This window comes from Paenibacillus vulneris (genome assembly GCF_039543185.1).
Classification (GTDB): Bacteria; Bacillota; Bacilli; order Paenibacillales; family NBRC-103111; genus Paenibacillus_S; species Paenibacillus_S vulneris.
The window spans coordinates 115,344-173,014 of sequence record NZ_BAABJG010000044.1; the positions used below are offsets into that span (position 1 = coordinate 115,344).

The 57,671-nt window shown below is 47.2% G+C and carries 54 protein-coding genes (1 of these 54 only partly in view); all 54 read left to right on the forward strand.

All coding sequences use genetic code 11. The features are described from left to right. Positions 1–835 carry the 3' portion of a flagellar assembly protein A gene (locus ABEA66_RS29685; protein ID WP_192705206.1) on the forward strand. The gene continues 572 nt to the left of window position 1, outside the view, so the window shows 835 of its 1,407 coding nt (coding positions 573–1,407); the start codon falls outside the window, past its left edge; the stop codon is at positions 833–835. A 29-nt stretch (positions 836–864) separates the two neighbouring features. Beyond that, positions 865–1,188, forward strand: coding sequence for a hypothetical protein (locus tag ABEA66_RS29690; RefSeq protein ID WP_192705207.1), 324 nt, complete (start codon positions 865–867; stop codon positions 1,186–1,188). A gap of 42 nt (positions 1,189–1,230) precedes the next feature. Beyond that, positions 1,231–1,815 (forward strand): DUF6115 domain-containing protein, encoded by a 585-nt coding sequence (locus ABEA66_RS29695; protein ID WP_192705208.1) that lies wholly within the window; start codon positions 1,231–1,233, stop codon positions 1,813–1,815. Beyond that, positions 1,802–2,302 carry a hypothetical protein gene (locus ABEA66_RS29700; protein WP_345593330.1) on the forward strand — a complete coding sequence of 167 codons (501 nt, stop codon included), beginning with the start codon at positions 1,802–1,804 and terminating at the stop codon, positions 2,300–2,302. Before ABEA66_RS29695 ends, ABEA66_RS29700 begins: the two co-directional genes overlap by 14 nt. A 204-nt stretch (positions 2,303–2,506) precedes the next feature. Next, positions 2,507–3,205, forward strand: a complete 699-nt coding sequence (gene rpsB / locus ABEA66_RS29705) for a 30S ribosomal protein S2 (RefSeq protein ID WP_028550454.1) — start codon at positions 2,507–2,509, stop codon at positions 3,203–3,205. 90 nt (positions 3,206–3,295) lie between these two features. Continuing rightward, positions 3,296–3,946 carry a translation elongation factor Ts gene (gene tsf, locus ABEA66_RS29710; protein WP_079910240.1) on the forward strand — a complete coding sequence of 217 codons (651 nt, stop codon included), beginning with the start codon at positions 3,296–3,298 and terminating at the stop codon, positions 3,944–3,946. Between the two features lie 194 nt (positions 3,947–4,140). After that, positions 4,141–4,866 (forward strand): UMP kinase, encoded by a 726-nt coding sequence (pyrH, locus tag ABEA66_RS29715; protein ID WP_079910239.1) that lies wholly within the window; start codon positions 4,141–4,143, stop codon positions 4,864–4,866. 5 nt (positions 4,867–4,871) lie between these two features. Then, positions 4,872–5,426: a ribosome recycling factor gene (frr, locus tag ABEA66_RS29720; RefSeq protein ID WP_079910238.1), complete on the forward strand. Its 555-nt coding sequence runs from the start codon at positions 4,872–4,874 to the stop codon at positions 5,424–5,426. Between the two features lie 58 nt (positions 5,427–5,484). Next, positions 5,485–6,252 carry an undecaprenyl pyrophosphate synthase gene (gene uppS / locus ABEA66_RS29725; protein ID WP_079910237.1) on the forward strand — a complete coding sequence of 256 codons (768 nt, stop codon included), beginning with the start codon at positions 5,485–5,487 and terminating at the stop codon, positions 6,250–6,252. Positions 6,253–6,272: 20 nt separating this feature from the next. Beyond that, the gene (locus ABEA66_RS29730; protein WP_345593333.1) at positions 6,273–7,070 is read left to right on the forward strand and encodes a phosphatidate cytidylyltransferase; all 798 of its coding nucleotides are present in this window, start codon (positions 6,273–6,275) and stop codon (positions 7,068–7,070) included. A 21-nt stretch (positions 7,071–7,091) separates the two neighbouring features. Next, positions 7,092–8,234, forward strand: a complete 1,143-nt coding sequence (locus ABEA66_RS29735; RefSeq protein WP_345593335.1) for a 1-deoxy-D-xylulose-5-phosphate reductoisomerase — start codon at positions 7,092–7,094, stop codon at positions 8,232–8,234. 168 nt (positions 8,235–8,402) lie between these two features. Next, positions 8,403–9,656, forward strand: a complete 1,254-nt coding sequence (rseP, locus tag ABEA66_RS29740; protein ID WP_345593337.1) for an RIP metalloprotease RseP — start codon at positions 8,403–8,405, stop codon at positions 9,654–9,656. 207 nt (positions 9,657–9,863) lie between these two features. Continuing rightward, entirely contained in the window at positions 9,864–11,312 is a 1,449-nt protein-coding gene (gene proS / locus ABEA66_RS29745; RefSeq protein WP_192705213.1) for a proline--tRNA ligase, read from the forward strand. A gap of 77 nt (positions 11,313–11,389) precedes the next feature. Continuing rightward, the gene (locus tag ABEA66_RS29750; RefSeq protein WP_345593341.1) at positions 11,390–15,694 is read left to right on the forward strand and encodes a PolC-type DNA polymerase III; all 4,305 of its coding nucleotides are present in this window, start codon (positions 11,390–11,392) and stop codon (positions 15,692–15,694) included. Positions 15,695–15,859: 165 nt separating this feature from the next. After that, positions 15,860–16,336 (forward strand): ribosome maturation factor RimP, encoded by a 477-nt coding sequence (gene rimP, locus ABEA66_RS29755; RefSeq protein ID WP_079910231.1) that lies wholly within the window; start codon positions 15,860–15,862, stop codon positions 16,334–16,336. A 39-nt stretch (positions 16,337–16,375) separates the two neighbouring features. Next, entirely contained in the window at positions 16,376–17,473 is a 1,098-nt protein-coding gene (gene nusA / locus ABEA66_RS29760) for a transcription termination factor NusA (protein WP_079910230.1), read from the forward strand. Between the two features lie 38 nt (positions 17,474–17,511). Further along, on the forward strand, positions 17,512–17,823 hold the full coding sequence (rnpM, locus tag ABEA66_RS29765; protein ID WP_079910229.1) for an RNase P modulator RnpM: 312 nt from the start codon (positions 17,512–17,514) through the stop codon (positions 17,821–17,823). After that, positions 17,813–18,142, forward strand: coding sequence for a YlxQ family RNA-binding protein (locus ABEA66_RS29770; RefSeq protein WP_179135993.1), 330 nt, complete (start codon positions 17,813–17,815; stop codon positions 18,140–18,142). Before rnpM ends, ABEA66_RS29770 begins: the two co-directional genes overlap by 11 nt. Then, on the forward strand, positions 18,135–20,906 hold the full coding sequence (infB, locus tag ABEA66_RS29775; protein ID WP_192705217.1) for a translation initiation factor IF-2: 2,772 nt from the start codon (positions 18,135–18,137) through the stop codon (positions 20,904–20,906). The genes ABEA66_RS29770 and infB overlap by 8 nt, the downstream gene beginning before the upstream one ends. A 5-nt stretch (positions 20,907–20,911) precedes the next feature. Next, positions 20,912–21,268 (forward strand): 30S ribosome-binding factor RbfA, encoded by a 357-nt coding sequence (gene rbfA / locus ABEA66_RS29780; protein WP_079910226.1) that lies wholly within the window; start codon positions 20,912–20,914, stop codon positions 21,266–21,268. Then, on the forward strand, positions 21,265–22,269 hold the full coding sequence (locus tag ABEA66_RS29785; protein WP_345593348.1) for a DHH family phosphoesterase: 1,005 nt from the start codon (positions 21,265–21,267) through the stop codon (positions 22,267–22,269). The genes rbfA and ABEA66_RS29785 overlap by 4 nt, the downstream gene beginning before the upstream one ends. Next, the gene (gene truB, locus ABEA66_RS29790) at positions 22,266–23,192 is read left to right on the forward strand and encodes a tRNA pseudouridine(55) synthase TruB (RefSeq protein WP_345593350.1); all 927 of its coding nucleotides are present in this window, start codon (positions 22,266–22,268) and stop codon (positions 23,190–23,192) included. Before ABEA66_RS29785 ends, truB begins: the two co-directional genes overlap by 4 nt. Before the next feature lie 37 nt (positions 23,193–23,229). Beyond that, positions 23,230–24,180, forward strand: coding sequence for a bifunctional riboflavin kinase/FAD synthetase (locus tag ABEA66_RS29795; protein WP_345593352.1), 951 nt, complete (start codon positions 23,230–23,232; stop codon positions 24,178–24,180). Positions 24,181–24,335: 155 nt separating this feature from the next. Beyond that, entirely contained in the window at positions 24,336–24,605 is a 270-nt protein-coding gene (gene rpsO / locus ABEA66_RS29800; protein WP_079910222.1) for a 30S ribosomal protein S15, read from the forward strand. Between the two features lie 255 nt (positions 24,606–24,860). Then, positions 24,861–26,963 (forward strand): polyribonucleotide nucleotidyltransferase, encoded by a 2,103-nt coding sequence (gene pnp / locus ABEA66_RS29805; protein WP_079910221.1) that lies wholly within the window; start codon positions 24,861–24,863, stop codon positions 26,961–26,963. A 144-nt stretch (positions 26,964–27,107) separates the two neighbouring features. Continuing rightward, on the forward strand, positions 27,108–28,157 hold the full coding sequence (locus ABEA66_RS29810) for a polysaccharide deacetylase family protein (RefSeq protein WP_079910220.1): 1,050 nt from the start codon (positions 27,108–27,110) through the stop codon (positions 28,155–28,157). A 61-nt stretch (positions 28,158–28,218) separates the two neighbouring features. After that, a complete protein-coding gene (locus ABEA66_RS29815) occupies positions 28,219–29,469 on the forward strand; it encodes a M16 family metallopeptidase (protein WP_192705223.1) in 1,251 nt (416 codons plus the stop codon). Next, positions 29,462–29,908: a dUTP diphosphatase gene (dut, locus tag ABEA66_RS29820; RefSeq protein ID WP_345593355.1), complete on the forward strand. Its 447-nt coding sequence runs from the start codon at positions 29,462–29,464 to the stop codon at positions 29,906–29,908. Before ABEA66_RS29815 ends, dut begins: the two co-directional genes overlap by 8 nt. A 205-nt stretch (positions 29,909–30,113) precedes the next feature. After that, on the forward strand, positions 30,114–31,013 hold the full coding sequence (gene dpsA / locus ABEA66_RS29825) for a dipicolinate synthase subunit DpsA (RefSeq protein WP_079910217.1): 900 nt from the start codon (positions 30,114–30,116) through the stop codon (positions 31,011–31,013). Continuing rightward, positions 31,010–31,606 (forward strand): dipicolinate synthase subunit B, encoded by a 597-nt coding sequence (locus ABEA66_RS29830; RefSeq protein WP_079910216.1) that lies wholly within the window; start codon positions 31,010–31,012, stop codon positions 31,604–31,606. Before dpsA ends, ABEA66_RS29830 begins: the two co-directional genes overlap by 4 nt. A 29-nt stretch (positions 31,607–31,635) precedes the next feature. Continuing rightward, positions 31,636–32,676, forward strand: a complete 1,041-nt coding sequence (locus ABEA66_RS29835; RefSeq protein ID WP_192705224.1) for an aspartate-semialdehyde dehydrogenase — start codon at positions 31,636–31,638, stop codon at positions 32,674–32,676. A gap of 234 nt (positions 32,677–32,910) precedes the next feature. Continuing rightward, positions 32,911–34,128: an aspartate kinase gene (dapG, locus tag ABEA66_RS29840; RefSeq protein ID WP_345593359.1), complete on the forward strand. Its 1,218-nt coding sequence runs from the start codon at positions 32,911–32,913 to the stop codon at positions 34,126–34,128. A gap of 22 nt (positions 34,129–34,150) precedes the next feature. Next, positions 34,151–35,026, forward strand: coding sequence for a 4-hydroxy-tetrahydrodipicolinate synthase (gene dapA, locus ABEA66_RS29845; protein WP_079910213.1), 876 nt, complete (start codon positions 34,151–34,153; stop codon positions 35,024–35,026). Positions 35,027–35,214: 188 nt separating this feature from the next. Continuing rightward, positions 35,215–36,891 carry a ribonuclease J gene (locus ABEA66_RS29850; RefSeq protein WP_345593364.1) on the forward strand — a complete coding sequence of 559 codons (1,677 nt, stop codon included), beginning with the start codon at positions 35,215–35,217 and terminating at the stop codon, positions 36,889–36,891. Positions 36,892–37,230: 339 nt separating this feature from the next. Then, entirely contained in the window at positions 37,231–37,965 is a 735-nt protein-coding gene (locus ABEA66_RS29855; protein ID WP_345593366.1) for a ClpP family protease, read from the forward strand. Then, positions 37,962–38,183, forward strand: coding sequence for a YlzJ-like family protein (locus tag ABEA66_RS29860; protein ID WP_079910210.1), 222 nt, complete (start codon positions 37,962–37,964; stop codon positions 38,181–38,183). Before ABEA66_RS29855 ends, ABEA66_RS29860 begins: the two co-directional genes overlap by 4 nt. Before the next feature lie 78 nt (positions 38,184–38,261). Continuing rightward, positions 38,262–40,799 (forward strand): FtsK/SpoIIIE family DNA translocase, encoded by a 2,538-nt coding sequence (locus tag ABEA66_RS29865; RefSeq protein WP_079910209.1) that lies wholly within the window; start codon positions 38,262–38,264, stop codon positions 40,797–40,799. A 151-nt stretch (positions 40,800–40,950) separates the two neighbouring features. Next, positions 40,951–41,733, forward strand: a complete 783-nt coding sequence (sleB, locus tag ABEA66_RS29870) for a spore cortex-lytic enzyme (protein WP_079910208.1) — start codon at positions 40,951–40,953, stop codon at positions 41,731–41,733. 88 nt (positions 41,734–41,821) lie between these two features. After that, positions 41,822–43,105, forward strand: coding sequence for an EF-P 5-aminopentanol modification-associated protein YfmF (gene yfmF / locus ABEA66_RS29875; RefSeq protein ID WP_079910207.1), 1,284 nt, complete (start codon positions 41,822–41,824; stop codon positions 43,103–43,105). Positions 43,106–43,107: 2 nt separating this feature from the next. Then, entirely contained in the window at positions 43,108–44,394 is a 1,287-nt protein-coding gene (gene yfmH / locus ABEA66_RS29880) for an EF-P 5-aminopentanol modification-associated protein YfmH (RefSeq protein ID WP_079910206.1), read from the forward strand. Further along, positions 44,391–45,149, forward strand: coding sequence for an elongation factor P 5-aminopentanone reductase (gene ymfI / locus ABEA66_RS29885; protein WP_079910205.1), 759 nt, complete (start codon positions 44,391–44,393; stop codon positions 45,147–45,149). Before yfmH ends, ymfI begins: the two co-directional genes overlap by 4 nt. A 76-nt stretch (positions 45,150–45,225) precedes the next feature. Continuing rightward, the gene (locus tag ABEA66_RS29890) at positions 45,226–45,474 is read left to right on the forward strand and encodes a DUF3243 domain-containing protein (protein WP_079910204.1); all 249 of its coding nucleotides are present in this window, start codon (positions 45,226–45,228) and stop codon (positions 45,472–45,474) included. A gap of 96 nt (positions 45,475–45,570) precedes the next feature. Then, complete coding sequence (locus tag ABEA66_RS29895; protein ID WP_345593373.1) at positions 45,571–46,413, forward strand: hypothetical protein; 843 nt, start codon at positions 45,571–45,573, stop codon at positions 46,411–46,413. Between the two features lie 112 nt (positions 46,414–46,525). After that, entirely contained in the window at positions 46,526–47,290 is a 765-nt protein-coding gene (locus ABEA66_RS29900) for a DUF3388 domain-containing protein (RefSeq protein ID WP_192705236.1), read from the forward strand. A 43-nt stretch (positions 47,291–47,333) separates the two neighbouring features. Next, a complete protein-coding gene (locus ABEA66_RS29905; RefSeq protein WP_079910201.1) occupies positions 47,334–48,194 on the forward strand; it encodes a helix-turn-helix domain-containing protein in 861 nt (286 codons plus the stop codon). A 148-nt stretch (positions 48,195–48,342) separates the two neighbouring features. Then, positions 48,343–48,834: a YajQ family cyclic di-GMP-binding protein gene (locus tag ABEA66_RS29910; protein WP_079910200.1), complete on the forward strand. Its 492-nt coding sequence runs from the start codon at positions 48,343–48,345 to the stop codon at positions 48,832–48,834. Positions 48,835–48,959: 125 nt separating this feature from the next. Next, positions 48,960–50,288 carry a 30S ribosomal protein S12 methylthiotransferase RimO gene (rimO, locus tag ABEA66_RS29915; protein ID WP_079910199.1) on the forward strand — a complete coding sequence of 443 codons (1,329 nt, stop codon included), beginning with the start codon at positions 48,960–48,962 and terminating at the stop codon, positions 50,286–50,288. Next, positions 50,285–50,863 (forward strand): CDP-diacylglycerol--glycerol-3-phosphate 3-phosphatidyltransferase, encoded by a 579-nt coding sequence (gene pgsA, locus ABEA66_RS29920; protein ID WP_079910198.1) that lies wholly within the window; start codon positions 50,285–50,287, stop codon positions 50,861–50,863. Before rimO ends, pgsA begins: the two co-directional genes overlap by 4 nt. Before the next feature lie 143 nt (positions 50,864–51,006). Beyond that, on the forward strand, positions 51,007–52,248 hold the full coding sequence (locus ABEA66_RS29925) for a competence/damage-inducible protein A (protein ID WP_345593379.1): 1,242 nt from the start codon (positions 51,007–51,009) through the stop codon (positions 52,246–52,248). 212 nt (positions 52,249–52,460) lie between these two features. Continuing rightward, positions 52,461–53,513 carry a recombinase RecA gene (gene recA, locus ABEA66_RS29930; RefSeq protein ID WP_079910196.1) on the forward strand — a complete coding sequence of 351 codons (1,053 nt, stop codon included), beginning with the start codon at positions 52,461–52,463 and terminating at the stop codon, positions 53,511–53,513. Between the two features lie 212 nt (positions 53,514–53,725). Further along, positions 53,726–54,439, forward strand: a complete 714-nt coding sequence (locus ABEA66_RS29935) for a RecX family transcriptional regulator (RefSeq protein ID WP_256865327.1) — start codon at positions 53,726–53,728, stop codon at positions 54,437–54,439. A gap of 281 nt (positions 54,440–54,720) precedes the next feature. Beyond that, positions 54,721–56,265 (forward strand): ribonuclease Y, encoded by a 1,545-nt coding sequence (rny, locus tag ABEA66_RS29940; protein WP_377739208.1) that lies wholly within the window; start codon positions 54,721–54,723, stop codon positions 56,263–56,265. An 89-nt stretch (positions 56,266–56,354) separates the two neighbouring features. Continuing rightward, positions 56,355–57,149: a TIGR00282 family metallophosphoesterase gene (locus ABEA66_RS29945; protein WP_079910195.1), complete on the forward strand. Its 795-nt coding sequence runs from the start codon at positions 56,355–56,357 to the stop codon at positions 57,147–57,149. 119 nt (positions 57,150–57,268) lie between these two features. Continuing rightward, on the forward strand, positions 57,269–57,529 hold the full coding sequence (locus tag ABEA66_RS29950) for a stage V sporulation protein S (protein ID WP_006286829.1): 261 nt from the start codon (positions 57,269–57,271) through the stop codon (positions 57,527–57,529). The last annotated feature ends 142 nt before the right edge of the window (positions 57,530–57,671 follow it).

Here is a 57,671-nt window from a genome sequence, read left to right on the forward strand (position 1 = left end):
ATTCCCGATCTTTGAGGTCAATGGAGACGTTGATTATAACGTTGGAAATATCGATTTTGTCGGTTCCGTCGTGATCCGGGGCAATGTTTTGAGCGGGTTTAAAATCAAGGCTGCGGGAGATCTCCGGATTACCGGAAGCGTAGAGGGAGCAGATCTCGAGGCGGAAGGCTCTATCGAAATCAACGGCGGAATTCTTGGCCATAATAAAGCCATGATTCGAGCAGGAAAGAGGGTAAAAAGCTCCTTTATTCAGGATGCGACGGTTATAGCCGAAGAAATCTTTGTAACCCAAAGTATTATGCATTCCAATATTCGCGCGTCCAAAAATGTCATTTGTAAAGGCACCAAAGGCTTAATAGTCGGTGGAGTCATTCAATCTGGTGAGAACGTTGTAGCCAGAACGATAGGTAATTCCATGTCAACGGCAACGGTCATTGAGGTCGGCGTACTGCCTGAATTGCGAAATGAGCTGGTTCAGCTTCGTTCGCAGCTGAAGTCGGTTAACGAGAACTTCGACAAAACCGAGAAAGCGCTAGCATTACTGGATCAATTAGCGGCAGCAGGGCAGCTTGGACCGGATAAAGTATCGATGAGAATCAAGCTTAACCATACCAAGAAGCAAATTGCTGAAGAGCAAGCCGGGTACAAGGAACGTATATTTGAAATTGAGCGTTCGCTGGAAGATTCGGATAAAGCCAAAGTTGAAGTTGTTTCTACTATATATAGTGGAGTCAAAATTGTAATTGGCAGGTATACGAAATTTATAAAAGATCACGTTTCCCACGTTAAGTTTCAATTGGCGAATGGGGACATTGCCATGATTCCCATTACATAGAGCATAAACCAGCTTAGGGAGGGTTTGCGATGAGCTTGAGGCCTGTGGAGCTGCAGTTTGTTTTGCACAAGAACGATGAAGCCGGATTGAAGCAAAACCAGTTGAATCAAAAGCCGATTCAGGACCAGGCTTTGCTCGCTGATGATACCTTGAAGCATACGGAGAAAGAACGGCAGCTGGCGGGAAAAAGCGAGCATGCGCATAAAGCAGCCCTTTTCGATAAAGAGAAAGAAAAATCCGAGAGCCGCTCTAAAAAATCTCCAAGGAAAAAAGGGGATGCGGATTCCAACCCTGCTTCCATGGAGATGAGTGAGCATCCCTTCAAAGGAAGGCACATCGATTTATCCCTGTAATCATCGCAGAAGGTACGTGACTAGCAGAAAAAGGTGATAAGATTGTATCAACCTTGGGTATATATTGTACTCGTTGGCTTGGTGTTTATCGTGTATGCCACACTTGTACCGAAGACAAACACGTCCAATGGGAAGTCATCGCCCAGCATCAACGAAATTGAACAAACCATGGAGCATTTTGCCGGTGAGCTGGAGGAGCAGAATGAGGCATTGATTCGTCAACTGGCAGAGCTCAAGAAGGATCATGAAATCCATCAAGCCAAGCTGTCGTCCAGATTGGAAAGCTTGGAACATCAATTCGCTCATTCCAACCAGGAATTGCTGAAGCTTGGCGCGGCTTACGCGGATCTTCAGAAGCAACTTGATCAACCTGCGGGACGCATCGATTTTGCTGAAGCGGCGGCTGCTCAGCTAGAGATCGACCAGCTGCAGGGCACCGATCATTCCGAACCCCAGAGTGAACCGGAAGGAATGAACATCCGAAGCCGCTATGCGGAATTATTCGAGCTCCATGAGCAAGGGAAATCGACGGATCACATAGCGAAAAAATTAAACATGAACAAAGGTGAGGTCAACCTGATCCTTCAATTAGCCAAGCAGGAGGAACAGTTGAATGCTCAAAAATAGATCGCTTCTATTCGGGTTGGGCTTAGGCCTTATAGCCGGGGCCTTATTGCTGCAGGTTATGAATATTGCGGTATCCCCTCAGCAGGCTAATGGATTGGAGCTCCAGGAGCTTGATAAGCAAAAGCTGAAGGAAGCAGCCTCCAAATATTTTCAAGTGAATGAGTTGGATCAGAAATTGTATAATCAAGCGCAGGCGGATGCTTTGGTACAGCAGAAGCTTAAGGAAGAGAAGGAGAAGCAAGCGGCAAACGCGCCTGCCCAAGCTGCGAAGGAGTCTGCTAAGGAAACTTATATCTTCATATCCAAGGGGCTTACCGCGGGGAACGTAGCCGATTTGCTGCAGCAGAGCGGGGTTATCAGCGATCGTAAAGCGTTCGAGGATGCGATGTACAAGCAGCAGCTGAATGATAAGATCGTTGCGGGCGTGCACGTCTTTAAGGGTACGCAGGATCTGACACAGGTTCTTACGAATTTAACGTCACAATAAGAGTCTGACCTTGAATGAGGTTAGGCTTTTGTTCTAATAATAGAAGATGTTGCATACGATATTCAGTTGTGGTATATTTATTGACGGTGTTAAAACGCACGCAGGTTAATTCGCATAATGGTGCTGCCGATTCCGGTAGTTTTATGTCGAAGATGCGACTTGCGGAGGAGACCCAAAAAACCAATTTAGAGGAGGTGTGTGAAGATGGCAGTAATCTCCATGAAACAGCTTTTGGAAGCTGGGGTACACTTCGGTCATCAAACCCGTCGTTGGAATCCTAAAATGGATCGTTACATCTTCACTGAAAGAAACGGTATTTACATTATCGACCTGCAAAAAACGGTCAAGAAAGTGGAAGAAGCTTACAACTTCGTAAAATCTGTTGCTGATGAGAACGGCACGATTTTGTTCGTAGGTACTAAGAAGCAAGCTCAAGATTCCGTTGCGGAAGAAGCAGAGCGTTGCGGAATGTACTACATCAACCAACGCTGGTTGGGTGGTACGTTGACCAACTTCCAAACCATTCAAAAGCGTATCGATCGCTTGAAACAGCTTGAGAAATGGGAAGAAGACGGTACTTTCGAAGTGCTTCCTAAGAAAGAAGTTATTATTCTTCGCAAGGAAAAAGACCGTTTGGAGAAATTCCTTGGCGGAATTAAGAATATGAAGGGTCTTCCAAGCGCATTGTTCGTAATCGATCCTCGTAAAGAGCGTATCGCGGTTGCGGAAGCTCGCAAATTGGGTATCCCAATCGTTGGTATCGTTGATACTAACTGCGATCCGGACGAAATCGATTATGTTATCCCTGGTAACGACGATGCGATCCGTGCCGTGAAATTGCTGACAGCTAAAATTGCTGATGCAGTTATCGAAGCACATCAAGGTGAACAAACAACAGCTTAATGGCTGAATAGGAAAGGGTGGTTCAAAGGTGCAAAATCCTTTCACCGCCCTTTTTTTAGGGTCATAGACAAAATATAAGGAGGCCAAACCATGGCAGTTAATGCAGCATCGGTTAAAGAATTGCGCGAAAGAACAGGAGCAGGTATGCTCGATTGTAAAAAAGCGTTGGAAGAGGCTAATGGCGATTTGTCCAAAGCAGCTGATATCCTTCGTGAGAAAGGATTGTCTGCAGCAGCTAACAAAGCAGGCCGTATTGCTACTGAAGGCACTGTAGAATCCTATATCCACGCTGGTGGTCGTATTGGCGTATTGGTAGAAGTTAACTGCGAAACGGACTTCGTTGGTAAAACAGATCAATTCCGTGAATTTGTTAAAGACGTTGCTATGCATATCGCGGCTTCGAGCCCATTGTATGTTCGTCGCGAAGAAGTTCCTCAAGATGCATTGGATAAAGAACGCGAAATCTTGACTGCGCAAGCTTTGAACGAAGGCAAACCAGCTAACATCGTTCAAAAAATGGTTGAAGGCCGTCTTGGCAAATACTACGAAGAGTACTGCTTGATGGAGCAGCCATTCGTTAAAGATCCGGACAAAACTATCGGACAACTGGTCAACGAAAAAGTAGCAACAATCGGTGAGAACATCACAATCCGTCGTTTCGTTCGTTTTGAATTGGGCGAAGGCTTGGAGAAAAAACAAGAGAACTTTGCTGAAGAAGTAATGGCTCAAGTGAAAAAATAATAAGAGAAGTTCGTAAGAACCTATCTTAACTTATTTGGATATACTTACGGTAAATGATAAGTTGCTGCTGAAACGGAAATTTATCATTTACCGTACATAAATACGGAAAAGTAAAACGTGGGAACACTTAGTGTTCCTTCTTTTTTAAACATAAACGAGCATGACAGCTGATTGACGAACGGGGGTAGTGAAGCTTGGTACAGCCAATCTTTAAAAGAGTCATATTGAAACTGAGCGGAGAAGCACTGGCAGGTCAGCAGGGATACGGAATCGATTCCGATATGATTTCCTCGATCGCAGCGCAAGTCAAAGAGGTTGTCGATTTGAATGTAGAGGTTGCCGTTGTTGTAGGAGGCGGGAACATCTGGAGAGGTATTGCCGGCAGTGCGAAGGGGATTGACCGTGCCACTGCGGATTATATGGGGATGCTCGCGACCGTCATGAATTCCTTGGCGCTTCAGGATGCCCTGGAGACGATCGGAGTACCGACACGTGTGCAAACGTCCATAACCATGCAGCAGGTAGCAGAGCCTTATATTCGCAGAAGAGCGATTCGCCACTTGGAAAAAGGCCGGGTTGTCATCTTTGCTGCCGGTACAGGGAATCCTTATTTCTCAACCGATACGACAGCAGCATTAAGAGCGGCTGAGATCGAGGCGGAAGTCATTCTTATGGCCAAGAATAAGGTGGACGGGGTATATTCGGCAGATCCGTTCAAGGATGCCAATGCACAGAAGTTCGAGACGCTAACCTATATGGAAGTGTTAAGCAATAATCTGGGCGTAATGGATTCAACGGCTTCTTCTCTCTGCATGGACAATAATATTCCGTTAATCGTGTTTTCCATAACCGAGAGCGGCAACATTAAGAAGGTTGTTCTCGGAGAAAAAATAGGTACGATTGTAAAAGGGAGTGTTTAACGATTATGCCACAATCGATTAAAAAGAATGCGGAAGACCGCATGGAAAAAGCAATCGGTTCGTTGAAGAGAGAGTTGGCCAGCCTTCGGGCAGGCAGAGCGACTCCGTCTTTGCTTGATCGCATTCAAGTGGAATATTACGGGGCTATGACGCCTATTAATCAATTAGCCAACATTAATACACCGGACTCCCGTACCCTTATGATTCAGCCATGGGATAAAAGCTCCGTCGCCGCTATTGAGAAGGCTATTATGAAATCCGATCTGGGATTGACTCCTTCCAACGATGGATCGATGATCCGCATTGTGATTCCGGCCCTTACGGAAGAGCGTCGTACCGAGCTGGTGAAAATGACTCGCAAATTCGGTGAAGAAGCTAAGGTTGCTATCCGTAACATTCGCCGCGACGCAAACGATGAGATCAAGAAGCTGGAAAAGTCGGGCATCTCTGAGGACGAATCCCGCAAGCATCAAGAAGACATCCAGAAGTTTACTGATAAATATATCGGTGAAGTAGAGAAAGTGTTAGCAGCTAAAGAAAAGGAAATTATGGAAGTATAATGATAGAAGACCCCCTTTCGAGGGGGCTTTTACACTTTCCTTATTGGAGGAAAAAGAAATGATGCCTTTCAAGAAATGGTTTGGAAGCAAGGCTCAGAATGACGAGTGGGTAGAACGGATCGATGCCGATAATATTCCGAACCATGTTGCGGTTATCATGGATGGCAATGGGCGATGGGCTCAGAAGCGCGGCTTGCCGCGTATTGCGGGGCACCATTCAGGTATGAAAAACGTAAAAAAGATTACTATGGCTGCGAATGCTATCGGCATTAATGTGCTGACCATGTATGCATTTTCAACCGAAAACTGGAAAAGACCCAAGGAAGAAGTCGAGTATTTAATGAAGCTTCCTCTAGAATTTTTTCCAAAAGAGATTGATGAGCTTATCGCCAACAACGTGCAGATTCGTATGACTGGATGGCAGGAAGGTCTGCCAAACTATACACTAGAGGCGATTCAGAAAGCGATTGAGCAAACCAAGAACAATACGGGACTTATTTTAAATTTTGCTTTGAATTACGGAAGCCGCCGAGAAATGCTATCTGGTGTTAAAAAGCTGGCAGAGGATGTGGCATCCGGTAAAGTTACATTGGATGAAGTGGATGAATCGAAATTTGGCCAATACTTATTGACCTACCCGCTTCCTGATCCGGATCTGTTGATCCGTACGAGCGGCGAGCTTCGTATCAGTAATTTTTTGATGTGGCAGCTGGCTTATTCGGAGTTATGGTTTACGGATTTGTGCTGGCCTGACTTCACGGAGCGGCATTTCTATGAGGCAATCCAGGAGTATCAACGAAGAGCCCGGCGTTACGGAGGATTGTAGCAGTAATTGGAGGAATGAATTTGAAGCAGCGAATCATCACTGGGGTCATTGCCGGTTTAGGCTTCATGATTCTATTGTATCTAGGCGCATACTGGTTTGCCGGATTGATTGTCATTCTGTCCCTGATCGGTTTTAATGAGTTTTTACGAATGAATGGGCTGACGCCATATCGTATTACAGCCCTTTTCGGATACACAGGTACAGCATGCTTAACGATACCGTGGAATACGCTTCAACTTGCGTCGGTTGGATCCATGGACCGTATGATATGGTTGTTTATGTTCATTTTATTATGCGCTACCGTCGTTTCCAAGAATAAGGTAACCATTGATCACGTGGTCATGATGTTCTTAGGGATGGTGTACGTGGGTATCGGTTTTCATTACATGATCGAGACTCGTGCTATGGAGAACGGGATGTTCTGGACGCTTCTGGTTTTCTTCTGCATTTGGGCTACGGACTCCGGCGCGTACTTCACAGGGTCAGCAATTGGCAAGCATCCCTTGTGGCCGACTATTAGTCCTAAGAAATCGATTGAAGGCGCCGCAGGAGGAGTTGTTCTTTCCATCATTGTGGCTATCTGTTTTTCATTGGCTTCCCCTGAACTGCTCTCTTGGAAACAGGCTTTGCTTCTCGGTGTCATCATCGCTATAGTCGGACAAATGGGGGATTTAATCCAATCTGCTTATAAGCGGGTCAAGGGCATTAAGGATACGGGGGCCATCCTTCCAGGGCACGGCGGTGTACTAGACCGGGTGGATAGCTGGCTGATCGTGTTTCCGGTTGTTCATCTGCTTTCGTTACTTCCCCATACCTAATTCGATTGTTCGAGGTGAAACATGAAGCACATTTCCATACTTGGATCAACCGGTTCTATCGGTACACAAACATTGGACGTTATTTCCCATCACCCGGAACAGTTTAAAATTGTGGGCCTGGCAGGCGGCCATAATGTGAAGCTCCTGCTGGATCAGGTACATCAATTTCGTCCTGCCAAGGTTTCCGTCGCAACGAAGGAGCTTGCTGATCAAATGAAAATGCATGTTCCTGCAGGTACCCAAATTTTTTACGGGGATCAAGGTCTTATTGAAATTGCAGCAGGTACCGATGCTTCCGATGTAGTAACAGCGGTCGTAGGGAGTCAAGGCCTGGAGCCTACCCTCGCAGCCATTCGGGCGGGAAAGCATATCGGTCTGGCGAACAAAGAAACCTTGGTCAGTGCGGGCCATCTGGTTACGGCCGAAGCCGAACGTCACGGCGTCAAGCTGATTCCGATCGACAGCGAGCATTCTGCCATTTTCCAATGTCTGAACGGCGAGTCCAGGAAAGACATCAAAAAAATAATGCTGACTGCCTCAGGAGGCTCCTTCAGAGAGTATTCCCGCGAGCAGCTAAAAGATGTGACAGTGGAGCAGGCGTTAAAACATCCGAATTGGTCGATGGGAGCCAAAATCACCATCGATTCCGCCACTATGGTTAACAAGGGGCTAGAGGTTATCGAAGCCCATTGGTTGTTCGGGCTGCCTTATGATCAGATTGAGGTACTGATACATCCTGAAAGCATCATTCACTCCTATGTGGAGTTTATGGACTGCAGCATTATTGCTCAGCTTGGCAATCCGGATATGAGGGTCCCTATCCAGTACGCCCTCACTTATCCGAATCGTATAGCTACACCGTCTCAACCGTTGAATTTGGCTGCTATGGGCAAATTGACCTTTCGCGAGATGGACTATGTCCGCTTTCCCTGCCTGAAAATGGCTTTCGACAGCGGCAGAGCGGGCGGGACAACGCCAACGGTATACAATGCTGCGAACGAAGTAGCCGTTGAACGCTTCTTGAAGGGTGAAATCGGATTTTTACAAATTGAAGATATTATTGCAAGCGCTCTGGATCGGCATGATCCGGTTGCGCATCCGGATTTGGAACAAATCACAGCCGCTGATACATGGGCAAGACAGACAGCAAGAGTGGGAAGTTAATTGGATCAGGTAAATTCCCTAGCATCATTTCATCGACAAGATAATATGTTCATAACATGGCTCGGCTTGTATTCATATCGCAAATAATGTTAATCTTAATGAAAAGAATGAGCCCGACCATGGAACTGGTCTTTGACTAATCGCGATGCTTAAAGGGAGGACGTTCGATTGGCTACATTGCAAATTGCGTTTCAAATTGTTCTGCTATTTTTTGTTCTGGTGACGATACATGAGTGGGGACATTTTTATTTCGCCAAGCGGGCCGGGATTCTGGTCAGAGAGTTTGCGATCGGCTTCGGTCCGAAGCTGCTTTCTTTTAAGAAAGGCGAAACCCGATATACCCTTCGTCTGCTGCCAATCGGCGGATTTGTGCGCATGGCTGGCGAAGATCCAGAGATTGTTCAGATTAACCCCGGTCAGCGTATTGCTCTGGCATTGAAAGGCAATGAAGTGACCCATATTTATTTGAATGATTTGGATGATCGATCCGATTCCGTGGTCGGTGTTGTCGAAGATATCGATTTGGAGCGCCGCCTGTTTATCAAGCTCGATATGGATGGCGAGCTCAAGCAGTTCTCCGTTCATCCCCAAGCGATGATGGTAAGCAAAGACAAGGAAACCCAGATCGCGCCGTGGGATCGCCAATTTGGCAGCAAAACCGTCGGCCAGCGGGCTATGTCTATATTCGCAGGACCGATGATGAACTTTATTCTCGCGTTCATTTTGTTCATTACGGTTGCCTTTATGGCCGGTGTACCGGATAAAGTGAAAATTCAAAGTACCGTTGCGGGCTCGCCTGCGGAAAAAGCGGGACTTATGGCGAATGATATTATTATTTCGGTCAATAATGAGCCTATTGGTGCTGACCGTAACAAGCTGACGAAGATGATCAAGCAGTCCGTCAACCAACCGATGATCTGGATTATTGAACGCAATAAGGAACAAATTCGTAAAGAAGTAACCCCGGAAGAGAAAGGCGGCGGCTTAGTCGGTGTCAGCCTGATTTCGGAGAACCGGAAAGCTTCCTTTACTGATGCAGTCAACAACGGATGGAGCAGCATGTCACAAGCTGCCGTCTCCATCTTGGACAGCTTCGGCAAGCTCGTTACTTTGCAGGTCAAGATGGACGATCTAGGCGGACCAGTCCGCATTGTTGAGTTCACCAGCGAACAAGCCAGTGCCGGCTTGCCTCAGTACACCTTCTGGGCGGCCATCATGAGCTTATACCTGGGGATGTTTAACCTGCTGCCGTTCCCAGCCTTGGATGGAAGCCGCTTAGTGTTCCTGGGCTTTGAAGCGCTTCGCGGGAAGCCTGTTGACCCAAGCAGAGAAAGCCTCGTCCATTTTGTCGGCTTTGCGATGCTGATGCTTCTCATGATTGCGGTAACCTATAACGATATTTTACGACTGATTAAAGGCTAGTTTATCCCTAAGTCATAGCCTTGCTGATGCAGGGCTATGCTTTTGTTTACTACATAGGAAGGTTAAGACATGCTTCATGAGTTAAGGCCCCTTCCGTTGAAGAAAGATTCCGAGATCATCGGATGTGACAATTGAACACGCTCGATCATCTATGAAAGGCCTCTATATGAGGTTTTCTCATGATAGTTTGTAGGAGGAGAACCCCCAATGTCCAAAGAGAAGCAGTTTGTTAAGGAGATTACACCTCAAAGCGAGGATTTCTCCAGATGGTATATCGATGTTATTAAAAAGGCAGACCTGATGAGCTATTCGCCGGTGCGCGGTTGCATCGTGTTTAAGCCGGACAGCTATGAAATCTGGGAGAACATCCAACGTGAACTGGATGCAAGATTCAAAGAAACAGGTCACCGCAATGCATATTTCCCTATCTTTATTCCAGAAAGCTTTTTCCAAAAAGAAAAGGAGCATGTCGAAGGCTTTAACCCCGAACTGCCATGGGTAACGGAAGCAGGCGGAGAAAAGCTGGAGGAGCGCCTTGCCATTCGCCCTACATCAGAGACTATGATCGGACATATGTATTCCGAATGGATTAATTCGTATAGAGACTTGCCGCTGCTGATCAATCAATGGGCGAACGTGGTTCGTTGGGAGAAGCGGACGCAGCCGTTCCTGCGGACGAGCGAGTTTTTGTGGCAGGAAGGACATACAGCGCACGAGAATGAAGAGGATGCACGTCGTGAAACGATGCAAATGCTAGAAATCTACCGCGATTTCGCGGAAAACTTCCTGGCGATACCGGTTATCGTCGGACAGAAGACCCCTTCGGAGAAGTTTGCCGGCGCCGTAGATACCTATTCCATCGAAGCGATGATGAAAGACGGCAAGGCGGTTCAAGCGGGAACCTCCCATTACTTGGGCACTAATTTCGCTGTAGCCTTTGATATTAAATACTTGGACCGCGAGAATCAGCATACCTTCTGTCATACGACATCCTGGGGTGTAAGCACGCGTCTTATCGGTGCGTTGATTATGGTTCACGGAGACGACAGAGGATTGGTTCTGCCGCCTAAGGTTGCTCCTACACAAGTCATCATGATTCCTATCGGTCCTCCGAAAACAAGGGAGCAAGTAGTAGCCCGTGTTGATGAGCTGTACGCTCAGCTGAAACAAGCCGGGGTTCGTGTAAAGGTAGACGACCGTCCGGATCAAAGTCCCGGCTGGAAGTTCAATGAATACGAGATGCGCGGCGTACCGATTCGTGTAGAGCTGGGACCTCGTGATATGGAAAACGGACAAGTGGTGCTTGTTTCGAGAATTTCCGGGGAAAAACGCGTAGTCCAGCAGGATCATTTTGTCGAAGAAGTGCAAAAAATGCTGGAAGAAATCCATCAACAAATGTATGATAGAGCTAAGCAGTTCCGCGATGAGAATTTCACTTCGGTGGATACGCTGGATGAATTCAAGTCGTTCCTGGAGCAGAAGCGCGGCTTCGCCTTGGCAGGCTGGTGCGGATCCGATGCTTGTGAAGCTCAGGTTAAGGAAGAGACAGGCGCAACAAGCCGTAACATCCCGTTTGAGCCGGGTGAACACAAATCAACATGTCTAGTATGCGGAGAAGCTTCCAAGCATACCGTCGTGTTCGGTAAAGCTTATTAATTGCAAGGATATCAAGGGCAAATCGGAAAGCAACATCTCCTGTTTGCCCTTTGTATGTTTTACGGGGGAGGAAGTTCATGAGCAGTACGGCAGTGAAGAGAGAACGCTTTGAGATGCTGATGCAGCAGGCCCATGTGCCTGTGGATGTAGTGAACTCTTTTTTTCAGGACGGGTATATTGATAGAGTTGAAACAACGCGCAAAAACAGAGAATGGACGTTTTATATCGTAAAAAGCACCATTGTTCCCAATGACGTTTACCGTTCCTTTTGCAAGATGATCCGTGACAAATTCGCCCATATTGCAGCAATCCGATTTATGCTGAAGTATACGGAGGATGTAGAACCGGAATTAGTGGCTCGTGAATATTGGGGAATGTTTATTGAGTGGGTGCAGCGGGAGGCTACCTCCGTCAACGGTTGGATGGCCCGGGCTAAGATAGAGGTTCAGGGGCATCAGCTTACGCTGATTTTACTGGATTCCATTGGGCTGGAGCTTGCCAAAAAGAAAAATATCGGACAGTGGGTGCAGACGTATTTCTCTGATTTCTTTGGCGTTGACTTCCATGTTCGATATGCTATGGATGAGAACCGCGAAGCGGAGTTTGAGAAATTCGCCAAAAAAATTGAAGAAGAAGAAAAGATCGTCACCCAAGAGATCATGACATCTATTGAAGTGGAGGAAGCCGAGTCTCTCCCTGAAGCAGAGTTAAAGCTGATGGTAGGCTACGAGATTAAAGATCCTCCGGTACCGATTCAGATGGTTCAGGATGAAGAGAAGAAAGTGACGCTGCAGGGCGCCGTGTTCGGCTTGGAAGTGAAGGAGCTTAGAAACGGCAGCACCCTGTTTACATTTAACATAACGGATTTCACCGATTCCATGATGATCAAGGCCTTTGCCAAAACGAAGGAAGACGTTAAAATCTACAGCCTGATTCAGAACGGCACTTGGGTAAAGGTACGCGGAAAAGTGGAATATGACCGCTTTATGCAAATTCCCGAGCTGGTCCTCATCCCGAATGATGTCAATGAAGTGATGCCGCCGCCGGACCGCAAGGACGACGCTGCGGAGAAGCGGGTCGAATTCCATCTGCATTCAACCATGAGTACAATGGACGGAATTACTCCGATTGACCAATATATCAAAACGGCAGCCAAATGGGGCCACAAAGCTATAGCTGTAACGGATCATAGCGGTGTACAAAGCTTTCCGGAGGCCAATAAAGCGGCTAAGAAGCATGGCATCAAGATGATCTATGGTGTTGAGGCGAACGTTGTGGATGACGGGGTTCCTGTGGTAGAGAACGCACGTTCGATGGATTTGAAGGATACCGAGTACGTCATTTTCGATATTGAGACCACCGGCTTATCTATCGTCCATAACAAGATTATAGAAATCGCCGGGGTGAAGATGAAGGACGGCAAGGAGATCGACCGTTTTGCCACGTTCATTAACCCTCATGAAAGAATCCCGTATAACATTCAGCAGCTGACTAATATTACGGATGATATGGTAAGGGACGCTCCTGAGCTGTCAGACATGCTTCCCAAGTTTCTCGAGTTTGTAGGGGACTGCGTGCTTGTCGCTCATAATGCCCGGTTTGATATGGGCTTTATTCAGGCGAACTGTAAGCAATTAGGTCTGCCACCGGTTACGAATCCTTCTCTCGACACGCTGGAGATGGCAAGGCTGTTGTTTCCTACGATGAAAAATCATCGTCTGAACACGCTGGCCGATAAATTCAAGGTCAGCCTGGATAATCACCACCGGGCGATTGACGACTCCGTGGCGTTGGGCTATATCTTATTTCATCTTATTAAAGAAGCCAATGACCGCGGCATAACCGATCTGGAGCGGCTGAACGACGATGTCGGCAAAAGTTTGAAAAACACAAGACCGTTTCACTGCTGCATCTATGCAAAGAACATGGTCGGCAAGAAAAACCTTTACACGCTGGTTTCTTTGTCTCATACCGAATATTTTCATAGAGTCGCGTGTATTCCTAAGAGCTTGCTCCAAAGCATGAGAGAAGGCCTTATCATTGCATCAGGCTGTGAGAAGGGCGAGTTTTTTGAAACGGTGCTGAACAAGTCCATAGAAGAGGCAGAGGAAGTTGCGCAATTCTATGATGTGCTGGAAATTCAGCCTACTTGCGTTAATATGCATCTGGTGGACAAGGGATTGGTAGGCAGCAAGGAACAGCTGGAGGATGCAACCCGCAGGATCATTGATATCGGGCGTAAATTCAACAAGCCGGTCATTGCCACCGGTAATGTCCATTACTTGCATCCACGCGATAAAATATGCCGTGATATTACGATTAACGGGATTACCGGCTTCAGTCCATTAAAGGATATGAAGAAGCCGGATGTTCACTTCAGAACAACTAAAGAAATGCTGGCAGAGTTTCAATTCCTCGGTGAAGAGACTGCTTTCGATGTCGTCGTGCGGAATACGAGCGATCTGGCAGACCAATTCGAGGAGCTTCAGCTGTTTCCGGATAAACTGTTTGCTCCGATCATCGAAGGTGCGGATGAAGAAATCCGGACCAAATGCTATGATACGGCCAAACGTCTCTATGGCGAGCCGCTACCGGAAGTCGTTGTCGCACGGCTGGAGAAGGAACTGGTGCCAATTATCAAATACGAGTTCTCTGCGAACTATCTTGTATCGGAGCGGCTCGTTAAGAAGTCTAACCAGGACGGATATTTGGTAGGGTCTCGGGGATCGGTAGGTTCATCCGTCGTAGCTACATTCTTGGGCATATCCGAGGTTAATCCACTGCCCCCGCATTACGTTTGTCTATCCTGCCAATATAATGAATGGTTTTTGGATGGAAGCGTGCCAAGCGGATTTGACCTCCCGGATAAGGAATGTCCTAAATGCGGAGCAAAGCTTAAAGGTGAAGGGCAGGACATTCCGTTTGAGACGTTCCTTGGCTTTAAAGGGGACAAGGTCCCCGATATCGACTTGAACTTCTCCGGGGAATATCAGCCGGTTGCCCATAACTATACGAAGGTGCTCTTCGGTGAGAAAAGTGTATTCCGTGCGGGTACGATCGGTACCATTGCGGAAAAAACCGCCTTCGGTTACGTGAAAAAGTTTGAAGAGGAGCAGGGGAAGAAATGGCGCGGAGCCGAGGTCAGCAGACTAGCCTCCGGCTGTACCGGGGTCAAGCGAAGTACGGGCCAGCATCCTGGCGGTATCGTAGTTGTTCCGGATTACATTGATGTGAATGACATTACACCAGTCCAGTTTCCAGCGGATGATACAAGTGCTGAATGGATGACGACGCACTTTGACTACCATGCCTTTGACGCGAATCTGCTGAAGCTCGATATTCTCGGGCACGATGATCCGACCATGATGAGGATGCTGCAGGACTTGACCGGAGTCGACCCTACGACCATTCCTATGAATGATCCTAAAGTCATGAGCATGTTTAACTCGACTAAGGCTATAGGAGTCACACCCGAGCAAATCCGAAGCACGGTAGCAACTTACGGCGTTCCGGAGATGGGGACGAAATTCGTACGTCAAATGCTGGAGGAAACGCAGCCTTCATCGTTTGCTGACTTGCTTCAAATTTCCGGTTTGTCACACGGAACGGGAGTTTGGCTTGGCAACGCCCAGGAGCTGATCAAGAAAGGCACTTGCACGATCAAGACGGTTATCGGTTGTCGTGACGAGATTATGCTGTACTTGATCTATAAGGCGGGAATGGACGCAGGGCTCGCCTTTAAAATTACAGAGAGCGTTCGTAAGGGTAAAGGTTTGACGCCTGAGTGGAAGGAAGATATGAAGAAGCACAATGTGCCCGCATGGTATATCGAATCCTGCGAACGGATCGAGTATATGTTTCCGAAGGCGCATGCTGCCGCTTACGTTATCTCTGCGGTTCGTACCGCTTATTTCAAGCTGTACCATCCGATTGCATTTTACGCGACTTACTTCACGGTGCGTGCCGAGGATTTCGAGCTTGATCTGCTTTGCCAAGGTTATGACGCTATTTTGCGCAGACTGATTGAGATTGAAGAGAAAGCATTCCAGGCTACGCCAAAAGAGAAGGCGATGGTATCCATACTGGAAATGGCACTCGAAATGACTGCCAGAGGCTTTTCCTTCAAAGGAATCGATCTGTATAAATCCGATGCGACGAAGTTTTTGGTTGACGGAGATTCCTTAATCCCTCCTTTCTCTGCTTTAGCGGGGATCGGGGTGAACGCCGCCAAAAATATTGCTGCTGCCAAGGATGACGGGCCGTTCCTGTCGATTGAGGATTTCCAAACACGCAGTAAGGCGTCCAAAACGATCGTTGAGCTGCTCGGCTCGATGGGCTGCTTCCGCGGCTTGCCGGAATCCAATCAGCTGTCGCTATTCTAGGCACTCCTCTTTCAATGAAGCAAGCCGTCTTCATATTGCATACCTATAAGGCTTATGGTATAATCTTCTTTGGTAACAACCGTTTATAAGTTCGGATCTTAGAGAGTGGGGAAACCCACTCTTTACATTTTGTTACAGAGATGAAAGCGTCTGGCTTTCCATTTGATGATAGGAGGTTGCAGGTTGATTTCGCAAATTAAACCTATAGTTGAATCACTTCTTCAGCCTTTTTTGGATGAGAACAACTTTGAATTAGTCGATGTTGAGTATGTTAAAGAAGGCAGCAATTGGTTTCTACGAGTATATGTGGACAAGGAAGGCGGCATCGATATTGACGATTGCGGCCGTATCAGCGAATTTTTAAGTGAAAAATTGGATGAAAAGGATCCGATTCCTACCGCTTACTTCCTGGAAGTATCCTCGCCGGGTGCCGAGCGTCCTTTGAAAAAGACGCAGGACTATCATAAGGCAGTGGGCCAGCATGTATTTGTGACGACATATGAGCCGGTTGATGGGTTGAAGGAATTCGAAGGAACGCTTCTGTCCTTTGATGAGCAGACCGTCGTCGTTGAAATCGGAAAGAAAAAACACGAAATTCCTTTCAACAAAGTAGCAAGCGCAAGACTGGCGATCGTGTTCTAAAACAGTGGTGGATTTTATGAGAGGGGGAGCTCCGTTCAAATGAACATGGATTTTATTGAAGCATTATTGGAAATTGAAAGGGAAAAAGGAATCGCCAAGGAAGTGCTGATCGATGCTATTGAAGCGGCACTGATTTCCAGCTATAAACGTAATTTTAATACCGCGCAAAACGTGCGTGTGGACATTAACCGTCACACCGGATTGATCAAAGTATACGCCCGCAAAACGGTGGTTGAGGATGTATTGGATCCCCGTATGGAAATTTCTCTATATGCTGCGCGTGAATTGAATCAGAACTATCAATTGAACGATATCGTCGAGATCGAGGTAACTCCAAGAGATTTCGGCCGTATCGCAGCGCAAACCGCCAAGCAGGTTGTTACCCAGCGGATACGCGAAGCGGAGCGCGGTTTGATTTATAATGCTTTCGTCGACAAAGAAGAGGATATTGTGACCGGTATTGTACAAAGACAGGACCTGCGCAATATTTATATCGATTTGGGCAAAATTGAGGCTGCGCTGCCGTTGACCGAGCTTATGCCGACAGATAAATTTAAGCAGGGCGACCGCGTAAAGGCTTATATTACGAAAGTGGAAAATACGACTAAAGGCCCGCAAATTATTTTATCTCGTACGCATCCGGGTCTTTTAAAACGTTTATTCGAGCTGGAAGTTCCCGAAATTTTTGACGGCGTCGTGGAGATTCGTTCCGTCGCGCGTGAAGCGGGCTTCCGTTCCAAAATTGCCGTTTATTCACGCAATCCCGAAGTCGATCCTGTGGGCTCCTGTGTCGGTCCTAAAGGAATGCGCGTCCAAACGATCGTTAACGAGCTGAAAGGCGAGAAGATCGATATTGTACGCTGGGTTGAGAATGTGGACGAATACGTGGCTAACGCGCTCAGTCCTTCCAAGGTGCTTGAAGTGAACGTGTTTGAGAACGAGAAAATGGCCCGTGTTATCGTACCTGATTATCAGCTATCCCTTGCTATCGGCATTAAAGGGCAAAACGCTAGATTGGCTGCCAAGCTGACGGGCTGGAAGATCGATATCAAGAGCGAAACGCAAGCGGAGCAGGAATACGGCCGGCCTAAAACATTCACTGAGGAAATGCACCAGGATTCCGTCAGTATCGACTAATTTCAAATAAGCAGCTGACAAGTAGAAGGTGATCTAAGATGAAGCAAAAGAAAATCCCTCTTCGCAAATGCGTAGCATGCCAGCAAATGATGCCCAAAAAAGAACTGATTCGCGTCGTAAAAACGCCAAATGACGACATCATCATTGATCTGACGGGTAAAAAAGCGGGACGCGGAGCTTATTTGTGCGGAAAGCTGTCTTGCTTCAGATTGGCTAAAAAGAGCCGAGCATTGGATCGCGCTCTAAAGCAATCGGTCAGCGCGGACATTTACGATGCTTTGGAACAGGATTTTATTAAAGTAGAGGATGAATTCATTGCCGGCAAAGAAGCGGCGGTGGATGATGAATAATAAATGGTTTAATAACTTGGGATTGGCCATGAGAGCGGGTAAAGTCATTACGGGAGAAGATGCCGTCATAGACGCAGTTCGTAAGGGCGAGGCCAAGATGGTCATTGTTGCAGAAGATTCCTCCCCCAACACTTTGAAAAAAGTGAACGATAAATGCAGTACCTATCAGGTTCCCCTACATCAGTACGGCAGCCGTGAGCAGTTAGGAGCAAGTATCGGAAAGGAAACACGCGTTGTTCTAGCCATAACCGATGCTGGATTTGCGAAAATGCTGAAGAAAAGTCTGGAAAATCGTACGGAGGTGGACAGTATTGAGTAAACAAGACAATAATAAAGATAATAAGCTTAGAGTATATGAGTATGCGAAGTCTTTGAATATGAGCAGCAAAGAGATTATTACAATTCTTAAAAGACTTAGTATTCCAGTTAACAATCATATGAGTGTAATGGAGAACGATACAGTGGAGAGTGTGGAAAAATTTTTTAAAGAAGTAAAAGCCAATGCAGCAGCCAAACGAGGAACTAACGAAACGGGGAATGCTTCTATCAGTACGAATAGCACGAACACAGTGAACACAGACGCAAACGCACAAGCACAAGCTCAACAACCTAAGACAGACACTAAGCCTCAGGCTCCTCAAGCCCAAACAGGCAATACGCCAAGCAATCAGCAAAGAACCGGCGGAGGCCAAGGCCAATCCAACCGCGACCATAGCGGACCGCGTTCCGGCCAGCAAGGTCAAGGTGGGGGCAACCGCGGGCAGTATGGAGATCGTAGACCTCAAGGTCAAGGCTCCCAAGGCGGTTACAACAACCAACAGCGCAGCGGCAACCAGCAGGGCGGCAGCAATCCGAACCGTGGCGGCGGCCAACAAGGCGGAGGCTACAATCAGAACCGCGGCAGCCAGCAAGGCGGAGGCCAAAGCCAAAACCGTCCAAGCGGCGGATACAATCAAGGTCAAGGCAACCGCAGCGGTGCACCTGGCGGCGGCAACGGCAGCCGTTCTGGTGACCAGCGTTCCGGTCGTCCGCAGGGCGGATTCGATCAACGCAGGCCATCGTCTGATCAACGTGGCGCAGGTCAAGGAGCCTCCAACTCCTTCAACAAATCTATTGGTGCGGGCCCTTCAAGAGCTAGCTTACCCGTTGATGTAGATCAAGAGGATGCAGCTAGCAAAGGCAAGACAACGAAGAAGACCAAACCGAACCAGAAGCGTTTTGACGATAATAAAGTAAGTACTTCCAGAGGCCCGCAAAACAATCGGGGTAACAACCGCAATCAGAAGGGGAGATTCCAGCAAGAACCTGTGAAGAAGGAAAAAGTGGATAATACCCCTAAAAAAATTATCGTTCGTGGTACGATGACGGTTGGCGAGTTGGCTAAAGCTCTGCATAAGGATGCTTCGGAAGTTATCAAGAAATTGTTGTTCCTGGGCATTATGGCAACCATTAACCAAGAGCTTGATCTGGATGCCATTCAACTGCTTGCAAGTGACTATAATGTTGAAGTCGAACTGAAAATTCCGGTTGAGGAAGATAAGTTTGAGCAGTTCGAAGAGAAGGATGACGAAGCAGATCTGCTGGAGCGTCCACCGGTAGTCACCATTATGGGTCACGTCGACCACGGTAAAACGACCTTGTTGGATGCTATCCGTAAAACAAGCGTAACCGAGGGCGAAGCAGGGGGAATTACCCAGCATATCGGTGCGTACCAGGTCGAAATCCATAATAAGAAAATTACGTTCCTGGATACTCCGGGTCACGAAGCGTTCACATCAATGCGTGCCCGCGGTGCACAGGTAACGGACATTACTATTATTGTGGTCGCAGCAGACGATGGTGTTATGCCTCAAACCGTAGAAGCGATCAACCATGCTAAAGCGGCAAAAGTGCCGATTATCGTTGCGGTTAACAAAGTGGATAAACCTGAAGCTAACCCGGATCGAATCAAGCAAGAGCTTACCGAGTATGAACTGGTACCGGAAGAATGGGGCGGAGACACGATCTTCTGCAATATTTCCGCTAAACAGCGTATCGGTCTTGAAAATCTGCTTGATATGATTCTTTTGGTCGCTGAAGTTCAAGAACTGAAAGCTAACCCGAACAAACGTGCCAGAGGTACGGTTATTGAAGCCGAGCTGGATAAAGGGAAAGGTCCGGTTGCACGCGTTTTGATTCAGCACGGTACGCTCAAAGTCGGAGACAGCTTCGTAGCCGGCGTATGCTTTGGCCGCGTTCGCGCCATGGTCAACGACAGAGGCAAGAGATTGAAAGAGGCTGGACCGTCTACTCCTGTAGAGATTACTGGCTTAACCGAAGTGCCGCAAGCTGGCGATCCGTTTATCTGCTTCGAGGATGAGCGTAAAGCAAGAGCGATTGCCGAGAAACGTGCTGTTACGTTGAGACAATCGGAAATGGGAGCGAACGTTCGTGTTACATTGGACGATCTGTATAAACACATTAAAGACGGCGAAATCAAAGACCTGAACGTGATCATCAAAGGGGACGTACAAGGCTCCGTTGAAGCCCTTCGCGGATCTCTTGAGAAGATCGATATCGAAGGCGTTCGCGTCAAAATCCTGCATAACGGCGTAGGTGCGATTACTGAGTCCGACGTTATCCTGGCTTCCGCTTCGAATGCCATCATTATCGGCTTCAACGTTCGTCCGGAGCCGCAAGCGAAGAATACGGCTGACCAAGAAAAAGTAGACATTCGTCTGCACAGCATCATCTACAAAGTTATTGAGGAAATCGAGCAGGCCATGAAAGGGATGCTGGATCCTGTATATAAAGAGGTTGTTATCGGGCAAGCGGAAGTCCGCAACATATTCAAGGTTTCCAAAATCGGCGTGATTGCGGGATGTATGGTCATTTCCGGTAAAATCTCCCGTAATGCTCAAATGCGCTTGATCCGCAGCGGAATCGTTGTGTATGAAGGTAACATTGACTCCCTCAAACGCTTCAAGGACGATGCGAAGGAAGTTGCTCAAGGTTACGAATGCGGTATATCTCTGGATAAATACAACGATATTAAAGAAGGGGATATTATCGAAGCCTTCGTAATGGAGACAGTTGAGAGGTGATTTGAATGGCGCGTATTCGCGTAGGAAGAGTCGGAGAACAAATTAAAAAGGAGCTTAGCCAAATCATCCAATCGGAGCTGAAAGATCCTCGTATCGGATTTATTACCGTAACAGGCGTCGAGGTAACGAATGATTTGTCTCAAGCCAAAGTGTTCTTAAGTGTCCTCGGTACTGACGAACAAAAGGAAGAAACGTTAAAAGCGCTGGGCCGCGGCAGCGGATTTATCCGTTCGGAGCTCGGCAAAAGAATCCGGCTGCGTAAAATTCCGGATCTGATCTTCCGTTTCGATGCATCTATCGATTACGGCAGTCATATCGAGAAGCTGCTGAACCAGATTAACGGGGAGAATGCGCAGCCATGACGGCACTTTCCCGACAGGACGAGTATGCCGCTCATTTGGAGGCTGCTGCGCAATTCATTCGTGAGAACGATCATTTTCTGGTGGTATCCCATATTCATCCGGATGGGGATGCCGCCGGGTCTACATATGCCGTAGCATGGATGCTGACCGCTTTGGGCAAGCAGTATACCCTTATCAACGAGGGGAACATGCCTGAGAAGTTCAGGTACATGGGTGCCGGGCAACAGACAGTGATCGATTACGAAGCTTCGGCAGGATCGATGGAAGCGTCGTTTACCCGCGTCATTTGCGTGGATTGCGCGGACTTTTCCAGGATGGGCAGTGTAAGTCAGCTTTTATCTCCGGATGTAAAGCTGTTAAATATCGATCATCATGCAACGAATGACCGTTTTGGCTGCTATAATCTAGTGGTGGATACAGCCGCTGCAACCGTCGAGGTTCTGTATGATCTATGCATGACGATGAACATTCCATTTTCGCATGAGCTTAATGTTTGCCTGTATTCGGGGCTGTTAACCGATACAGGCGGCTTCCGGTACTCGAACACTTCGCCGAAGGTAATGCGGATTGCTGCGGATATGCTTGAGCGAGGGGTTAAAGGGCATGAGCTTACCGAGCATTTGCTGGAAAAGCTGTCCTACCCGCAGATCGCACTCATCAAAAGCAGCCTGTCTTCCTTGAAATTCGCTCACGGCAACCAAGTAGCCTGGCTTTCGGTCACATTAGACGAGCTTGAGCAAAGCGGCGCCAGTAACGAGGATTTGGACGGATTGGTCAACTACCCGAGAAGCGTTGAAGGCGTGGAGGTGGGCATTTTGTTCAAAGAACGGAAAGACGTGGTGAAGGTGAGTTTACGCTCCAACGGCAAGGTGGATGTGGCACAGGTTGCCAAAGCCTTCGGCGGCGGCGGACATGTCCGCGCGGCAGGATGTGCTGTCGAAGGGACGCTGGACGAAGCCATCGAACGGGTGGTTAAGGAAGTAGGTTTAGCGCTGGGATGACGAACGAAACGTTAGAAGGAATACTTCCGATTTGGAAGCCGGCCGGATTTACATCACATGATGTGGTTGCCAAAGCGAGACGTATTCTAAGGATAAAAAGGATCGGCCATACAGGAACGCTGGATCCTCAGGTGACCGGTGTGCTGCCGCTTTGCATTGGCCGTGCTACCCGTCTGGTAGAATATATCCAGGAGCTTCCCAAGGAATATGAAGCAACTTTAAAAATCGGTCTTGCTACCGATACAGAGGATGCAAGCGGTCAAATCATCGAGCAAGCAGACCAAGTCACCCTGACAGAACAACAGGTGCGTGAGACGCTGCATTCATTCGTAGGCGAAATCGAGCAAGTTCCCCCTATGTACTCGGCGGTTAAAGTCGATGGCAAGCGGCTGTATGAATTGGCCCGCCAGGGGGTTGAAGTAGAGCGCAAGTCGCGTAAAGTCTCAATTTATCAAATTGAGATATTACAAATGAATCTTGATATGCATCACCCGGAAATTCGCTTCCGTGTCCGCTGCTCCAAAGGAACCTATATCCGCACGTTATGTGTGGACATTGGGAAAGCACTCGGATACCCGGCGGTAATGTCGGAGCTTGTCCGTACTTCCTCGGGCAGCATCGGACGGGAGCAATGTCTTACCTTGGAGCAGCTGGAGCTGCTTCAACAGCAGGGCGGTTTATCGGACAAGCTGATACCGGCCGAAATAGCTTTAGCTCATATGCCCAAGGTGCGTTTGAGTGAAAGGCAGACTCGCAAGGCGCTGCTTGGGCAAAAACTGACCTTGACTCCTTCGGAGCAGACGGCTTTAACAGACGCTGAAGGGCTTAATTACGCGGTTTATAGCGAAAGCTCCCGATTTATAGGGATTTTTCTATGGAATCGCGATAAACAGGAACTGCAGCCAGTTAAAGTATTTTCGTAGCAAGCTTCGTCTGAAAAGAATGCAGGTGACATATTCGATGCAATCTATACATTTAAATTACCCAATAGTCGAAGGTAAAGATTCGATAGCTACAGTACCCCAGGTATTGGCCATCGGGGAATTTGACGGCATTCATCTCGGTCATCAGGAAGTGATCAAGCGGGCGCTGCAGACGGCGAAGAACATGCATATTCCTGCATCGATCATGACCTTTCATCCTCATCCCAAAGAGGTGCTGGGGCAGCATAAATATACCCAACTGCTCACGCCTGCCAACGAAAAGGAACGAATACTTGCCGGGATGGGCTTGGATAACAGCTATTTGGTTGCTTTTGATTCGGAGTTTATGAAAGTAACCCCGGAACAGTTTGTGGAGAATATGCTGATTCCTATGAATGTGAATACGGTGATCGTGGGCTTCGATTTTACCTTTGGCTTCCGGGGTGCAGGTACGCCGGATACGCTCTGCGAGCTCGCAGCGGGACGCTTTGCCGTTGAGGTGATACGGCCGTTTTTGCTGAACGGCAGCAAGGTAAGCAGTACGCTGGTGCGCGAATATTTGCAAAGCGGACAGCTGGAGGAGGCAAACCTTCTGTTAGGCCGTCCTTACACTATTACCGGCACCGTTGTGACCGGGGACGGGCGGGGGCGCACGATCGGTTTTCCGACAGCGAATATAGAAATGTCCGAATCCTTTGTCATTCCGACGCTTGGCGTGTATGCCGCTAAAGTGATTGTGGACGGAGAGATACATCATGCGGTCATGAATGTCGGGAAAAAGCCGACCTTCGTTGAACATTTGGATAAGCCTACTTTGGAGGCTCATTTATTTGACTTCTCACGCTCGATCTACGGAAGCTCTGTCACGGTAGAGTTTATTTCTTTTCTGCGGCCTGAGCGCAAATTCGGTTCCGTGGATGAACTAATTACCCAAATCCGCTCGGATGCGGATAGGGCGCGGACGATTTTGGCAGAAAAATATTCATAATTTCATTTCTTTATTTTACATTTATCCTGCATCTGTGCTATACTATAAAACGTTGTCGAACCAATAGGGTCCGGCATGAACCATGGCATGGAGATTCGACTACTCCGGCGCTCTCTGGGCCATTGGGGATATTCAATTATGGAGGTGAATGAACGATGGCATTGACACAAGAACGTAAGCAAGAATTGATCCAAACGCATAAAACTCATGAATCCGATACAGGATCTCCTGAAGTGCAAATCGCAATTCTTACTGAAAATATTGTGAACCTGACAAACCATTTGAAAACACACAAGAAAGACCACCACTCTCGTCGCGGTCTTTTGAAGATGGTAGGTCAACGCCGTAAGCTGTTAACTTATTTGAAAAACAAAGACGTTAAACGTTACAGCGCCCTTATCGAAAAGCTTGGTCTTCGTCGATAATCAGATTGATTTCAAAGGAGCAACCACGGTTGTCTGCTGTTTGGGTCCGTTTTGGGCTCGGACAGGGGCAGCGCGGTTGCTTTTTCGTATGTTTCTTTTAGCCGAAGCGAGATTTATTTCGAAAAAGAAGGAAATACTAGGCATTATGAAGAAGTGTTAGTAGAACCATTCAGCATCGTGTAGGAAGAAAGTTTCTTGACCGGAAGCTGTCGCTTACGTAGAAAGTTTCTTAGCAGAAACTCTTAGGAGGATTTTATGGAAAAAAGAGTACAAATGGATTTAGGCGGGCGCCCGCTCATTCTTGAAACGGGTCGTCTAGCCAAGCAAGCGAATGCTGCCGTAACAGCACGTTACGGGGACACCGTGGTGCTTTGTACGGTGACGGCTTCCGCCGAACCGAAGGATCTTGATTTCTTTCCGTTAACTGTGAATTATGAGGAGCGTCTGTATTCCGTAGGTAAAATTCCTGGCGGGTTCATCAAACGCGAAGGCCGTCCGAGCGAAAAGGCGATTCTCGCAAGCCGTTTGACAGACCGTCCGATCCGTCCGCTTTTCCCAGAAGGCTTCCGTAACGACGTACAAGTCGTAGCCATCGTTATGAGCGTGGATCAGGAATGTTCTCCGGAAATTGCAGCCATGATCGGGGTTTCCGCTGCGCTCAGCATCTCCGATGTTCCATTCAACGGACCTGTTGGCGGCGTTATCGTAGGCCGTGTTGACGGGCAGTTCGTCATCAACCCTACTTTGGAGCAAGCGGAGAAGAGCGATATTCATCTCGTAGTAGCAGGTACCAAAGATGCTATTATGATGGTAGAAGCGGGCGCCGATGAAGTACCTGAAGAAGTCATGCTGGAAGCGATCATGTTCGGTCATGATGAAATCCGCAAAATTGTAGCAGCCCAAGAGGAATTGGTGCAAGTTGCCGGAAAGCCGAAAATGGAAGTTAAGCTGCACAGCGTTGATGAGACCGTAAATCGCGAAGTGCGCGCCTATGCACAAGAACGATTGGTTGAAGCGGTTAAAATTGCCGAGAAGCATGCAAGACAAGATGCGATCGACGCCATCAATGCCGAGACGGTAGAGCACTTCACAGCCCAATACGAAGAAACGCCTGAGAAATTGGCCGATGTGAAGGAAACGCTGTACGATATCGTCAAAGAAGAGGTTCGCCGTCTTATCACTCACGACAAAGTAAGACCGGATGGACGCGCCTTGGATGAAATTCGCCCGATTGAATGCGATATTAATCTGCTGCCGCGCACACATGGCTCCGGTTTATTCACACGCGGTCAGACTCAAGCGTTGAGCGTTTGTACCTTGGGAGCGTTGGGTGACGTACAAATTCTTGATGGTTTGGACTTGGAAGAAACCAAGCGTTTCATGCATCATTACAATTTCCCTCCGTTCAGTGTCGGGGAAGCCAGACCGCTTCGTCCTCCAGGCCGCCGCGAGATTGGTCACGGAGCATTGGGGGAACGGGCACTTGAGCCGGTTATTCCATCGGAAACCGACTTCCCTTATACGATTCGTCTCGTATCTGAAGTATTGGAGTCCAATGGTTCCACTTCCCAAGCAAGTATTTGCGCAAGCACCTTGGCTATGATGGACGCTGGCGTTCCTATCAAAGCTCCTGTAGCGGGCGTTGCCATGGGTCTTATTAAGGATGGGGATCATTTCTCGATCTTGACCGACATTCAAGGCATGGAGGATCATCTCGGGGATATGGACTTTAAAGTAGCTGGCACTGCAAGCGGGGTAACGGCACTTCAAATGGACATTAAAATTGACGGTATCGACCGGGCCATTTTGACACAGGCATTGGAACAAGCTAAAAAAGGCCGGATGCACATTCTGGGCAAAATGCTGGAGCGCATTCAACAGCCTAAGCCTCAATTGTCGCCATACGCGCCAAAAATTGTTACTATGCAGATCAATCCGGATAAAATCCGCGATGTCATCGGTGCAGGCGGTAAAGTCATCAACAAAATTATTGAAGAAACCGGCGTAAAAATCGATATCGAGCAAGACGGCCGCGTATTTATCGCTTCCTCCAACGAGCAAATGAACGAAAAAGCCCGTCTAATTATCGAGGGCATCGTGAAGGAAGTCGTTGTTGGTGAAACCTACCTGGGTACCGTTAAGCGCGTTGAAAAATTCGGCGCATTCGTAGAAATATTGCCTGGCAAGGAAGGCTTGGTCCATATTTCTCAGCTGTCTACAGAGCGTGTAGCCAAGGTTGAGGACGTTGTGGCTGTCGGAGATACCATTACCGTTAAAGTGACTGAAATCGATCAGCAGGGCCGTGTGAATTTGTCACGTAAAGCAGTATTGACGGCGCAAGTACCTGCCCAATCATAAAATATCAGCCATCTATAGCAAGAACGAGAAAGAGTCAGAGTCGTCTGTCTCTTTTTGTTTTGCCTGAAAACGGATGCTCGAGTCATAATCTTGTCCCGAGGCGCATATGAATGGGACAAACGATCTAACGACAGGAGCAAGGTTATGAAACGAGTTCAGGTGTTAGTATTGTCCGGTATTTTCGCAGCTGCATTCTTCGGTATTCAGCAGTCAAAAAGCCTGCAGGCATTTGTACAAGAAGCCAAGCTCCGTCAATCCATTTCCGCAGCATCATCGCCGGTTCAGTGGACTATTTCTTCAGCCGCGGCTTCTGTATGGGGAGGAATGAACCGGCTGGAGCAGGATCGACGCGAGGCACTGAAGCAAAGAATACAACAGGAAGCACAGAGGCGATATATAGCTCCTATTAATGCCAAAGTGGACCGAGTATGGAAAGCCATCCCCGGCTATAACGGGCTTGAGGTGGATATCGAGCAATCCCTTGCGCTAACCGAACAGCAGCCGAATACGGACAACCTGAAAATCGTAACCAAAGAGATTAAGCCTGCCATCGGCTTGGAACAGCTCGGGCCTCAGCCGATCTATAAGGGAAATCCGAACAAGCCTATGGTATCGTTGATGATCAATGTGGCCTGGGGGAACGAGTATCTGGACAAGATGCTGGACGTATTGGAGAAGGAGCAGGTCCATGCGACGTTTTTCTTTGACGGGAGCTGGTTGAAAAATAATATCCCTACGGCACTCAAAATCAAGGAAAAAGGACATGAATTGTCCAACCACGCCTATTCCCACAAAAACATGAGTGAGCTTTCCAGCGCTAAAGCTACCGAGGAAATCACGAAGACCCAGCTTCTTCTTGAAAAAGAATTGGGGGTGCAGAACAGGCTGTTTGCACCTCCATCCGGTGATTTCGACCAAGAAACGGTCAATATAGCGCATTCGCTTAAGCTGCAGACGATCCTGTGGACTTTGGATACGGTAGATTGGATGAAGCCCGAGCCGGCTACCATCATCCGTAAAATATCGACAAAAGTAGAGCCGGGCTCCTTGATCTTGATGCATCCTACAGCGTCTTCCAGCAGCGCTTTGCAGCAAATGATCAAGATCATAAAAAGTAAGGGGCTTGTACTGGGGACAGTCAGCGAGTTAATTTCATCAAATCGCGTTCCCGAAGTTGAGTCTGCTCCGCATTAATGGTAATATCATTAAGATACATAAAGATACATACAGAGATTTTCCGAGGAGGCTCCATTCATTGAATAAATACGTATTAAACAATGGGCTGCGGGTCATCGTGGAACCGATTCCTACGTGCCGCTCCGTATCTTTCGGAATTTGGGTGAAGACAGGTTCGCGCAATGAACATGTGCAGAACAACGGAATCTCCCATTTTATCGAGCATATGCTGTTCAAAGGAACAGATCGATATTCCGCCAAGGATATTGCCGAAATCTTTGATGGAATTGGCGGGAACGTGAATGCGTTCACTTCCAAAGAATATACATGCTACTACGCCAAAGTGCTCGATGAGCATTTACCTATAGCAGTTGAAGTTCTGGCTGATATGTTTTTCCGTTCTTCGTTCGATCCGGAGGAGCTGGAGAAAGAAAAGAACGTTATTTTTGAAGAAATCTCCATGTATGAAGACACTCCGGACGATATGGTTCATGATTTAATTGCGAAGGCGGCTTTCGAAGAGCATTCATTAGGCTACACCATCATAGGAACGGAAGAGAATCTCTCGGCGATGGATTCGAATACGCTTCGCCATTACATGAAAGATCAATATTCCATCGATCGCACCGTTATTGCTATTGCCGGCAATGTGGACGACAGCCTGATGGCCTTGATAGAAAAGCATTTTGGCGAATTCCAAAATACGGGAGCAGAGCAAACGTTAGTCACCCCGTCCTTTGCCGGAAATTTGATGTTTCATGAGAAAAAGTCCGAGCAAAACCATATCTGTCTCTCCTTCCCGGGCTTATCCGCCAAGGATGACCGCCTATATGCCATGGTTCTATTAAATAATGCTATCGGCGGGGGAATGAGCTCCAGATTGTTCCAGGAAATTCGTGAAAAAAGAGGCATGGCTTATTCTGTTTATTCGTATCACACCTCCTATCAGGATGGCGGAATGTTTACGATATACACTGGAACGGCACCGAAGCAGACAGCCGATGTTTTGAAGGTTACGATGGAGCTCATGAGCGAGATCAAGCAGAAGGGGCTCACTGCCGCAGAGCTGAAGAAAGGGAAGGAACAAATGAAAGGCAGCTTGATCCTGAGCCTGGAAAGCACAAGCAGCAGAATGAACCGTTTGGGTAAAAATGAGCTTATGCTGGGTAAGCATAACACGATGGACGAAATCATTGAACGGATCGAAAGCGTTCAGCTGTCCGACATTCAAGACATGGCCAATCATATGATGTCCGTGCCGTTCGCGCTGGCTATGGTCGGACAGAAGGATGATGTCATCGACGGCTTCAGGAGGGATCAGCTTGTATAACGTACAAATCAAGAGACTTCCGGGCAATGAGGATATTCAGCTTCCTCAGAAGATGTCGGCATTGGCAAGCGGCTTTGATCTGCATGCCGCCGTCAGTGAGCCGGTTACTTTGCAGCCTGGCGACCGGATGCTGATCCCGACCGGATTCGCCCTGGCTATGCCGGATGAGCTGGAAGCGCAAATTAGACCGCGGAGCGGGCTTGCTTACAAGAATGGAATCACAACTTTAAACTCGCCGGGTACTATTGATGCGGATTATCGAGGGGAAGTCAAGGTGCTTCTAATCAATCACGGCAAGGAGCCCTTTACCATACAAAGAAATGAACGAATAGCCCAAATGGTATTTCAGGTTGTACCTTCCATTCAATTAACAGAGGTAGACGAGCTGTCGGAAACCGTGCGCGGCGCCGGAGGCTTCGGCCATACTGGGACCAAATAACAGAAACACCTTCCTTCGCAGGAGGGTGTTTTTTTCTTGGCATTATATCATTTTCAGAGATTCCGGCAGAGGACAAGGGGCTTCAAAATCAATGTCGAACTATGCGGGGGGTTCTTAATAGGCATCAATCTCGTGTCTGTAACCCATCCTTGGGCGGCCGCATAAGATGAGTTATCGAAAGCGACTTAGAAAGAGGTGAGATTGAATGCTAACAGGAATTCAAGTGGCTCTCATCGGTGGTGATGCACGCCAGCTTGAAGTTATTCATAAATGCTCTGAGCTTGATGCTTCCATCGTGCTGATCGGTTTTGATAATTTACAAAATCAATTTAGCGGCATCACCAAAACAGAGCTGAGCCCCGAAGCCCTTGAGGCAGTGGATGCAATCATACTACCTGCTGTTGGAACCGATGATCACGGAAATGTGGAAAGTATCTTTTCTACATCCGAATTGAGGCTTACGGAAGAACATTTCAAAGCTTTACCCAAGCATGCAAGAGTGTTTACGGGAATGGCGAAGCCTTATTTACGGAAACTGTGCTCACAGTACTCCATCAGACTAGTCGAATTGTTCGATAGGGATGATGTTGCCATTTACAACTCCATTCCAACCGCCGAAGGCGCCTTAATGATGGCCATTCAGAACACGGATTTTACGATTCACGGCTCCAATTCGATGGTGCTCGGATTTGGCAGAACCGGCATCACTTTAGCCAGAACTTTGCAGGGGCTGGGGGCTAAAGTGAAGGTTGGCGTCAACAAGCCAGAGTACTATGCAAGGGCTTGGGAAATGGGCTTTATCCCTTTTTATACGCAGGATTTGTATACTCAGGTGGCGAATATTGACTTGCTTTTTAACACAATTCCGTCTATGATAGTCACAGCACAAATAATTGCCAATATTCCACATCGTGCAGTGATCATTGACTTGGCCTCCAAGCCCGGCGGAACTGATTTTCGTTTTGCCGAGAAGCGGGGGATCAAGGCTTTGCTTGCGCCAGGACTCCCTGGAATTGTTGCGCCGAAGACAGCCGGCCGCATCATTGCCGACACCTTGAGCCGAATTATCCTTGAGGATGCAGGACAGAGGAGGAATGTGGAATGAATTGGCAGGGAAAGACCGTAGGCTTTGCTTTAACAGGGTCGCATTGTACGTTTGCTGAAGTAATGCCGCAAATTCAACGGTTTGTGGATGCCGGAGCCAAAGTGGTTCCGATTGTTTCGTTCACGATACTTACGACAGACACCCGGTTTGGAACGTCTGAAAATTGGCAGAAGCAGTTGAAGGAAATTACGGGCAATGATATTATTGCCTCGATTGTAGATGCGGAACCACTGGGGCCATCCAAATTGCTTGATGTGCTCGTCATCGCGCCTTGCACAGGGAATACGACCAGCAAGCTCGCTAATGCAATGACAGAAAGTCCTGTCTTGATGGCCGCGAAGGCGCAAATGCGCAATCAACGGCCTGTTGTTTTGGCTATTTCCACGAATGATGGACTTGGTCTTAATTCTATGAATATCAGTAAGCTGCTGATTACCAAAAACATTTACTTTGTCCCGTTCGGTCAGGATGCTCCAATGGCGAAGCCTAATTCGCTCGTCGCCCGCATGGATCAGATTATGGAAACCTGCGAAGCGGCTTTAGAGGGAAAACAGCTTCAGCCGATGATCATTGAACGGTTCAATTACCAATAATGATTTTTGCATAGGGAGAGACGAACAAGATGTCGAACCAAAAATTATTCAACGTTGCGGTAGTCGGAGCAACAGGAGCGGTCGGAGAACAAATTCTTCGTTTGTTGGAAGAACGCAACTTCCCTATTCAAGAATTGAGGCTGTTGTCTTCGGCCCGTTCCGCTGGGACCAAGCTGAAATTCAAAGGACAGGAACTAACCGTTGAAGAAGCGACAGCCGACAGCTTTCAAGGCGTAGATATCGCTTTATTTAGTGCTGGAGGCAGTGTGAGTCTCGATTTGATACCGCATGCGGTTCGCCATGGAGCGGTATGCATCGATAATACGAGCGCATATCGTATGGATGAGGAAACGCCATTGATTGTTCCGGAAGTGAACATCGACAAGATCAATGAGCACAAAGGGATCATTGCGAATCCGAACTGCTCTACAATTCAATTGGTAGCTGCACTAAAACCATTGTATGATCGGTATGGCATTTCCCGAATCATCGTTTCTACTTACCAAGCGGTATCCGGCGCAGGATCACGCGCCATTGATGAAATGCTGCGACAATCACGAGAAATTTTGGCCGGGAACCCGGTCGAACCGCAAATTTTGCCGGTCGGGGCATTACCAGTCAAACATCAGATTGCATTCAATGCAATTCCGCAAATCGATAAATTTATGGATAATGGCTTTACTTACGAAGAAATGAAAATGATCAATGAAACGAAAAAAATATTGGGAGACGACACGCTTGAAGTTACAGCAACTTGCGTGCGTATTCCTGTAGTTTATGGACACTCGGAATCGGTCTATGTCGAGCTGAAGGAAGCTTTTGATATAGAGGAAGCAAAACAACTGATCTCTGATGCTCCAGGCATCGTGCTTTTGGATAATCCTGCGGAGCAGCAGTACCCTCTTGCTACGGATGCCGCAGGTAAGCTGGATACATTCGTTGGTCGTGTGCGTCGTGACCTGAGCAATTCGCGTGCTTTGAATATGTGGATTGTTTCGGACAATCTGCTTAAAGGCGCTGCCTGGAATGCCGTACAAATCGCAGAGTACATCGCTATCGAGCAGGAGTAATCGAGGCAGGCTTCCTAACGGAAGCCTAGCTTTTCTTTTATAATGAACCGTTTTCAAAAAGAGGAAGGCAGCATGATTTTGCTGTCAGCTTGTACTTGAGAGCGGTATGAAATGCTTACGAAGATGGTTTTCTAAAGAAAGCCAAGTCAATGCTTACGAAGATGGCTTTCTTACGAAAACCTAGTAGATGCTTACGAAGATGGCTTTCTAAAGAAAGCCTGTAGGAGGGACCTCATGAAAATTCTGGTTCAGAAATTCGGAGGCACGTCCCTTTCCAACGCCGAGGCAAGAGCACAAGTCATAGAACATATCGAAGCTGCTATAGAACAAGAATACAAGCTAGTCGTCGTCGTATCGGCAATGGGGAGAAAAGGCGAGCCCTATGCGACGGATACGTTATTGGATTTTATTCATCAGAACGGCAATCAGTTGCCGCCACGCGAGAAAGACATGCTAATGTGCTGCGGAGAAATCATTTCGGCCGCAACCTTATGCAGCTTACTGTGCGCAAAAGGAATTCCCGCCAGCGTTCTGACCGGAGCTCAGGCAGGGATAATTACAAATAATGATTTTGGCAATGCCCAGATCGTTTCTATTAAACCGGCGAGAATCCTTGAATTGCTAGAGGCGGGTCAGGTTGTTATCGTAACAGGCTTTCAAGGTCAAACGAAAACGAATGACTATACGACCTTGGGCAGAGGCGGCAGTGACACGACGGCAACAGCTTTAGGAGCTGCCTTGAAAGCGGAAATCGTCGATATTTTTACCGATGTGGACGGCATTTTGACGGCTGATCCGCGAATTGTCGAGGATGCGAGACGCCTTTCGGTCGTCTCCTATTCAGAGATTTGCAATATGGCTCATCATGGTGCCAAGGTGATCCATCCTAGGGCGGTAGAAGTGGCCATGAACGCCAGTATTCCGATACGGGTACGATCTACCTTCAGCAAGGACCCGGGAACTTTGGTTACGCATCCAGACGCGATTAGTCAGGACCGAAATGTGATACAGGACCGCTTCGTAACGGGAATCGCAAGCTTTTCGAATACTTCTCAAATTCAAGTGGCAGCAGGTGAAGGAGTTTATGACTTACAGCTGCAAGTATTCAAAGCCATGGCTCAGCATCATATCAGTGTCGATTTCATCAACGTGAATCCGTCCGGAGTCGTCTATACGGTTTACGATCATGAGCTGGACCGTGCTGTCCGTATTTTAAATGAACTAGGATATAAGCCGCAATGCACCTCAAACTGTGCCAAAGTATCTATTATTGGCGGAGGAATGAATGGTGTGCCTGGGATTATGGCGCAAATTGTAGAGGCATTGACGGAAGAAGATATAAGCATTCTGCAATCGGCGGATTCGAATACGACCATATGGGTGCTTGTCCAGGGCATCGACATGGTCAAAGCGGTCCGGGCATTGCACCGAAAATTTGAGTTGCATCGATAAAAGACTGTAGGGGGAAAACGCAGTGGATTTCGGTAGACTAATTACGGCAATGGTAACGCCATTTGATGCTAATTTGCAAATTGATTGGGATCAGGTGGCCAAACTGATGGACTACTTGATTGAAGAACAGGAAAGCGACAGCTTGGTGATTAATGGTACAACCGGTGAGTCGCCAACCTTGACCGATGAAGAGAAGCTGCAATTATTTCAATTTACAGTAAAACATGCTAAGGGACGCTGCAAAATTATTGCCGGTACAGGAAGCAACGACACGGCTCATTCCATCCATTTATCCAAGGAAGCCGAGAAGCTCGGCGTCGATGCGCTGCTCTTGGTAGCTCCTTATTATAACCGACCTTCTCAGGAAGGATTGTTCCAGCATTTCAAAGCTATTGCCGAGGCGGTTTCCCTGCCTTGTATCCTATATAATGTGCCAAGTCGAACCGGCGTTAACATTAATGTAGATACTACCATCCGGTTGTCTCATATTCCAAATATTGTAGCTACCAAAGATTGCGCCGATCTCGACCAGATTACGCAAATTGCTCATGGTGCCGCTCCGGGTTTTGTTGTGTACAGCGGCGAAGATAACATGACACTACCGGCTCTGTCCGTTGGCGCTTACGGTATTATCAGCGTAGCGAGCCATGTGATTGGAAAAGATATGAAGAATATGATAAACTGTTATTTGCAGGGAGATGTTCGTGAAGCAAGCCAGATCCATGCCAAACTTCATCCGATTTTCAAAGGATTATTCGCATGTCCTCATCGAGTACCAAACCCGGCTCCTGTGAAGTTCGCTTTGAACCGCAAGGGGATTGAAGTTGGAGGAGTTCGTTTACCGTTAATAAATGTAACCGAAGAAGAAGGACGATTCATTGCTTCGCTATTTGAGTGAGATGTCTTAGAAAATCGGTGCGTTTTTTAGCATCGGTTTTATTTTTTTAGGTAACAATAGGCAGTAAAAAAGGGTGAACTTGTAATTACAGTTTTTCTTCATGTATAATGGTGGCAAGTGACTGGTGCGGTTTTTGGTTTTTGGTTCTTACAAAAATTCGTCGTCAATTTTAATTAGGAGGTATTTCTTTGTCAAAGAAAAATATGGATAAGCTTTCGATCTTTGCTCTGGGCGGCGTGGGCGAAATCGGAAAAAATATGTATGTCATTCAGTATGCCAATGATATTGTGGTCGTCGATTGTGGTTTAAAGTTCCCTGAGGAGGACATGCTCGGTATTGATATTGTCATTCCGGATATCACGTATTTAACGGAAAACCGTGAGAAAGTCAGAGGAATTATTATAACGCACGGGCACGAAGACCATATTGGCGGCTTGCCTTACGTTCTGAAGCATTTGAATGTTCCTGTATACGGTACCAGACTAACGCTCGGGTTAATCGAAACAAAGCTTAAAGAAGCGAATTTGTTGGGTGAAACCAAACGAATTCTCATTAACTCGGACAGCGAACTGAAGCTCGGAACCATTACCGCTACATTCTTTAAGACCAACCATAGTATTCCTGACTCCGTCGGTGTATGTCTTGAAACCCCGGAGGGGAACGTTGTTCATACAGGAGACTTTAAATTTGATCAGACTCCTGTTAATGACCAATATGCTGATTTGCACAGTATGGCGGCTATCGGGAAAAGGGGCGTCTTGGCACTCCTTTCGGATAGTACCAATGCAGAGCGGCCAGGATATACGGGCTCGGAAAGAAGCGTAGGCATTCAAATTGAGGAAGTATTCCGTAAAGCCAAGCAGAGGGTTATCATCGCCACCTTTGCTTCGAATATTCACAGAATTCAGCAGGTTGTTGATGCTTGTGAAGCTACCCGCAGAAAATTAACCGTCATTGGACGGAGCATGGTCAACGTTGTAGGTATCGCACATGAGCTTGGTTATTTGCGTATTCCAGATGGCATGCTGATTGAGCCGGAGGAAGTGAACAAGCTGGCTGCAGATCGCGTGGCCATCCTGTCTACAGGCAGCCAAGGAGAACCGATGTCGGCGCTTACTCGCATGGCGAGATCCACGCACCGCAAAGTGGATATTTTACCGGGGGATACCGTTATTATTGCTGCAACGCCAATCCCGGGCAACGAACGTTATGTCGGCAGAACCGTCGACGAATTGATGCGTATTGGAGCCCATGTTATTTATGGTCCAGGTTCCGTTACAGGAGTTCACGTTTCCGGACACGGAAGCCAAGAAGAATTAAAGCTCATGCTGAATATCATGAAGCCTAAATACTTTATTCCGATCCACGGTGAATACCGTATGCTTCGTCAACACGGCGCTCTGGCCGAGTCTGTTGGTATCGCCAAAGAAGACATTTTTATCGTGGACAATGGTGAAACGGTAGAGATTCAAGACGGTGTTGCCCGCAAAGGTTCTAAAGTAACGGCGGGGAATATTTTAATCGATGGACTCGGAGTCGGCGACGTTGGGAATATTGTTCTTCGCGATCGGAAGCTGCTCTCGCAAGATGGTATTCTTGTCGTAGTTGTTACGCTTAGCAAACAAGACGGTGCCATTTTATCCGGGCCTGATATTATATCCCGAGGTTTCGTGTATGTTAGAGAATCGGAAGGCTTGCTGGATGAAGCAAACCGGATCGTAACAAGCACACTGAATCGTTTAATGAATGAAAATGTAAATGAATGGGCTTCCTTAAAGACTCATGTTAAAGATGCTCTAGGACGATTTTTGTACGAACAAACCAGAAGAAGACCTATGATCCTTCCAATTATTATGGAAGTATGATCAAAAACCACCAGTCAATAGCTTGAAACCGTTCATTCATACAGGTGTTTGCAATCGATCACTGCAAAGAGACCGCATAGAGATATTCTCTATGTGGTCTTTTTTTATCTAAAAGAATTTATCAGATTCCGATGATGTAAAATTCATGTGGAGATAAAATCAACTTTGCTGTCGAAGCCGAGTTGTACTAAAGCAAACCTTAAGATCGCCTAGCATTGAAAAGCATTTGTAGATACTTGTCCTATTTACGGTGTTCCTTTGCCAATGCCGCATATTTTTCCCCTCTCGATCCATACTATGGGAGATGATGTGACCATAGACTAGGGAGGAATTTCCTTTATGAACAATTTCACTCAAGAGACACAGCCCCAGCAACCGAATGACGAAGCCAGAAAAAATCCGACGGTTGAAAATATTCAGCAGCTAGGTCAAACGGCTACGCCTGGGACCGACTCCAATATTTTTTGTATGACGATCATCGGTCAGGTAGAGGGACATATTGTGCTTCCGCCGCAAAATAAAACGACAAAGTATGAGCATCTGATCCCGCAGCTGGTTGCAGCAGAACAGAACTCGAAAATCGAAGGGGTTCTAATCATTTTGAATACGGTTGGCGGGGATGTCGAAGCTGGTCTTGCTATCGCCGAGATGATATCGACGTTGTCTAAGCCGACCGTAACTCTGGTGCTGGGCGGGGGACATTCGATCGGCGTACCGATCGCAGTTTCTTCCAATCATTCTATTATTGCAGAAACAGCGACGATGACCATACATCCTATCCGATTGAATGGACTGGTTATTGGAGTGCCTCAAACTTTTGAATATTTGGATAAAATGCAGGAGCGGGTCAATCGTTTCATTACGAGCCACTCCAGGATAACCGAAGAAAAGCTGAAGGAACTGATGTTTAAGACCGGCGAATTAACGAGAGACATTGGAACCACCGTTATCGGGCCGGATGCGGTTAAGTACGGCTTGATCAACGCGATCGGCGGTGTCGGCGATGCCATTCGTGAATTGAATCGCAGAATTGAAGAGAAGCGTACCGCCCAAACAGGGGGCATGGTGCAATGATCCATTATACTATAATGCCGTTGGATGTGGTGATGGAAGGCATTGAGGAATTGAAGGATAACTCTATGGAGATCGTTCTGAACGGGATCACCATGCAGGTTCAGCCTCTCAACTCCAATCAAGCGACCATTGTCCGGTTAATCAGCGGCAATCCGCAGGATTATTTGAATCCGCAGTATACCCCTGGCCGCGTAATTGAGTTTCAACCGAAAATCTAGTTCCAAGGTCTGATTTTTGCCATCATATTAAGGTTCTATCCAAAGTATGGTATAATTTGTACTTGGGGGTGAGCCGCGTTGGCAAGGCCAAAGAAAAGAAGCAAGGTTATGAAAACGAATTTGAAATATGAGCTGTACGGCATTGTCATCTTGACGCTGTCTGTCATTGCGATATCCCAAGAAGGTCCAGTAGCCCGATCGTTTAAGTATTTGTTCCGGTTTTTGATCGGATCGATGGAATTTGTTATTCCGCTTGTGTTTATCTATCTTGGATTGTACGTGATGGTAAAAAGAGCTTGGCCCGTATGGAGAACCACTCGCAAGGCCGGGATTTTGCTGATTATTTTGGCATTTATCCTTATGAGCCATATCACGCTCTTTGACGATATGTACCCGAAGGGGAAAATCACTGCAGGGATGATTATGTCGCAGTCCTGGTCCAGCCTGATGACGGCGATGGAGGCCTCAGATAAGGGACGAGCAGCCCTTGACAGGGAAGTCGGAGGGGGCATCCTTGGTGCCAGCCTGTACAGCTTGTTATTCTTTTTGTTCGCAAATTTGGGAGCAAAGCTGATCCAATACATGATGATCCTGATAGGGATTCTGCTGGTAACCCGATTGTCCATCGGCGACATCATTCAGAAGGTCAAGGGCCGCCGGAAGTTCGAGGACACGCTGCTTGGACAATACATATTACAGAAATTATCAGCCCGCAAGCATAAGCCTGCCCCGGCAGCTGTTAAGAAAAAGGCCGCCGTCATCCCGTACATTCCGGAGGATAACGAGTTTGACGAGGAGACTTTGAAGCCGGAGCGCAAAGAGAAGAAGAGCGGTAAGAAACGCTCCTTATTCTTTGATCTGATACAGCCTAAGTCCAAATCGGAGCCGGTTGAGCAGCAATTAAACGGCCATGAAGAGGACTTGGAAGAGACGGAGCAGGACAGAGAGTCTGTGAAGACTAAAAAAGAGCAAGTGGTTTATCACGGCGGGGATGAATTGGACGAACCCGAGCAAGAGCCGTTTATTCCTGTCATACGCGACTTCCAGGAGCATGTGAAGCAAGAGGCTCTACAGCCTGAGAATGAACCGCCTCAAGCGGCTCCGGCAGCTGCCAAGACGAAGCAGGAACCGGGTGCATCGGATGATGATGTTCCGGCTCCGGAAGATTTTGATATTCATAATAAGCCTTTGGAGGTTCCGTATGAGCTTCCGTCCTTCCAGCTGTTAGCCAAGCCTAATCTTTCCAAGGGAGCGGAATCGCTGGATTACAAGGCGGTAGCCCGCAAGCTGGAAGCAACTCTCGAAAGCTTTGGCGTAAGAGCCAAGGTGCTTGAGGTGGTTAGAGGTCCTTCCGTAACCCGGTATGAAATTCAGCCGGATGTGGGCGTCAAGGTAAGCCGCATCGTGGGCTTGACCGACGATATCGCGTTGGCCCTGGCAGCCAAGGATATCCGGATGGAAGCACCTATCCCAGGGAAATCCGCTATAGGGATCGAGGTACCTAATACGGAAGTATCGATCGTAACCATGAGAGAGGTTATGGAGACAACGGCCTTTCAGGAGTCCAGCTCGAAGCTGTCCATTACTTTTGGGCGGGATATCTCCGGTCAGCCGATCGTCGGCAATCTGGCCCGCATGCCGCACATGCTCGTGGCAGGTGCAACCGGTTCAGGTAAATCCGTTTGTATTAACGGAATCATTACCAGTATTTTGTATAAAGCCAAGCCGGATGAAGTGAAATTTCTCATGATTGACCCTAAGATGGTTGAGCTAAACGTGTACAACGGAATCCCGCATCTGCTGGCTCCGGTTGTTACGGATCCGCGCCGGGCCTCACTGGCATTGAAGAAAGTCGTCGTTGAGATGGAAAAACGCTACGAGCTTTTCTCCAAGAGCGGTACGCGAAATATCGAGGGCTATAACAATATGCTTATAGAGACCCAGACAGGCGCTCCACTGCCTTATATCGTTGTTATTGTCGACGAGTTGGCGGACCTCATGATGGTAGCGGCCAATGATGTCGAGGATGCGATATGCCGATTGGCGCAAATGGCGCGTGCGGCAGGAATTCACTTGATTATTGCTACGCAAAGACCATCCGTCGACGTCATTACAGGTGTCATCAAGGCCAATATTCCTTCCCGGATTGCCTTCGGGGTATCCTCACAAGTCGATTCCCGAACGATACTTGATATGGCGGGGGCGGAGAAATTGCTCGGCCGGGGTGATATGCTCTACCTGCCGATGGGGGCTTCCAAGCCTGTACGGGTACAAGGAGCGTTCTTATCGGATAGCGAAGTAGAGGCCGTCGTTAACTTTGTCAGAACCCAAGGTCAGGCCAATTATGTGGAGGATATGGTACCACAGGTTGAGGAGCAGTCGGAAGTGCCTGATCAGATGGAAGACGAGCTGTACGATCAAGCTGTGCAAATCATACTGGAAGCGAAGCAGGCCTCTGTATCGTTGCTTCAGCGGCGTATGAGAGTGGGGTATACCCGGGCGGCCCGGTTGATCGATTCCATGGAGGCCAAAGGCATTGTCGGTCCCTATGAGGGCAGCAAGCCAAGGGAAGTGCTCGTATCTCTGGAGCAGTACCAAAGCCGTCTTTCGTCATAAGAATCTAAAGAGAGCGTGCCATTTCAGGCATGCTCTTTTCCTTTGCGTTCATCCCATTACTTTCCTGTTTTATCTGAATAGAAGCTTACTTCCTTTCTCATAATAACCTTAAAAAGGTTGCCAAAATGAATGTGGGAAAGGTGAGTAGTTGATGAACAAACGTCTTGTTTTTATTACGTTCTGCTTGGTTTTTGTTTTGTTTGCAGGCTATCAAGTCAAGCACCGGCTTGAGGTCAAGCAAACGTTCAGTAAAACCGATATTCACTATGGAGCTACTGGCAAAGATGTTTATGAGCTTCAAGGGAGACTCAAGCTGCTAGGATTTTATAACGGAGCTGTGGATGGTGATTTTGGGTACAACACCTTGCGGTCTCTGAAATGGTTCCAATCGGAGTTCGGATTGAATGTTGACGGAATTGCTGGCTCCAAAACCAAATTGAAGCTGTGGGAAGCAACCAAGCACTATCGCCCTACGGCGGAGGAGCTCCCTCCATCCAGCCAAACAGGTAATGCAGGAGCAGGTACAAGCGAAGGCGGGGGGGAGAACGCGAATTTGCCGGCTACTAATCACCTGGGCTTGTCCGAGCAGGACCTGAATTTGATGGCAAACGCCGTGTACGGCGAGTCGAGAGGCGAACCCTACATAGGTCAAGTGGCTGTTGCGGCCGTCATCCTGAACCGTGTGAAATCGCCTAGCTTTCCGAATACCGTCTCAGGAGTTATTTTTCAGCCGGGTGCTTTTACGGCGGTAGCCGATGGTCAAATCTGGCTGACGCCTAACGAAACGGCGAAAAAAGCCGTCAGAGACGCTTTAAACGGAAATGATCCGAGCGGCGGATGCATATATTATTTTAACCCGGAAACAGCAACCTCCAAATGGATATGGACCCGTCCGCAAGTCAAGCAAATCGGCAAGCATATCTTTTGCATGTGATGGATTGCAAGAAGTAACCCTTGTGGTTGCTTCTTCTGTTTATGAAGGAATATAATGGTATAAAGCCAACGAAAGGAGCAATGTCCCGTTGAAAAACATTCAATTTGAGCGTGGCACCATAAGGAATATTCGCGTGCATGTGCTGCCTACAGAACAGTTCAAAACCTACGCTTTATCGGTATATATCGGAACTCCACTGGAGGAGCAATCTGTGACCCCGACGGCCTTTACTCCCTTTGTACTGCGCCGCGGTACCCAAGCTTATCCGGAAACCAAACAATTCCGTGAACGATTGGATGATCTGTACGGGGCGGGCTTCGGATTTGATATTTACAAGCGCGGGGATTACCAGATGGTTCAATTCCGTATGGATGTAATTCAGGATCATTATGTGAGCAGCCCGGAATCGTTATTGAAGAATGGGATTCAGTTTCTCGGTGAGTCCCTTACTAAGCCTGCGCTTGAGAACGGCCGGTTCGTCAGCAAATATGTCGATTCGGAGAAAGTCACACTGCAAAAAAGAATCGAAGCTATCGTTAATGACAAAATAAAATACGCAGCAGAGCGTTGTATTGCTGAAATGTGCAGCCAGGAGCCTTACCGGTTGCATCCGCTTGGCAGCATCGAACAGCTGGCGGGTCTGAATCCTGAATCGTTATACGCCTATTACCAGCAGTGGCTGAGAAACTCGGTTATAGATATTTATGTAGTGGGTAAAACGAATTTGCAGGAGGTTCTGCCGCTGATTGAGCAAAGCTTCGCGGTAGACCGGACTCAAACCGGCAGCTATGCGAACAAGCCGGGCCATCGCCAGGTGGAGCAGGTGAAGGAAGTCGTTGAACGGCTCGATGTGAACCAAGGAAAGCTCAATATGGGCTTAAGAGCCTACACCACTTATGCGGATTCTACATACCCGACTATGTTGATGTATAACGGTATTTTGGGCGGTTATCCTCACTCCAAGCTATTTACGAATGTGCGGGAAAAAGCGAGTCTTGCCTATTACGCATCCTCGCGGCTGGACGGTCATAAAGGAATCCTTACGATTCAATCGGGGATCGAAATTCAAAATTATGAAAAAGCCGTTTCGATCATTCGTCAGCAGCTGGAGGCAATGGCCAAAGGGGATATTAGCGAGACGGAGCTTCAGCAGACCAGGGCCATGATCACCGGGCATTTGCGAGAAATGCAGGATTCTGCTTTCGAGTTAATTGCGTTTGATTTTAACAATATATTATCGGGCGTAGAGAGATCAGTGCCATCTTTAATCCAGGATGTGCTGTCAGTGGATAAACAAGATATTCAAGAGGTGGCCAATCAGGTCAAGCTCGATACGATTTACTTTTTGCGAGACCGGAAGGGAGGAGAATAAGCATGAAGGCAATTCCTTATCCTCATGTGAATGAAACATTATATGTAGAGCAGCTTCCTAACGGATTGTCGGTATTTCTTCTGCCGAAGGAAGGCTTTCAGAAGACTTATGCTACTTTCTCCACTAAATATGGCTCCATCGATAATCACTTTAAGGTGTTGGGCGGAGAGGAGAAGCGGGTTCCTGACGGCATCGCGCATTTTTTGGAGCATAAGATGTTTGAGGAGCCTACCGGGGATATATTTGCAGTGTTCGCTTCTAACGGCGCATCCGCCAACGCCTTTACAAGCTTCGATAAAACCGCTTATTTGTTTTCGGCGACGGAGCATATTCGTGAAAATATCTCCACATTAATCGACTTTGTGCAACATCCATACTTTACGGATGAGAATGTGGAGAAGGAAAAAGGAATCATCGGCCAGGAAATTAAAATGTATGAGGATAATCCGGATTGGCGATCCTATTTTGGCTTGATCGAAGCGATGTACCACAAGCATCCTGTTCATATTGACATTGCAGGAACAGTTGAATCCATTTCTCATATAACCAAAGAGCTGCTGTACGATTGCTACTATACGTTCTATCATCCGAGCAATATGAGTCTGTTTGTCGTCGGCGGGATCAAGCCGGAGGAAATTATGGAGCTGATCCGCAATAATCAGGCAGGCAAGGATTATAAGCCGCAAGGGAAAATCGAACGCTTTTTTGAGAACGAGCCATCGTCGGTAAGGCAAAAGGAGAAGGTTACGGTTCTGCCTGTATCGCTTCCCAAATGCTTGTTCGGCTGCAAGGAGCCTGAACAGACCGCCGCGGGCAAGGAGCTGCTTGAGCGCGAGCTTTCGATGAAGATCCTGTTGGACGTCCTGTTAAGCCCTAGCTCCGACATTTATCAAAAGCTGTATGACGAGCAGCTGATTTCCGATAACTTTGGAAGCGAATATAACATAGGCGAAAACTACGCCTTTACAGTCATCGGCGGTGATACGAAGGACCCTGACCGTCTTATTGCAAGAGTTCAAGAGGAGATCGATAAGGTTAAGACGACGGGAATTCCGGAGGCAAGCTTCGAGAGAAGCCGCAAGAAAAAAATTGGCGGTTTCATGAGGCTGCTCAACTCACCTGAGGCGATCGCCAATGAATTTACGAAATACCGGTTCAAAGGAATTGATCTTTTTGACATATTGCCGGCTTATGAGCAATTGACGTTAGCCCAAGTGAATGATAGGCTGCGGCAGCATTTTGACTGGAATCAATTGGCGGTTTCCATCGTAAGAAGCGAACAACATTGAGTACATCACCTCGCCCCTTTACCGAACAGACCGTACTTGTTACGGGTGCCAGCAGAGGGATTGGGGCGGCTATTGCTGAACGGTTTTCTTCCGTTGGAATGAATGTCGTCATTCATTATTTACAGTCTCATGAGGCTGCCAACGAAACAGCCCGCAGCTGCATGAAGCACGGCGCCAAGGTGCTTACAGCAGCTGCCGATTTACGAAGCAGAGAGCAAATATTGCGCTTGCAGGAAAAACTGGAGCATCATAACATGATGCCGGATATTTTGGTCAATAACGCAGGGATCTCCCACTACGGTCTTTTGTCCGATGTTACGGAAGAGATGTGGGATGAAGTGATGGACATCAATTTGAAGGGCGTATTTTTGGCAACTCAGCAGTTCATGAAACCGATGATAAGCCAAAAATATGGAAGAATAATCAATGTATCCTCCATATGGGGGATTTCGGGTGCATCCTGTGAAGTGATCTATTCTACCGCTAAAGGAGGCATAAATGCTTTCACGAAGGCATTAGCCAAAGAACTCGCTCCTTCGGGTGTAACCGTTAATGCCGTTGCTCCTGGTGCGGTAGATACGATGATGATGGCCAATTTCGATATGGACGAGAAAGCGGCTTTAGAGAATGAAATCCCGGTAGGACGCTTTGCGCAGCCAGATGAGATCGCTTCATTGGTATATTTTTTGGCGCTTCCGGAATCAGGGTATATTACCGGACAAATCATAAGCCCTAATGGCGGCTGGCTGACCTGATTGCTGAATATTTAGACCTCCTTTTGCGAACATTAGTAGTCGTAGTGATACTTTTACTTAAAGGAGGCTATTTCAAATGGCAACAGCGTTGAAGGTTTTTGAACGTTGGAAGGAATTTTTGGGCGAGCGCGTAGACCAAGCGCAAAAATCCGGTATGAGCGACGAAACGATCAGCAAGATTGCATTCCAAATCGGTGAATTTTTGGCTGATAAAATTGATCCGGAAAACAATGAAGAAAGAGTATTGAAGGATCTTTGGGATGTAGCTGATGAGACGGAGCGCAAGACAATGGCTCGCCTGATGGTAAAGCTTGTTAATAAATAAAATGATTTTTTAGCGGCCTCCTTCATGGGAGGCTTTTCCGTGCTATTCATGATATACTTAATTAAAGTATGTTGCAGAAAGGCGGCAAGGTTAGTTTTGAGTATTCTGAGATGGGCAAAAGGCATAACAATTCTTATATGCACATTCCTTATTATAAGTGGCTGCGGCAAAAACATCCCCGCAATTGATCCGGCAGTTCTTCAAAATAAAGTGTCGGTGCTGGTCATAACGGCGCCAAACTTAAAAGAGCCTGCCAAAACCGCGTTCTCCAAAACATTATTATCCTGGCGAGATACACAAAACGTCGCCTTTGAATGGATCTCGGATGTAACGGGTATTTCGGAAGATCAGTCCCGGAAAATACAAACGGTACCTTATGATTACATAATAGTGGCCGGTAATGAATTGAATCGGCAGCTCCAGTCTTTTGCATCGACAATTCCCGACAAAAAGTGGATCTTTATCGATGATTCCATAAGTCAATCCCAAGCGGAGGTTTCGGCCTCCAACATCCAATGGAAACAGACAGGACCCGGCTTTATGGAAACTCAATGGGGCGAATGGGTCAGGCAGCAGCAGGCCATAGGCAAATCATTTGAATGGGTGACGGTTTCCACGAATCCTATCCCATCGGCCTGGGCCCCTTCGGAAGAAGCAGAGCGAATATCCCTGTCCGACGCAGAAGGCTGGTATCCTCAATTTCAGCTTCAAGTAAAGCAGCATGGTCCGGATTGGCTTGCCGTATATTCTCCTTTAGAGGCTAGTGTATTGCAGCGTATGAAAAATTTACAGGTCCCCATCATCAATATGGCCTCCACCTCCATCGATGTGAATTGGGATGCCGTTCTTCAAGCTGTTTTGGCTCAGATGCAATCCAAGCAATGGAAAGCGGGAATTGCCCCTTTTACCCAGCAAGAAGTGCAGGTAACAAAGCCGTAGTAAACTTTTTGCTTGATGCAGAAGGAATTATGCGAAATTTGTAGAATATTTTCGTAAGATGTTACAAAATATGAATAGATGGTCTCTTGACATCGGTTAGAGGTGTAAACAAATGGAAATGAAACAATGGTACATGGAATATCGAATTTTCAAAAACCGTCCCGGCTTGTTGGGCGATGTTGCCTCCTTGATGGGGATGCTGGACATAAATATTGTAACCATTAACGGTGTGGAAGATCGTACGCGCGGCATGCTTCTTCAAACTAATGATGATGAAAAAATTGCCTTAATGGGTAAAATGTTGAAAAAAGTGGATAATATAACTGTAACGGCATTAAGGGAGCCGAAGCTTGTTGATATACTGGCCGTAAGACACGGACGTTATATTGAAAGGGATTCCGATGATCGGAAGACCTTCCGCTTTACTCGTGACGAGCTTGGTTTGCTAGTTGATTTCCTGGGCGAAATTTTCAAGCAGGAAGGAAATCAGGTTGTAGGTCTTAGAGGGATGCCTCGCGTCGGCAAGACGGAATCCATCATTGCCGGAAGCGTGTGTTCTAACAAGCGATGGACCTTCGTATCGTCCACGCTGCTGCGTCAAACGGTAAGAAGCCAATTATCCGAAGACGAAATGAACACGAATAACGTGTTTATTATCGATGGTATTGTTTCTACATTGCGTTCTAATGAAAAGCATCATATGCTTTTGCAAGAAATAATGAGCATGCCATCGACCAAAGTCATTGAGCATCCGGATATATTCATTCGGGAATCCGAGTATACCTATGATGATTTCAATTATATTATCGAGCTTCGAAATACGCCGGATGAAGAAATATCCTATGAGAGCTTTACAACCGGATTTGACGAGTACTAAGCTTATTTGCAACTAAGGACATTTACAGAAGAGGGGTGAAGACATGTCAGATCTTGGACAGCTGCTCCGAAAAGCGAGAATGGAGAAGAAGATTTCTCTTGAGCAGCTTGAAGAAACGACGAAAATTCGAAAGCGGTATTTGGAAGCGATCGAAGAAGGAAACTATAAAGTGCTGCCTGGCAACTTTTATGTCAGAGCTTTTATAAAAAGCTATGCTGAAGCGGTAGGCATGGACCCAAATGAGGTTCTCCGCATGTACCAGAATGTAATTCCGACTCCTGAGCCTGAGCATGTTGAGCCGATTCGGGCAAAGAGAACCACGAGAAATACGGAGAGAATCGGGAAGTATGCATCTACTGCGATGATGGTTTCCTTCGTTGTGCTCATTCTTGGGATTATTTACTACTATCTCAATATGAACTACAATAGCGGCCAGAATGAAGCGAATCCTAATAGCGAGCCGAGCCGGGTTACGGATAAAAGTGTTCCAGCTCCTACAGTGAGCAATGATACGTACGGAATCACGTTAAACGATAATAAAGCAGCGGCAACGGTAACTCCGACGCCGACTCCGCCACCGGCTCCAGCCGTAGAAGTGAAATTGGTGAAAAGCCAAGGAGGCATCGATTATTACTCGGTTTCCAATACAGAAAAGCTGAATATCGACATGAAAGTAACCGGGGAGGCTTGCTGGGTACAAGTGGATTCGCTCGGACAGCCCAAAAAAACAATAGATGAAGGCACCTACAAAAATGGAAATAACCCTAAGTGGGATTTGGACAGCTCTGCGTTTCTAGTATTTGGAAGAGCTAATGCCGTGGAGCTAACGGTAAACGGAACTTCCATTGCTTTGGGGGATGCGCCGAACGCCAAAAGAATCCAGCTTGATCTAGTTAAAATGTAGCTTCTGTTTACGTTTCGTGAATTAAGGTTATGCTGGGGTAAGGTTAGGAAATGCCGATCAAGACACCACGGAAGCGATAGCCGAAGGTGTCTTTTTATGTTATTCTTCGATATAGGGAAAATATAGGATAAAGAAGGGTGTGTCGTACATGAGCAGTGAAAGTTCATTCGATATCGTATCCAAAATGGATATGCAGGAATTGAACAATGCCATTAACCAAGCGGAGAAGGAGATTGCCAACCGCTTTGACTTTAAAAACAGCAAAAGTAAAATATCTCTCGAAAAAGAAGAGCTGGTCGTCGTATCGGACGATGAATTTAAGCTGCAAAACGTACTGGATATATTGCATTCCAAAATGGCTAAGCGCGGAATCTCCTTAAAGAACCTCGAATACGGTAAGATTGAAGGTGCATCCGCAGCAACCGTGCGCCAAAAAATCAAGCTGAAGCAAGGCATCGATCAAGATAACGCCAAGAAAATTAACATTCTGATCCGCGATTCCAAGCTTAAGGTAAAAAGCCAGATTCAAGGTGATCAAATTCGGGTTACCGGCAAGAGCAAGGATGATCTCCAACAAATTATTCAGCTGCTTCGCAAAGCGGACTTGCCGCTCGAGCTTCAATTCATGAATTTCCGGTAAAGCTACCGTGAGCTAATTATGATGTCGAGAGCCTTTAGTGGCAAGGCTTCTCTTTTGACACGCTTCATTGCCATGTATTATACTTGAAACTAATATAGTAAGGCTTGAACATTGGAGGATATTACATGACAGAGAAAGTGAAGGTAGTTACGCTCGGATGCGAGAAGAATCTCGTTGATTCCGAGATCATGTCAGGTTTAATTCATGGACGTGGCTACGAGCTCGTTGACGATAAAGAAGAAGCAACCGTGATCATTGTCAATACATGCGGTTTTATTGATGCGGCCAAGGAAGAGTCGGTTAATACGATTTTGGATATGGCTGATCTGAAACAAACAGCGAATCTGAAGGCTCTGATCGTATCCGGGTGTTTAACCCAAAGATACAAGGAAGAGCTGATGAAGGAAATGCCGGAGATTGACGGTATTGTCGGTACCGGGGATTTCCATAAGATCAATGATATTGTGGATGAGGCATTGGCCGGCAAAAAACCGATTTTGATAGGAAACCCTGTATTCAACTACGAGGCTTCTCTGCCTAGAAGAGTAACCACGCCTCGTTATACCGCTTATGTGAAAATTGCCGAGGGCTGCGATAACGCCTGTACCTTCTGCAGCATTCCGATCATGCGGGGTAAATTCCGCAGCCGCAGCATAGAATCGATTATTGCTGAGGTTGAACAGCTGGCTTCGCAGGGTGTCAAAGAAATCAGTCTCATTGCACAGGACTCCACGAATTACGGCACAGACCTGTACGATGGCTTTATGCTGCCTGCTCTTTTGAATAAAGTGAGTGAAGTCGCTGGCATTGAGTGGGTACGTCTCCATTATGCGTATCCGGGATTTTTCACGGATGAATTGATTGATACTATTGCCAACAACCCTAAAGTGTGCAAATACGTCGATATGCCGCTGCAGCACAGTGAAGACAGCATTCTGAAACGGATGAGAAGACCAGGCAGACAGCAGGATGCCAGAGCCTTGATTGCAAAGATCCGCGAGCGTATCCCGAACGTTTCTCTCAGAACCTCGCTGATTGTAGGCTTCCCTGGCGAGACTGAGCAGGACTTTGAGAATCTGAAATCCTTTATTAAGGACGTCGAATTCGACCGTCTTGGTGTATTCGCTTATTCGCAAGAGCAAGATACGCCGGCTTCCCGCCTGCCGGATCAAATTCCGGATGACGTGAAGGAATTCCGTGCCAATACATTGATGGAGATTCAGCGGGAAATCTCGAATCATCGTAACGGCAGCCGGATTGGTCAGATCGTCGATGTATTAATTGAGAAATACGACGGCCGCAGCGATGTATATGTAGGCCGCTCACAATATGATGCGCCCGAAATTGACGGGGAAGTGTTCGTCACCGGTTCGCAGCTGAAAATTGGCGAAGTTGCCAAGGTTCGTATTACCCACTCATTCGAGTTTGATCTATCCGGGGAGGTTGTGGCATGAACCTGGCCAATAAAATCACTTTGGCGAGGATCTTTTTAGTCCCCATCATCATGTTTTTTTTATTGGTGAACGTGAAGTTTCCTCATATCCGAATAGAACAATTCGTCATCACCTATAACCAGATTATTGCGGCTCTTATTTTTATTGTTGCGGCAAGCACCGATAGCTTGGACGGTTATATTGCGCGCAAACGTAAATTAGTGACGAATCTGGGGAAACTGCTTGATCCGCTTGCGGATAAATTATTGGTTTCTGCAGTGCTCATCTCTCTCGTGGAGATGGGCAAAGTAGGGGCTTGGATTGCTATTGTCATTATTAGCCGTGAATTCGCAGTTACCGGATTGCGGCAGATTGCGCTGCTAGAAGGTCATGTCATTGCGGCAAGCAAGTGGGGAAAATGGAAAACGGCGACGCAAATTACGGCGATTATCGCCTTGCTCATCAATAATTTTCCGTTCGCATTTATCAATTTCCGTTTTGATACGCTGGCGAGCTGGGTTGCTGCCATTATTACCCTTTACTCCGGCTTTGATTACTTTATCAAAAATAAACATGTTTTAAACTTTAACGAATAAGAGACAGTAGGAGTATCCTATTGTTTTTTATTTCACGTTATTGCTTATATATAAATTTCAGGGCGCCCCGCAAAGTACCTGAATCCGCCTCGCATCCAAGGCCCCACTTTGTGGGGTTATTTTTATTATGAGGAGTTGTTGCTATGAAAGCGGAAATCATTGCCGTAGGAACCGAATTGCTGCTCGGGCAGATCGTTAATACGAATGCCCAATTTTTGTCCCGCGCATGTGCTGATCTTGGCGTAAGCGTCTATTTTCAAACGGTTGTAGGAGACAACGAGAGCCGTTTGACTGAAGCGATTCGAATCGCCTCCAGCCGAGCTGATCTGGTCATTTGTACCGGCGGATTAGGTCCGACGCAGGATGATTTGACAAAGGACGTGTTAGCGGCTTATACAGGACAGAAATTACATATCCACCAACCGTCGATGGACAAGATCGAGGCGTTCTTCCGAAATCGCGGCGCCCATATGGTAGAGAGCAACAGGCGCCAGGCCTTGATGCTTGAAGGCAGCGATCCGCTTCCTAACGATACTGGTATGGCGGTCGGTGTGGCTCTGACTCACGAACAGACGCATTTTATTCTTTTACCCGGCCCGCCGAAAGAAATGAAACCCATGTTTGAACGCTATGCGTCTGTTTGGATTTCCGCCAAGATGGGGGAGGTTCGGCCGTTATATTCGCGAATGCTTAAATTTGCGGGCATTGGCGAATCGCTGCTGGAGCATGAACTGATCGACTTGATTCAGGACCAAACGGATCCGACCATTGCCACCTATGCCAAGGAAGGTGAAGTGGCGGTTCGCTTGACGACAAGAGCCTCATCCGAGGCGGAGGCGGAGAAAGCATTGGCACCCGTTGAATCAGAAATTCGAAGCAGATTAGGTCAGTATATTTATTCTAACGAGGATATCCCCCTCGAAGAAGAGATCATTCGCCTTATGCAGAATAAACAGCTGAAATTGGCCGTTGCGGAAAGCTGCACGGGCGGACTCGTCAGCGATCTTCTAACGGCTGTTCCGGGCAGTTCTGCGGTGTTTCAGGGCGGCATAGTCGTTTACACCAACGAGTGGAAGAACAGGCTCCTGAGCGTCCCTCTGGACGTTCTGGAAGGAACGGGCGCACCCGGGGCGATCAGCGATGTTACGGCCCGGCTATTGGCCGAAAACCTGCTTAAGCAGTCGGATACGGATTATGCCATTGCCATTACGGGAGTAGCGGGTCCGGGAGAGTCCGAAGGCAAGCCGGTTGGCCTCGTTTATATTGGCGTTGCGCAAAAGCGGGGAGAGACCGTCATTAAGCAGCTTCAGCTTGCAGGAAACCGCGAATTGATTAAGCTTCGCGCAGCCAAAAGCGCGCTGTATCAGCTGTGGAAGCTTCTATAAAAGCTTCGGGATGATTATAAAAATAGTGCTTGTAATTTATTCGTAAGTTGTAATATAATAGGTTTAACGGAAGAACCGTAACAATGCATATATCTTGTTGCGGTTTTTATTTTGACTATCAATCGAATGTATGTTCGCAAAAAATGCTTGGCAATAGAGTGAAAACAAGTTATCATGGAAGTAATTATAAGAGAGAAAAGGAAGTGACCATTGTGTCAGATCGTCGCGCAGCATTGGAGAATGCACTCCGTCAAATCGAAAAGCAGTTTGGTAAAGGCTCTATCATGAAACTGGGTGAATCCACCCATATGCAAGTTGAAACTATCCCAAGCGGTTCGTTGGCTCTCGATATCGCCCTTGGTATCGGCGGCTTTCCGCGCGGTAGAATTATAGAAGTATACGGACCGGAATCCTCCGGTAAAACGACAGTAGCCCTTCATGCGATTGCTGAAGTGCAAAAGGCCGGCGGACAAGCTGCCTTCATCGATGCGGAGCACGCGTTGGATCCACTGTATGCAAGCAAGCTGGGAATCAATATCGATGATTTACTCCTGTCACAGCCGGATACGGGAGAGCAAGCGTTGGAAATCGCCGAAGCTCTCGTTCGAAGCGGCGCTGTCGATATTATCGTCATCGACTCCGTTGCAGCACTGGTGCCGAAGGCAGAGATCGAAGGCGAGATGGGAGATTCCCATGTCGGTTTGCAGGCAAGACTTATGTCTCAGGCATTGCGTAAGCTGTCGGGTGCTATTAACAAATCCAAGGTTATTGCCATCTTCATTAACCAGCTTCGTGAAAAGGTAGGGGTAATGTTCGGAAATCCGGAAACAACGCCGGGCGGACGCGCATTGAAGTTCTATTCCACAATTCGGCTGGATGTTCGCCGCGTAGAGACAATCAAGCAAGGCAACGACATGGTGGGTAACCGTACCCGGATTAAAGTCGTTAAGAATAAAGTGGCACCTCCATTCAAGCAAGCGGATATTGATATTATGTACGGAGAGGGCATTTCCAAAGAAGGCAGCATTATTGATATCGGAAGCGAAATGGACATTATCCAGAAGAGCGGCGCATGGTATTCTTTCAACAACGATCGACTCGGTCAGGGCCGTGAGAATGCTAAGCAATTCCTGAAAGAAAATCCGCAAATTGCTGATATCATCGAGAAGAAGATTCGCGAGAACAGCAATCTGATCATTGCCAACGGTTCTGATCTTCATGATCAAGACGAGGAAGAGGACGATCTGCTGGCATTTGAAGAATAAATCGGAGTGACTATAGTGCAAGGCACCTTTACTTCAAGTATAAGGTGCCTTTTCTACCATATAGGAACAGCTACAAAAGGTCCAGAATAGAGGTTTCTATTTCTTAACATGTTAGCATTTATCAATTTTATGCTTCCCCATAAAGTACCTGAATCAGCTTCGGTTCGAGGTTCCCGCTTTATGAGGTTATTTTATGTTTGAGGTGTTTAGGATTGGATAAAGAAACCGAAGAAGGGATGCACAGCGGGACGATTACCAAGGTAGAGCGGCAAAAACGGGTCAAGGACAGATATAACCTGTATATCGATGAACAGTATACGTTCTCGGTTCATGAGGATATATTGATTAAGTATAGGCTTGTCAAGGGCTCGGTTATCAGTGTCGAGGAGTTCAAGGCGATACTGTATGCCCAAGAGAAGCAGCAAGCCTATCTTTACGCCATTCGGCTCTTATCGTCCCGTCTTCGTTCCGAGCATGAGCTTGCAGCACGTCTTAAGCAAAAAGGATATGAACCTGCGATTAGAACGATCACTATTGAAAGGCTCAGGCAGGAACGGTATGTTGACGACGGATTGTTCGCCGAGCAGCTCACGATGCAGCGGATTCGGTCCCAGAAGAAGGGGCGCAATTGGGTCAAGCAAGAGCTGCAGCATAAGGGTCTCCAGCCGGAGCATATTGTGCATGCGCTCGGCCAGGTTGATGAAGAGACAGAGTATCGCCACGCTTTTGATCTCGCCTATAAAAAATATCGCATAGAATTTGCGGAGGATTCATTGAAAGCCAGGCGCAAGGCTATGGGGTTTTTGGCGAGAAGAGGCTATTCATCAAGTCTGGTATCGAGAGTGATGCGAGACCTGGTCAAGGCATTTGGAGCTGCGAATGCCGATGAATTGGAATTTGGTGTTGGAGAATTTGAAGACTATTAATGACATTATCGGACTCAAACGGCTTGATATACCTGCAATGGATGAATGTACTTCAGGGTTCAATGAATCATTTCTGCCTTGGACACCTTGACAAGCTTCTTCGACAAAAGATAAAATAATCATGTATAATTTTATACACAGAATCTTCCTGCTGTACTTCGCCCGGGAAGAGTCTCAAAGTAAAATCGCCAATTTTTACTTTATCTTACGTTTGTGAAACGGATTAAAAACCATACTGTCCCAAGCTTACCCCTTGGAGAAACAACGAGGAGGTGAACTGGATGCTGAATCCGGCCATCTGGATCTTAATTATCCTCTTTGTTGGTGTGATTTGCTTAGGGATTGGTTATATTATCCGCAAGTCCATTGCAGAAGCGAAAATTTCTAGTGCCGAACAAGCCGCTGAGCAGATTAAAGAAAATGCGAAGAAAGAAGCGGAGGCACTTAAGAAAGAAGCGGTTCTGGAAGCTAAGGATGAGATTCACAAGCTCAGATCCGAAGCTGAAAAGGACATTCGTGATCGTCGAAATGAAACTCAACGATTAGAGAGACGATTGTTGCAAAAAGAGGAGTCGCTGGATAAAAAATTAGAATCTCTGGAGAAAAAAGAAGAGCAGGTCGCCAACAAAGAGAAAAGAATCGAAGAAACACAATCGCAAATTGATGAGATTTATAAAAATCAAGTTGCGGAGCTGGAACGAATCTCAGCGCTCACGATGGACGATGCCAAGAACATCATCCTTACGAATGTTGAGCAGGAAGTTCGTCATGAAACAGCTCAATTAATTAAAGAGATTGAACAACAGGCTAAAGAAGAAGGCGACAAGAAGGCTCGCGAAATTATTACGCTTGCTATCCAGAGATGCGCTGCAGATCATGTGGCAGAAACTACCGTTTCGGTCGTTTCCCTGCCGAATGAAGAGATGAAAGGGCGCATTATCGGTCGCGAAGGAAGAAATATCCGTGCACTGGAAACATTGACGGGAATCGATCTTATCATCGACGATACACCTGAAGCAGTGATTCTGTCCGGTTTTGATCCTATTCGACGGGAGATTGCCCGTACTTCACTTGAGAAGCTGGTTGCAGACGGACGTATTCATCCTGCCCGGATCGAAGAAATGGTCGAGAAGTCCCGTAAGGAAGTGGATGAACGCATTCGTGAATACGGTGAACAGGCAACTTTTGAAACTGGCGTTCACGGACTGCACCCGGACCTGATCAAAATTTTGGGCCGATTGAAATTTAGAACAAGCTATGGGCAAAATGTGTTGAAGCATTCAATGGAAGTGGCCTATCTAACCGGTTTGATGGCTGGGGAACTCGGGGAAGACGTGACATTGGCGAAACGTGCCGGTCTCCTGCATGACATCGGTAAAGCTTTAGACCACGAAGTGGAAGGCTCCCACGTTGAGATTGGCGTAGAAATTGCCAAGAAGTACAAGGAGCATCCTATTGTCATTAACAGTATTGCTTCTCACCATGGAGATTGCGAAGCCACATCCGTTATCGCAATGCTCGTTGGAGCCGCGGATGCATTGTCGGCCGCACGACCTGGAGCACGACGTGAAACGCTGGAAACCTACATCAAGCGTCTAGAGAAGCTTGAAGACATTTCCGAATCGTTCGAAGGCGTAGAGAAGTCGTACGCTATTCAAGCGGGACGCGAAGTTCGTGTTATGGTGCAGCCTGAGAAGATCGATGATACGGAAGCTTTCCGTCTTGCACGTGATATAACCAAAAAAATCGAGAGCGAGCTGGATTATCCGGGCCACATCAAGGTAACGGTTATCCGCGAAACTCGTGCCGTAGAATACGCGAAATAGCAAATTGCATACACTAAGGAGAAAAGTGGCTGAATAAGCCACTTTTCTTTTCCGCTTAAAAGGTTCATACATAGAAAGGGAGCACAGAAATGAGAATCTTATTTATCGGTGATATTGTTGGGTCCGTCGGAAGAAAGGCGGTAAAAGCCTGTTTGCCCGGACTCAAAAACAAATTAAATCCGACCTTTATTATAGCGAATGGGGAAAACGCGGCAGCCGGGAGAGGGATTACTTCCAACATCGCCAAGGAACTGTTCGAAATGGGCATTCATGGCATAACGATGGGAAATCACACCTGGGACCAAAAGGAAATCTTTGACTTTATTGACGACGAAGAACGTATGGTTCGTCCTGCGAACTTCCCTAAAGGGACACCTGGCAGAGGCTTTACAACCATCAAGGTAAAGGACCAGGAACTGGTTATCATTAACGTCCAAGGGCGCACATTTTTGCCGCCGCTGGACTGTCCTTTTGACAAAGTAGATACGATACTGGATGGTGTTAAAAAGCGGAACAAATACATCCTTGTAGATTTTCACGCTGAAGCTACTTCAGAGAAGCTCGCAATGGGCTGGCATCTGGATGGCAAGGTTTCCGCTGTCGTGGGTACTCATACTCATGTACAGACGCATGATGAGCGTATCCTGCCTCAGGGGACCGCTTACGTAACCGATGTTGGGATGGTCGGTCCGCGAGACGGTATTCTAGGCATGGAGAGAGGAGCTGTACTGCAGAAGTTTAAAACGCAGCTTCCTGTTCGATTCGTAGTGGACGAAGGCAAATGGCATTTCCACGCGGTTTGTATAGATCTGGATCCTGCTACAGGCCTAGGGAAGAAGATCCAATTGATCCGTATGGAAGAGGATCAGTTTATTATAGAATAATTATCAGATAATTCTAAATTATTAGTTAATACGATCTTCGGGAAGAAGGAATTATTGCAAAATTCCTAGAATATGATTAGTACTGGAAGCAATCCATCATTCCCGAGGAGGTACTTTTCATGGAAGTATTAAAAGTTTCAGCAAAGTCCAATCCTAACTCCGTAGCCGGCGCGTTAGCGGGTGTATTGCGTGAACGTGGTGCAGCTGAGCTGCAGGCAATCGGGGCTGGAGCTCTCAACCAAGCGATAAAAGCAGTAGCGATTGCACGAGGATTTGTGGCTCCAAGCGGGGTTGATTTGATTTGCATACCAGCATTTACGGATATCGTTATCGACGGAGAAGATCGTACGGCTATAAAACTCATTGTGGAACCCAGGTAGAGTACAGCACCATACTTCATAATTACCGAACGCCTGTTTACTTAGTAGACAGGTTTTTTTACCGTGCCTTTTCAATACGGACATGACAATGAACAGTAGTTCCTTGCTCTTTCATTTATGAACCTCTAATCGTGGTCGATTC

Coding starts and splice junctions, on each gene's coding strand:
- dapG (WP_345593359.1), top strand. CDS start 32,911: ATGAAAATTCTGGTTCAGAAATTCGGAGGCACGTCCCTTTCCAACGCC.
- truB (WP_345593350.1), top strand. CDS start 22,266: ATGACGAACGAAACGTTAGAAGGAATACTTCCGATTTGGAAGCCGGCC.
- rimO (WP_079910199.1), top strand. CDS start 48,960: ATGACAGAGAAAGTGAAGGTAGTTACGCTCGGATGCGAGAAGAATCTC.
- pgsA (WP_079910198.1), top strand. CDS start 50,285: ATGAACCTGGCCAATAAAATCACTTTGGCGAGGATCTTTTTAGTCCCC.
- nusA (WP_079910230.1), top strand. CDS start 16,376: ATGAACATGGATTTTATTGAAGCATTATTGGAAATTGAAAGGGAAAAA.
- ABEA66_RS29855 (WP_345593366.1), top strand. CDS start 37,231: ATGAACAATTTCACTCAAGAGACACAGCCCCAGCAACCGAATGACGAA.
- rbfA (WP_079910226.1), top strand. CDS start 20,912: ATGGCGCGTATTCGCGTAGGAAGAGTCGGAGAACAAATTAAAAAGGAG.
- ABEA66_RS29925 (WP_345593379.1), top strand. CDS start 51,007: ATGAAAGCGGAAATCATTGCCGTAGGAACCGAATTGCTGCTCGGGCAG.
- ABEA66_RS29945 (WP_079910195.1), top strand. CDS start 56,355: ATGAGAATCTTATTTATCGGTGATATTGTTGGGTCCGTCGGAAGAAAG.
- rpsO (WP_079910222.1), top strand. CDS start 24,336: ATGGCATTGACACAAGAACGTAAGCAAGAATTGATCCAAACGCATAAA.
- rpsB (WP_028550454.1), top strand. CDS start 2,507: ATGGCAGTAATCTCCATGAAACAGCTTTTGGAAGCTGGGGTACACTTC.
- rny (WP_377739208.1), top strand. CDS start 54,721: ATGCTGAATCCGGCCATCTGGATCTTAATTATCCTCTTTGTTGGTGTG.
- ABEA66_RS29950 (WP_006286829.1), top strand. CDS start 57,269: ATGGAAGTATTAAAAGTTTCAGCAAAGTCCAATCCTAACTCCGTAGCC.
- ABEA66_RS29770 (WP_179135993.1), top strand. CDS start 17,813: ATGATGAATAATAAATGGTTTAATAACTTGGGATTGGCCATGAGAGCG.
- pnp (WP_079910221.1), top strand. CDS start 24,861: ATGGAAAAAAGAGTACAAATGGATTTAGGCGGGCGCCCGCTCATTCTT.
- rnpM (WP_079910229.1), top strand. CDS start 17,512: ATGAAGCAAAAGAAAATCCCTCTTCGCAAATGCGTAGCATGCCAGCAA.
- tsf (WP_079910240.1), top strand. CDS start 3,296: ATGGCAGTTAATGCAGCATCGGTTAAAGAATTGCGCGAAAGAACAGGA.
- sleB (WP_079910208.1), top strand. CDS start 40,951: ATGAACAAACGTCTTGTTTTTATTACGTTCTGCTTGGTTTTTGTTTTG.
- ABEA66_RS29785 (WP_345593348.1), top strand. CDS start 21,265: ATGACGGCACTTTCCCGACAGGACGAGTATGCCGCTCATTTGGAGGCT.
- ABEA66_RS29860 (WP_079910210.1), top strand. CDS start 37,962: ATGATCCATTATACTATAATGCCGTTGGATGTGGTGATGGAAGGCATT.
- ABEA66_RS29910 (WP_079910200.1), top strand. CDS start 48,343: ATGAGCAGTGAAAGTTCATTCGATATCGTATCCAAAATGGATATGCAG.
- dpsA (WP_079910217.1), top strand. CDS start 30,114: ATGCTAACAGGAATTCAAGTGGCTCTCATCGGTGGTGATGCACGCCAG.
- yfmH (WP_079910206.1), top strand. CDS start 43,108: ATGAAGGCAATTCCTTATCCTCATGTGAATGAAACATTATATGTAGAG.
- ABEA66_RS29795 (WP_345593352.1), top strand. CDS start 23,230: ATGCAATCTATACATTTAAATTACCCAATAGTCGAAGGTAAAGATTCG.
- ABEA66_RS29905 (WP_079910201.1), top strand. CDS start 47,334: ATGTCAGATCTTGGACAGCTGCTCCGAAAAGCGAGAATGGAGAAGAAG.
- ABEA66_RS29900 (WP_192705236.1), top strand. CDS start 46,526: ATGGAAATGAAACAATGGTACATGGAATATCGAATTTTCAAAAACCGT.
- rimP (WP_079910231.1), top strand. CDS start 15,860: ATGATAGGAGGTTGCAGGTTGATTTCGCAAATTAAACCTATAGTTGAA.
- ABEA66_RS29890 (WP_079910204.1), top strand. CDS start 45,226: ATGGCAACAGCGTTGAAGGTTTTTGAACGTTGGAAGGAATTTTTGGGC.
- uppS (WP_079910237.1), top strand. CDS start 5,485: ATGATGCCTTTCAAGAAATGGTTTGGAAGCAAGGCTCAGAATGACGAG.
- ABEA66_RS29700 (WP_345593330.1), top strand. CDS start 1,802: ATGCTCAAAAATAGATCGCTTCTATTCGGGTTGGGCTTAGGCCTTATA.
- ABEA66_RS29835 (WP_192705224.1), top strand. CDS start 31,636: ATGTCGAACCAAAAATTATTCAACGTTGCGGTAGTCGGAGCAACAGGA.
- ABEA66_RS29750 (WP_345593341.1), top strand. CDS start 11,390: ATGAGCAGTACGGCAGTGAAGAGAGAACGCTTTGAGATGCTGATGCAG.
- ABEA66_RS29690 (WP_192705207.1), top strand. CDS start 865: ATGAGCTTGAGGCCTGTGGAGCTGCAGTTTGTTTTGCACAAGAACGAT.
- ABEA66_RS29810 (WP_079910220.1), top strand. CDS start 27,108: ATGAAACGAGTTCAGGTGTTAGTATTGTCCGGTATTTTCGCAGCTGCA.
- frr (WP_079910238.1), top strand. CDS start 4,872: ATGCCACAATCGATTAAAAAGAATGCGGAAGACCGCATGGAAAAAGCA.
- ABEA66_RS29735 (WP_345593335.1), top strand. CDS start 7,092: ATGAAGCACATTTCCATACTTGGATCAACCGGTTCTATCGGTACACAA.
- proS (WP_192705213.1), top strand. CDS start 9,864: ATGTCCAAAGAGAAGCAGTTTGTTAAGGAGATTACACCTCAAAGCGAG.
- ABEA66_RS29830 (WP_079910216.1), top strand. CDS start 31,010: ATGAATTGGCAGGGAAAGACCGTAGGCTTTGCTTTAACAGGGTCGCAT.